The following is a 57,671-nucleotide window of genomic DNA, read 5'->3' on the forward strand; positions in this document are numbered from 1 at the left end:
GGAACACGTGCCGGACGACCTGATCCGCCGGTCGATGCGTTCCTACGCGCGGTACTGGCGCGAGGCGTTCCGGTTGCCGTCGATGGACCTCGACGCGACCGCCGCGGCCATCGACTCGTCGATCGAGGGCCGCGAGCACATCGAGGCGGCCCTGACCGCCGGGCGCGGTGTGATCCTGGCCCTGCCGCACAGCGGCAACTGGGACATGGCCGGGGTGTGGTGTGCCCGAACCTACGGGCAGTTCTCGACGGTCGCCGAGCGGTTGCGCCCGGAGTCGCTGTACCAGCGTTTCGTCGACTACCGCGAACATCTCGGGTTCGAGGTGTTCCCGCTCTCGGGTGGCGAGAGCCCGCCCTTCGTCGAATTGTCCGCACGCCTGCGTGACAATCGGATCGTGGCTCTGCTCGGGGAACGCGACCTGGCTCGCAAGGGTGTGCCGGTGACGTTCTTCGGCGAACCCACCCGGATGCCCGCCGGTCCCGCGAAGCTCGCCGTCGAGACCGGTGCCGCGCTGCTGCCGGTGCACTGCTGGTTCACCGACGACGGCTGGGGGTTCCGGGTGCACCCGGAGGTCGACGTGACCGGCGGGCTCGAGGCGGCCACCCAGGCCCTCGCGGATCGGTTCGCCGCCGACATCGCCGAACACCCAGCAGACTGGCACATGCTGCAGCCGCTGTGGCTCGACGACCTGTCGGCCGAGCGGCGCGCCCGGATGGAGGCGTAGTTGAGGATCGGCATGGTCTGCCCGTATTCGTTCGACGTACCGGGCGGAGTGCAGGCACACGTCGTGGATCTGGCCCAGGTGCTGATCGAACGCGGCCACAAGGTCAGCGTGCTCGCGCCGGCCTCCGAGGACACGGTGCTGCCGCCGTTCGTGGTCTCGGCCGGACGGGCCGTCGCCATCCCGTACAACGGGTCGGTGGCGCGGCTGAGCTTCGGCCCGGTGTCCTACGCGCGGGTGCGGCGCTGGATCAACGACAACGACTTCGACGTCCTGCACATCCACGAACCGAACGCGCCGAGCCTGTCGATGCTGGCCCTGAAGGTCGCCGAGGGCCCGATCGTCGCGACCTTCCACACCTCCACGACGAAATCGCTGGTACTCAGCACGTTCCAGGGTGTCCTGCAGCCGTATCTGGAGAAGATCAGCGGCCGTATCGCGGTGTCGGAACTGGCCCGCCGCTGGCAGGTGACCTCGCTCGGCGGGGATGCCGTGGAGATTCCCAACGGCGTCGACGTGCCGTTCTTCGCGCACGCCCCGCTGCTGCCCGGCTATCCCCGGACCGGCCGGACGGTGCTGTTCCTGGGCCGCTACGACGAACCCCGCAAGGGCATGGCCGTGCTGCTCGGCGCGCTGCCGACGCTCGTCGGGAAGTATCCCGACCTCGAGGTGCTCGTTGTCGGCCGCGGCGACGAGGACAAGCTCCGCAAGGAAGCCGGACGTCTCGCCAAGCACCTGCGGGTGCTCGGGCAGGTCAGCGACGCCGAGAAGGCGTCGGCGATGCGCAGTGCCGATGTGTACTGCGCCCCGAATCTCGGCGGCGAGAGCTTCGGGATCGTGCTGGTGGAGGCGATGGCGGCCGGGACCGCGGTCGTCGCCAGCGAACTCGACGCGTTCCGCCGGGTGCTGCGCGACGGTCGTGCGGGTGTGCTGGTGCCGGTCGGGGACTCCGACGCGCTCGCCGAGGGCATCCTCGAGGTTCTCGCCGACGACGCCCGCCGCGCCGACCTGGTCGCCGAGGGATCCTCGGTGGTCGGAACCTACGACTGGCCCGTGGTGGCCGAGCAGATCCTGCGGGTCTACGAGACGGTGACGGTCGGGGCCGGACGGGTACGGGAGGTCCGCTCGTGACACTCAGTGCGGTGACGATCCTCGTCCTCTCCGTGATCGCGGCAGTGGTCGTCGGCCTGGGACTGTGGGCGTACACGACCGCGAACCGGCTCGACCGGCTGCACGTGCGGTCGGATCTGTCGTGGCAGGCGCTCGACGCGGCGCTGGCCCGCCGGGCGGTGGTGGTGCGCAGCATCGCCGCGTCGGTCCCGGCCGCGGACGGCAAACGTCTCGCCGCCCTCGCCGATCGTGCCGAACGCGCGGACCGGGAGCACCGGGAGACCGCCGAGAACGCGCTGTCGTCCATGCTCACGACGATCGACAGCGAACGGTTGCGACCCCAGCTGGTCGCCGAGCTGGCCGACGCCGAGGCCCGCGTCATGATCGCCCGCCGCTTCCACAACGACGCGGTCCGTGACACCCTCGCGCTGCGCACCCGCCGCCCGGTGCGGTGGCTGCATCTCGGTGGTACCGCACCGCTCCCGACGTTCTTCGAGATCGCCGAACGCTCCGGCGCCTCCGCTCAGACCTCCCGCATGCCGGACGAGACCCGCACCTCGGCGCGGGTCGTCCTCTTCGACGACGAGGGTCGGGTGCTGCTGCTGCGCGGAAACGATCCGACCACCCCGGACGTGCACTTCTGGTTCACCGTCGGCGGCGCCGTCGAGGTGGGGGAGTCGTTGCGTGAGGCGGCGGTGCGGGAGTTGAAGGAGGAAACGGGGCTGGTGACCGAACCGGATCGGCTCGCCGGTCCGATGTGGCGCCGGGTCGCGGTGTTCCCGTTCAACGGTGAGGTGATCCGCTCGGAGGAGTTGTTCTTCGCGTTGCAGGCACCGGTGTTCGTGGCCGGGGACGCGGGTTTCACCGACCTCGAGCGGACGATGGGGCTCGAGCCCCGCTGGTTCACCGCCGACGAGATCCGCGGACTGCAGCAGCGCGGTGAACCGGTGTACCCGCAGGACTTGGCGGATCTGCTCGGGGAGGCCCGGGACGTGGCCGTGCGGCGCACCGAACCCGAGGTGCGCGCGATCCGGTGACCGTCCCCTCGGGGACGCGGTGACCGGGAGCACAAGGCCAGGTCTCCGCGACTGGCTATCGGTGGGGCGCCGGGTGCGGTCATAGGCTCCTTCTGGCCACGGAACCCGTCCAGGACCACGGTGTTTCCGGCGGCTGCCGACCGACAGACCACACGTGTAGGAGTTCGTTGTGAGCACCCCCGAATCCGCCCCCGCCACCGGCACCGCCCGCGTCAAGCGCGGCATGGCCGAGATGCTCAAGGGCGGCGTGATCATGGACGTCGTCACTCCCGAGCAGGCGAAGATCGCCGAGGACGCGGGCGCCGTCGCGGTCATGGCGCTCGAGCGGGTGCCGGCCGACATTCGTGCCCAGGGCGGCGTCTCCCGGATGAGCGACCCGGACATGATCGACGGCATCATCTCGGCCGTGTCGATCCCGGTGATGGCCAAGGCCCGCATCGGTCACTTCGTCGAGGCACAGATCCTGCAGTCCCTCGGTGTGGACTACATCGACGAGTCGGAGGTGCTGACGCCGGCCGACTACGAGAACCACATCGACAAGTTCGCCTTCACGGTGCCGTTCGTGTGTGGCGCCACGAACCTCGGGGAGGCGCTGCGCCGCATCAACGAAGGTGCGGCGATGATCCGTTCGAAGGGCGAGGCCGGTACCGGCGACGTCTCGAACGCCACCACCCACATGCGCAGGATCCGGCAGGAGATCCGCCGGCTCACGTCGCTGCCGGAGGACGAACTGTACGTCGCGGCGAAGGAACTGCAGGCCCCGTACGACCTGGTCGTCGAGGTTGCCAAGGCAGGCAAGCTGCCCGTCACGCTGTTCACCGCCGGTGGTATCGCGACTCCCGCCGATGCCGCGATGATGATGCAGCTCGGCGCCGAGGGTGTCTTCGTCGGCTCGGGCATCTTCAAGTCCGGCAACCCGGCCCAGCGCGCAGCCGCGATCGTCAAGGCCACCACCTTCTTCGACGACCCGGACGTGCTCGCGAAGGTTTCCCGCGGTCTCGGCGAGGCGATGGTCGGCATCAACGTCGACGAGATCCCGCAGCCGCACCGGCTCGCCGAGCGCGGCTGGTGATCGCCCACCCGTGAGCGCACGGTGACGGTTCCCGTCACCGTGCGGCAGGGGAGGCGATATAGCCTTGGACCGCACAGTGGAAGGGGCGGGCATGGCGAAGATCGAAGAGATCCTGGCGCTCGAACAGATCGAGAAGGACATCTTCCGGGGCATCGCGACGGAGACGTTGCTGCCGCGGACGTTCGGAGGGCAGGTCGCGGGTCAGGCGCTGGTTTCCGCGGTGCGGACCGTCGATCCCGCGTTCGAAGTGCATTCGCTGCACGGCTACTTCCTGCGGCCCGGCAACCCGACGATGCAGATCGTCTATCTCGTCGATCGCATCCGCGACGGCCGGTCGTTCTGCACCCGCCGGGTGACCGCGGTGCAGGACGGCAAGGCGATCTTCACGATGTCGGCGTCGTTCCACGTGGACGAGCGGGGAATCGAGCATCAGGACACCATGCCGCGGGTCCCGATGCCCGAGGATCTGCCCGACCCGGACCTGGTCGACGACCCGACGGTCCACTGGGCGCGGATCGAATGGGCCGAATGGGAGTTCCGGTTCGTTCCGCGGGAGCAGATGGACACCTCGAGCCGCTGGGCGTCCCAGCAGCAGGTGTGGTTCCGCTCCCGCGAGGCACTGCCGGACGACCCCGTCTTCCACGTGTGCACCCTCGCGTACATGAGCGACATGACGCTGCTGGGATCGGCCAGTGTCGCCCACCCCGACGAGAAGACGCAGGGCGCGTCGCTCGACCACGCGATGTGGTTCATGCGTCCGTTCCGCGCCGACGACTGGCTGCTCTACGACCAGACGTCCCCGTCCGCCGGGTTCGGGCGCGCGCTGACGCAGGGCCGGATCTTCGACCGGAACGGCAACATGGTCGCCGCGGTCGTGCAGGAAGGATTGACCCGCTACCTGCGCGAATCGTGAACACATCCCGCCGGGGAGACCCGGCGGCACAACGAACAGGCAGGTAGTTTTCCGTGGGTACGACACCGACCATCGGCGTGCTGGCGTTGCAGGGCGACGTCCGTGAACACCGGGCCGCACTCGACGCGGCCGGCGCGCGCACGATCGCGTTGCGCCGCGCGAGCGAACTCGACAGCGTCGACGGCGTGGTGATCCCCGGCGGCGAATCGACGACGATGAGCCGCCTGCTGCAGGTGTTCGATCTGCTCGAGCCGTTGCGGGCGCGGTTGCGGGACGGACTGCCGGCATTCGGTTCGTGTGCGGGCATGATCCTGCTCGCCTCGGAGGTCCTCGATACCCGGCCCGACGCCGAGCATCTCGACGCGCTCGACATCACGGTGCGCCGCAACGCGTTCGGCCGCCAGGTCGACTCGTTCGAGACGGATCTCGAGGTGCTCGGTATCGACGACGGTCCGGTGCGTGCGGTGTTCATCCGCGCACCCTGGGTCGAAAAGGTCGGTGCCGGTGTGGAAGTGCTCGCGGCGGTGCCCGAGGGGCCGGCGGCGGGGCGGGTCGTCGCGGTGCGGCAGGGAGTGGTGATGGCGACGTCCTTCCACCCCGAGGTCACCGGGGACCTGCGGGTGCACCGCATGTTCGTGGACGCGGTCCGGAAAGCCCGGTAGTCCCGGAGTAGAATCTCTGTTCCGACCTGTCGGTGCATGCCGACTTCACCTCGCCGGAAGGGGCTCGAAGCGAATGAGCGGCCACTCCAAATGGGCCACCACCAAGCACAAGAAGGCGGTCATCGACGCCAAGCGCGGCAAGATGTTCGCGAAGCTGATCAAGAACATCGAGGTGGCGGCCCGCACGGGTGGTAGTGACCCCGCCGGCAACCCGACGTTGTTCGACGCGATCCAGAAGGCGAAGAAGAGCTCGGTCCCCAACGACAACATCGAACGCGCCCGCAAGCGCGGCGGTGGCGAAGAGGCCGGCGGTGCCGACTGGCAGACCATCACCTACGAGGGCTACGGCCCCAACGGTGTCGCCATCCTCATCGAGTGCCTGACCGACAACCGCAACCGCGCGGCCGGCGAGGTGCGCACCGCGATGACCCGCAACGGCGGCAACATGGCCGACCCGGGTTCGGTGTCGTACCTGTTCACCCGCAAGGGCGTCGTCGTGCTTGAGAAGAACGGCCGCACCGAGGACGAGATCCTCGAGGTCGTCCTCGAAGCCGGCGCCGAGGAGATCAACGACCTGGGCGACAGCTTCGAGATCGTCTCCGAGGCCTCCGACTTGATTCCGGTGCGGACGGCCCTGGTCGAGGCCGGAATCGACTACGACTCGGCCGACCCGGACTTCCGGGCGTCGGTCGAGGTGCCCGTCGACGCCGAGGGCGCCCGCAAGGTGTTCAAGCTGGTCGACGCGCTCGAGGACTGCGACGACGTGCAGAACGTCTACACCAATGTCGACGTCTCGGACGAGGTGCTGGCCGAGCTCGACGCCTGAGCCACGGTCTTCGTCCCGCCGGGGCTGCGTGTCGCACTGCCGACGCGCAGCCCCGACGACTATGCTCTCGAACAGATGTTCGTGGCGGTGAGAGGTGGTCGGGTGCGTGTCATGGGTGTCGATCCCGGCCTGACCCGCTGCGGACTCGGCGTGGTCGACACCGGACGCGGCCGTGAGGTCCATCCGGTGGCCGTCGGGGTCGTGCGGACCCCCACCGACCTCGATCTCGCGCAGCGTCTGCTGCGGATCTCCGAATCCGCCGAGGAGTGGATGGACCGCTACCGGCCCGACGTGGTCGCCGTGGAACGGGTGTTCTCGCAGCACAACGTGCGCACCGCGATGGGAACCGCGCAGGCGGGTGGTGTCGTGGCCCTCGCCGCGGCCCGCCGGTCGATCCCCGTCATGTTCCACACCCCGAGCGAGGTCAAGGCCGCCGTGACGGGCAACGGCAGCGCCGACAAGAAGCAGGTGACCGCCATGATCACCCGCATCCTCGAGCTCGACTCGGCACCCAAACCGGCCGATGCCGCGGACGCGCTGGCGCTGGCGGTCGCGCACTGCTGGCGCGCACCGATGCTCGCGCGCCTCGCGGCGGCCGAGGCCATGGCGGCCGCTCAGAAACGACGATACGAAGAGCGGCTGCGTGAGCAGGCGGCCGCGCGGAAGGCAGGTGGCCAGTGATCGGGTCGGTGCGCGGCGAGGTACTGGACATCGCCCTCGACCATGTCGTCATCGAGGCCGGCGGCATCGGCTACCGGATCAACGCGACACCGGCGACCCTCGGCACGCTGCGCCGGGGCGACGAGACCCGGCTGGTCACCGCGATGATCGTGCGCGAGGATTCGATGACGCTCTACGGGTTCGCGAACACCGAGGCCCGCGAGCTGTTCGGGCTGCTGCAGACCGTGTCCGGGGTCGGCCCGCGGCTGGCGATGGCCACCCTCGCGGTGCTGGAACCCGACGCGTTGCGCGCCGCGCTCGCCGAGGGCAACACGACCGCCCTCACCCGTGTCCCGGGCATCGGCAAACGCGGCGCCGAACGCATGATCGTGGAACTGCGCGACAAGGTCGCGGCGTTCGCGGGTGCCGGCGAGACGACGACGGCGGTCTCGGCGTCGCCGATCCGCGATCAGATCGTCGAGGCGCTGGTGGGGCTCGGATTCACCGCGAAGCAGGCCGAACCGGCCACCGACACCGTGCTCGCGGAGGATCCGGGTGCGGAGGTGTCCACGGCGCTGCGTGCCGCGCTCAAGCTGCTCGGTAGGTCGCGATGACCGACGAATACCGCGAATTCGACCGCGCCCACTCCACCGACCGGGACGAACCGTCGCCGGTGACCGCGCGGCACCTGCCGTCCGACAGCGACATCGAGACGAGCCTGCGGCCGAAGAGCCTCGACGACTTCATCGGCCAGCCGCGGGTGCGGGAACAGCTGCAGCTCGTGCTGCGGGCGGCCAAGCTTCGGGGCGGAACCCCCGACCACATCCTGCTGTCGGGACCGCCCGGCCTCGGCAAGACCTCGATGGCGATGATCATCGCCGCCGAGCTCGGCACGTCGCTGCGGCTCACGTCCGGCCCGGCGCTCGAACGCGCGGGCGACCTCGCCGCGATGCTCTCCAACCTCGCGGAGGGCGACGTGCTGTTCATCGACGAGATCCACCGCATCGCCCGGCCCGCCGAGGAGATGCTGTACCTCGCGATGGAGGACTTCCGGGTCGACGTCGTCGTCGGCAAGGGGCCCGGGGCCACGTCGATCCCGCTCGAGGTCGCCCCCTTCACGCTGGTCGGCGCGACCACCCGTTCCGGCTCGCTGACCGGCCCCCTGCGCGACCGCTTCGGGTTCACCGCGCACATGGACTTCTACGAACCCGCCGAACTGCAGCAGATCCTGCATCGTTCGGCCCGGCTGCTGGGCATCGACCTGCGCGAGGATGCCGGTGCCGAGATCGCCGGCCGGTCCCGCGGCACTCCCCGTATCGCGAACCGGTTGCTGCGGCGCGTCCGGGACTACGCCGACGTGCGTTCCGACGGGGTCGTCACCCGCGAGATCGCCCAGGCGGCGCTGGCGGTCTACGACGTCGATCCGATCGGCCTGGACCGGCTGGACCGCGCCGTGCTCGGAGCCCTGGTGCGCAGCTTCGGCGGGGGACCGGTCGGGGTGTCCACCCTCGCGGTCGCGGTCGGTGAGGAACCGGCCACGGTCGAGGAAGTGTGCGAACCGTTCCTGGTGCGCGCGGGGATGATCGCCCGCACGCCGCGCGGGCGGGTCGCGACGCAGGCCGCATGGCTGCAGCTCGGTCTGACACCTCCGCCCGAGGCCGCAACCGGCGGCATCGAGGTTCGTGCGCGCGAACCGCAACTCGACCTCTTCGACGGGGACTGACCGCGTGGCCCGGGTGACGGGCCCACCATCCGCTCGGCGGGTGATGGCACACTGGTCTATTGCGTCGGCACGCGGAGGCCGCTCGTCAATCGATACCGAGGACTGACTTCAACGATGGAACTGCTCTTCCCGCTCTTGATCCTTGCACTGCTGGTGCCCACGTTCCTCGGAATCCGGCGTCAGAAGAAGGAAATGCACAAGGTCACGGAGCTGCAGGATTCGCTGCGCATCGGTGACCGGGTGGCGACGACGGCGGGCCTGCACGCGACGGTCGTGGCGCTGTCCGACACCACCGTCGATCTCGAGATCGCGCCCGGCGTCGTGACCACGTGGGCACGCATGGTGGTCCGGGAGAAGCTCGAGGACACCACCGGTACCACCGGTAACACCGATACCGGTACGGTCTCGTTCGGCAAGGACGACGACACCGATCCGCCGGCGGGTCGTCCCACCGAATACTGATCTTCATCGCGGCGGCGGCACCGGAGTGGTCTCGGGTGGCGTCGCGCAGCGGTCGCTGCGACCGCCACCACCGAACCACTCACTCGTTACGAGGAGACTGACTGACCGTGGCACCTTCCAACGGATCGGTGCATCCAGCGCGTTCCCTCGCCCTGTTCGGGGCGATCCTGGTGGCGCTGTATGCACTGGTCTTCTTCACCGGGGACAAGTCGCCGACACCGAAACTCGGTATCGACCTCCAGGGCGGCACCCGCGTCACGCTCACCGCCCGCACACCGGACGGCAGCAGCCCGAGTCAGGACAGTCTCCGGCAGGCGCAGCAGATCATCGAGACCCGCGTCAACGGCCTCGGCGTGTCCGGGTCCGAGGTCGTCGTCGACGGCGACAACCTGGTCATCACGGTGCCCGGCGACGACAGCGCGCAGGCCAAGACCCTCGGCCAGACCGCGCGGCTCTACATCCGGCCGGTCCTCGGTGGCCCGATCGCCAGCGCGAACACCAGGGGGGAGAACCCCGAGGCGCAGACCCCGGAGACCCAGAACCCGACCCAGTCCCCGGCGGAGCCGGCCCCGGTCGAGCCCGCACCGGAGAATCAGGCGCCCGAGAATCCGGCACCGGAGAACCCCGAGCCGCAGGGCCGGCCGTTCCCGGCCCAGGAGCCGACCGACACGCCGGTCGCACCGGAGCCCACCGCCACTCCCGCACCCGCTCCGGAGGCACCGGCCGGCGGTGAGCTCGACCCGCAGGCGCAGGCCGCCGCGGACATCGCCGCCGCGAAGGCGCTGCGGCAGAGCGAGGATCCCGCGACCCAGCAGCAGGCCGCGATGTCCCTGGACTGCTCGGTCGCCGATCCGCTCGCCGGCAACGACGATCCGGCCCTGCCGCTCGTCGCGTGCTCGACCGACGGCACCTCCGTCTACCTGCTCGGACCCAGCATCATCGACGGTCAGCAGATCACCGACGCCACGGCCGGTTTCAACAGCCAGCAGTCCCGCTACGAGGTCAGCCTGACCTTCGACAGCGAGGGCAGCAACACGTGGGCGCAGTTCACCGCCGCGAACATCGGCCAGCAGGCCGCGTTCACGCTCGACTCGAAGGTCGTCAGCGCCCCCGTCATCCAGGGCGCGACGCCCGCCGGCAGCGCCACGTCGATCACCGGCAACTTCACCAACACCCAGGCCACCGAACTGGCGAACACCCTCAAGTACGGTTCGCTGCCGCTCTCGTTCGTGGCCTCCGAAGCCGAAACCGTCTCCGCGACGCTCGGATTCGCGTCGTTGCAGGCCGGCCTGATCGCCGGTGCGGTCGGTCTCGTGCTGGTGCTGCTGTACTGCCTCGCGTACTACCGCATGCTCGGACTGCTCACCGCGCTGTCGCTGGTGCTCTCCGGCCTGGCCGTGTACGCGATCATGGTGCTGCTCGGCCGCTACATCGGCTACACGCTCGACCTGGCCGGTATCGCCGGCCTCATCATCGGTATCGGCATGACGGCCGACTCGTTCGTGGTGTTCTTCGAACGCATCAAGGACGAGATCCGCGAGGGCCGCAGCTTCCGATCCGCGGTACCGCGCGGTTGGGCGCGTGCCCGCCGGACGATCCTGTCCGGAAACGCGGTCAGCTTCATCGCCGCGGCGGTGCTGTACTTCCTCGCCGTCGGGCAGGTGCGCGGGTTCGCCTTCACTCTCGGCCTGACCACCATCCTCGACGTGGTCGTCGTGTTCCTGGTGACCTGGCCCCTGGTGCATCTGGCATCGACCTCGAAGTTCTGGTCCAAGCCGAGTGTCAACGGACTCGGCGCCATCCAGCAGGTGGCGCGTGAGCGTCAGCTCGCAGCGGCCTCGGCGAAGGAGGCGTGACGATGACCGACACGACGACGGCACCGCACCACAGTGGACTGTCCCGCCTCTACACCGGCACCGGCGGTTTCGACATCGTCGGACGCCGCAAGTTCTACTACGTGCTCACCGGCGCGATCGTGCTCGTCGCGCTGCTGAGCATGCTCATCCGAGGCTTCTCCTGGGGTATCGACTTCGAGGGCGGCACGCGAATCCAGATGCCCGCGGTCGAGGGCGTGACCACCGAACAGGTCGAGACGGTCTACAGCGACACGCTCGGCACGGAGCCGGTGGCGGTGCAGACCGTCGGTTCGGGTGCCGGCGCGACCATCCAGATCCGCTCCGAGGCGCTCGATCTCGTGCAGGTCAACGCCCTGCAGTCGGCGTTGTTCGAGGAGTTCCAGCCGACCGACAGCAACGGCGTCCCCTCCCGCAACACCATCAGCGTCGCCGACGTGAGCGAGACGTGGGGCGGGCAGATCACCAAGAAGGCGCTGATCGCGCTCGTGGTGTTCCTCGTGATCGTCAGCGTCTACATCGCCGTGCGCTACGAGCGGGACATGGCGATCGCGGCGATCGCGGCGTTGTTCTTCGACATGATCGTCACCGCGGGCATCTATTCGCTGGTCGGCTTCGAGGTCTCGCCCGCGACCGTCATCGGTCTGCTCACCATCCTCGGTTTCTCGCTGTACGACTCGGTCGTCGTGTTCGACAAGGTCGAGGAGAACACCCGCGGCATCCTGCACCTGCATCGGCGCACCTATGCCGAACAGGCGAACCTGGCCGTCAACCAGACGCTGATGCGGTCGATCAACACCACGATCATCTCGGTGCTGCCGGTGATCGCGCTGATGGTGATCGCGGTGTGGCTCCTCGGCGTCGGCACGCTCAAGGACCTGGCGCTCGTGCAGCTGGTCGGCATCGTCGTCGGTGCCTACTCGTCGATCTTCTTCGCGACGCCGCTGCTGGTGACGCTGAAGGAGTGGCGCGGCCCGATCGCTGCGCACACCAGGAAGGTGCTCGCCAAGCGGGAGGCCGCCGCCGGCCGGGCCGCGACCGCGGCCGCTGTGGTCGACGCCGAGCCGGTATCGGTTCCGGATCGCTCCGGCGCGCACGCGGTGCACCGGCAGCCGACCGCGCCGGCGCAGCGTGCGCCGAGACCCGGCGCGCGGCCGACGGGGAAGCGCGGCAAGAGAAGGCCCTGACATGGCGGCAACCGAACGGACCCAGCGCACCCGACGACTACGACGGTCGCTCCGGACCGTGGTCACCGCTGCGGCGGTGACCGCGGTCGCGGCCGGAGCCGTGGCCTGCGGCTCCTCCGACGAACCGCTGCACTCGATCGGCTACGCGATCGACGGGACCGTCACCACCTACAACGCCAACACCGTCGACGGTGCCGCGTCGGGTGCGCGGCAGGCGCTCGCGCGCGTGCAGCCCGGCTTCGGCTATGTGGGGCCGGCCGGCCGCGTCGTCGCCGACACCGACCTCGGTACCGCCACCGTCATGCCCGCCGATCGGCTCACCGTCCAGTACCGGCTCGCCGCGGATTCGGTGTACTCCGACGGGGTGCCGATGAGCTGCGACGACCTCGTGCTGGCGTGGGCTGCGGCGTCCGGCCGTTTCACCGCCCCGGACGAAACCGGTGCCGTGGTGAACGTGTTCGACTCGGCGCAGCGCGGCGGATACGCCGACATCGAGCGGGTCGACTGCCAGCCCGGTTCGAAGGACGCGACCGTCGTCTTCCGTGCGGACCGCTCCGACACGGACTGGAAGTCGCTGTTCGGGGCCACCGAGCTGCTGCCCTCGCACGTGGTGGCCCGGGTGTCCGGGGTCGCCGACCCGGTCGCGGCGATCAACGGCGGTGACCTCGACGCGGTGCGTCGGATGGCGGACTTCTGGAACACCGGCTGGAACCTGACCCCCGGAGCGCTCGACCTCTCGCTGCTGCCGTCGGCCGGGCCGTATCGCATCGAGTCCTACACGGCCGAGGACGGTCTCGTCCTCGTCGCGAACGAACGCTGGTGGGGCAACCGCCCAGCCACGGACACGATCGTGGTGTGGCCGCGTGGCACCGCCGCATCGACCGCGTCCGAGGACGGCCGGATCCACGTCGTCGACAGCGCCGACGGTGCCCTCGAGGGCATCGGCGCCGGGGACGGGGCCACCGTGTCGACGGTGCCCTCGCGCAACGTCGAGCAGCTGACACTCGCCACCAAGGGCGTGTTCGCGAACCCGGCGGCGCGGCGCGCGTTCGCGTTGTGCATTCCCCGCGGGGAACTGTTCGACCAGCTCGGAACGGTCGCCGACGCGCCGGACGCGGGGCTCGGTGCCGGACCGGTCGATTCCCGGATCCTCTCGGCGGATTCCCCGCTGTATCCCGGCGTGGCCGGAACCGCTTCCCGGTACGCCCAGGTCGACCGGGAGGCGGCGAAGCGCGAACTCGCCGCCGACGGCCAGGAGCGGATCACCGTCCGGGTCGGCTATCTCGGGCCCGACCCGCGTCGCGCCCGGACCGTGGAACTGATCGCCGAGTCGTGCCGCGACGCCGGTATCGAGGTCGTCGACGCCGGATCCGAGACGTTCACGCCGTCACAACTGACGGCGGGACAGCTCGATGCCGTCCTCGCCGGCACGGCCGCGGTCGCCGGGGCCGGCGGTACCGCCGACATGGCCGACGCCCGCGGCGCCCTGCACTCCGGGACCGGCGGCAACGTCGGTGGTTTCGCAAACCGCCGCGTCGACGAGATCCTCGACGCGCTGCTCGTCACCTCGGACAATGCCGCGGTGGCCGCCCTGGCCGGTGAAGCCGAGACGATCCTGTGGAACGAGATGCCGACGGTGCCGCTGTTCGCGCAGCCCCGCACCACCACGCTTGCGTCCGGGATGCACGTCGCCGTCGCGAATCCGACGACCGCGGGTGCGGGCTGGAACATGGACCGGTGGATACTGACCAGGTGAGCATCCACGGAACCGTCGACCCTGTCCTCCTCGAACGCGCCGCGACCGCGGTGACCGAACGGACCCGGTGGGTCGACGACTTTCCGACGCCCGGTGTGCGCTTCGCGGACCTCACCCCGGTGTTCGCGGACGGTCCGGCCTTCGGTGCGGTGATCGCCGCGCTGGCGGCCGTCGCGGAGGGCGCGGAACTGGTGGCCGGCGTCGACGCGCGGGGCTTCCTCCTCGGCGGCGGCATCGCCCGCGAACTCGGGGTCGGGGTCCTGGCGGTGCGCAAGGCCGGCAAGCTTCCGCCGCCGGTGCGCACCTGCGAGTACTCCCTCGAGTACGGCTCCGCATCCATCGAGATTCCGGGCGATTCGATTGCCCTCGAGGGTCGCCGGGTATTCGTCGTCGACGACGTCCTGGCCACCGGCGGCACCCTCGCCGCGACCGTGCAGTTGCTCGAGGAAGCGGGTGCGGACGTGGTCGCGGTGTCGGTCGTGACCGAGATCGAGGCGCTGGCCGGACGCGCACGGCTCGCGAAGCACCCGCTGACGTCGATCGTGCGGATCTGAGGACTACAGTTGGCGCAGGTACCCGGGCCGGACGGCCCCGGCGGGCCGAGCACGACGGTCCGGGCAATGCGGCGGGAGGAGTGGGTATGACCCAGAATCTTGATCGGTCGTCGAACTCCGGCCCCACCCCGACACCGGCATCGACGTCCGCGTCGCGCCGGGTGCGGGCGCGGCTGGCCCGGCGCATCACCGGACAGCGCGGAACCACGCTCAAGCCGGTGCTCGAGCCGCTGGTCACGATCCACCGCGAGCTGTATCCGAAGGCCGATCTGTCGCAGCTGCAGCGCGCCTACGACGTCGCCGAGGAACGCCACGCCACGCAGAAGCGCAAGTCCGGCGACCCGTACATCACCCATCCGCTCGCGGTCGCGACGATCCTCGCCGAGCTCGGGATGGACACCACGACGCTCGTCGCGGCACTGCTGCACGACACGGTCGAGGACACCGGTTACAGCCTCGAACAGCTCACCGCCGAGTTCGGTGAGGAGGTCGCGCACCTCGTCGACGGGGTCACCAAGCTCGACAAGGTCGTCCTCGGCAATGCCGCCGAGGCCGAGACCATCCGCAAGATGATCATCGCGATGGCGCGGGACCCGCGGGTCCTGGTCATCAAGGTCGCCGACCGGCTGCACAACATGCGCACGATGCGTTTCCTGCCGCCCGAGAAGCAGGCGCGCAAGGCCCGCGAGACCCTCGAGGTGATCGCGCCGCTCGCGCATCGTCTCGGCATGGCGACGGTCAAGTGGGAGCTCGAGGACCTGTCGTTCGCGATCCTGCATCCGAAGAAGTACGAGGAGATCGTCCGCCTCGTCGCGACCCGCGCGCCGTCCCGCGACACCTACCTGGCGAAGGTGCGCGCCGAGATCAACGCGACGCTGGCGGCGTCGCGGATCGACGCGACCGTCGAGGGCCGGCCCAAGCACTACTGGTCGATCTACCAGAAGATGATCGTGAAGGGCCGCGACTTCGACGACATCCACGACCTGGTCGGGGTGCGCATCCTCTGCAACGAGATCCGCGACTGCTACGCCGCGGTCGGTGTGGTGCATTCGCTGTGGCAGCCGATGGCGGGCCGCTTCAAGGACTACATCGCCCAGCCGCGCTACGGCGTGTACCAGTCCCTGCACACCACCGTCATCGGTCCGGAGGGCAAGCCGCTCGAGGTGCAGATCCGCACCCGTGAGATGCACCGGACCGCCGAGTTCGGGATCGCCGCGCACTGGCGCTACAAGGAAACCAAGGGCAAGCACTCGGGCGACGCCAACGAGCTCGACGACATGGCGTGGATGCGTCAGCTGCTCGACTGGCAGCGTGAGGCCGCGGATCCGGGGGAGTTCCTCGAGTCGCTGCGCTACGACCTGGCGGTCAAGGAGATCTTCGTGTTCACGCCGAAGGGCGATGTGATCACGTTGCCGTCGGGGTCGACGCCGGTGGACTTCGCGTACGCGGTGCACACCGAGGTCGGGCACCGGTGCATCGGTGCCCGCGTCAACGGCCGGCTCGTCGCGCTCGAACGCAAACTCGAGAACGGCGAGGTCGTCGAGGTGTTCACCTCGAAGGACCCGAACGCGGGGCCGAGCCGCGACTGGCAGTCGTTCGTGGGATCCCCGCGCGCCAAGGCGAAGATCCGCCAGTGGTTCGCGAAGGAACGCCGCGAGGAGGCTCTCGAGGCGGGCAAGGACGCCATCGCGAAGGAGGTGCGGCGCGTCGGGCTGCCCCTGCAGCGGTTGATGAACGCCGACATGATGCTCGCGGCCGCCAAGGAACTGCGCTACAGCGACGTGTCCGCGCTGTACACGGCTGTGGGGGAGCACCACGTCTCCGCGCAGCACGTCGTGCAGCGCCTGGTGACGATGCTCGGCGGTGTCGGCGGTGTCGAAGAGGAACTCGCCGAACGGGCGACGCCGTCGACGACGCCGACCCGGTCGCGGCAGAGCGGTGATTCGGGAGTCGAGGTTCCCGGGGCGCCGGGCACCGTCTCGAAGCTCGCCAAGTGCTGCACCCCGGTCCCGGGCGACGAGATCATGGGCTTCGTGACCCGCACCGGTTCGGTCAGCGTGCACCGCACCGACTGCACCAACGCCGGATCGCTGAAGGAGCAGTCGGAGCGGATCATCGAGGTGAAGTGGGCGCCGTCCCCGTCGTCGGTGTTCCTCGTCGCGATCCAGATCGAGGCGCTGGACCGGCACCGGCTGTTGTCGGACGTCACCAAGGCACTCGCCGACGAGCGTGTAAACATCCTGTCGGCGTCGGTGACCACGTCGGGAGACCGGGTCGCGGTCAGCCGGTTCACGTTCGAGATGGGTGATCCCAAGCATCTCGGGCACGTGCTGAACGTCGTCCGCAACGTGGAGGGCGTCTACGACGTCTACCGCGTGACGTCGGCGGCCTGACCCGGCGAGATTCGGGACCGGTCAGCGGACGCCGGTGATCACCACCGGCGTCGTCGGGGTGCCACCGCCGAGGCGGCTGCTGCCGTCGTGCCCGGCCGCCGCGGCCGCGTCGAGCAGCGGCAGGCCCGCCTCCCCGACGGTGCCCAGGACCGTGTACTCCGGATACAGCACCGAATCCCCGATGACCAGGAAGAACTGGCTGCCGTTGGTGTCGGGCCGGCCGGTGTTGGCCATCGCGACCGTGCCCCGCGGGTAGAGCGTCGGGGGTGCCTGGTAGCCGTCGGAGCCGTGCGACACGGTCACCGGCCACTCGTCCGCGAACGTGTAGCCGGGACCGCCGGTTCCGGTGCCCGACGGATCCCCGCACTGGTACAGGCGGGCACCCTCGTCGGTGGACAGACGATGGCAGGCGACGTCGTCGTAGAAACCCTGCCGGGCCAGCGAGACCAGGCTGTTCACCGCACACGGCGCGTCGGCGCGATCGAGCTCGAGCGGTACCGCACCGATGCTGGTGTCGAGGGTGAGCTCCACGGTTCCGCTCGTGGGCACCGGTGTCGCGGCCGGGGCCGTCGCGGGACGTGCCGCGCTGCCGCCTGGGACGTACGAACACGACACGGTCGGCGCGTCGGGAACCGGTGGTGGGGGCAGCGGAGCTCCGGCGGGCATCGTCAGGGCCGGAGCAGGGGCCGGTGCCGGGATCGGCGGGGTGTCGGCGGTGGTGGCGTCGCCGGTGCTGCACGCTGTCACGACGACCGCGACGACCCCGAGCGTGCAGACGCGGGACCGGCGGACGATCCCCTGCATCGCGGATGAAACGGCTCTCACAGATCCGGACCGTAACCGAACCGGGCATTTCCGGACAGACCCTGCCGTCGTGACGGGCCCGTTTCACCCTCAGATCACCCTGTTGATCACCACCGGTGTGAGGGGGCGGCCACCGATGGAATCGGGGCCGCCGTCGTGTCCTGCCGCCGCCGCGGCATCGAGCACCGACAGTCCGGATTCGCCGATGGTTCCGAAGACGGTGTACTGCGCCGGCAGCACGCTGTCGCCGAAGAACAGCAGGAAACGGCTGCCGTTGTTGTCGGCGTGTCCGTCCGAGGCCATCGCCAGCGTGCCGCGCGGGTGCAGCACCGGCGTCAGGAACCCGTTCGTCTGGGAGGTCACCGTGACCGGGTATTCGTCGGCGAATCGGTAGCCGGGTCCGCCGGTGCCGGTTCCCGTGGGGTCGCCGCACGTGAAGACCCGCGTTCCGGGCTCGTCGACCAGCCGCTCGCAGGCACTGCCGTTGTAGAAGCCCTGCCGGGCCAGATTGATGAAGCTGTTGACCGCGCACGGCGCCTTCGCTCGCTCGAGCACGACGGGAATCGAGCCGGCCGTGGTGACGAGGGTGATCTTGACGGTCCCGGCTGTCGAGACCGTGGCCACCTGCGAGAACCGGGCCCGGGGCGTCGCGGGACCTCCCTCGGTGTACCGGCACTCGACGGTTGCGCCCGGCGGTGCGGGAACCGGTGGCAGGGCGGGAAGGGCCGACGCGTCGAACTCGTCCGGCGCCGAAGTCGACGTCACTGTGGGGGACGAGGTGAGCGCGGTCGTCGACGGGGTGCCCGCGGCGTCGCTGTCGGCCGCGCATCCCGCGGCGAGAATCGCGGTGGCGAGCAGCACGCTGCCCCGGCGCGCGCGGCGGCGGGGTGTCCGATCGCGGGTGGGCACCGTCGAGGGATGTGGGGTCACAGCAACGGCACGATATCCGATTCGCCGGGGTTAGGACAGGAAGCGGGAGTTGTCCCGCACCCGGACCGGGCGTGCGGTGACCGGGGCCACAGAGGAAGCCGGCCGGGGAGCCGGACGGGACGGTGCCTTCCGTTCGGAAGGTACCGTCCCGCCACCGCACTCGGAATGCCACTGCACTCAGGACGCGACGGTCACCGTCTCGATCTGCACCGGCAGGTTCGGGGCACCGCCACCGACGCTGCCCATCGAGCCGTCGTCGCCCGCGGCCGCGACCTTCTCGATGGTCGCGAGTCCGGCCTCGTCGATCGTGCCGAAGATCGTGTACGCCGGCGGAAGCTGCGAATCCTCGTAGACCAGGAAGAACTGGCTTCCGTTGCTGCCGGGCTGCCCGGTGTTCGCCATCGCGACGGTGCCCCGCGGGTACACCACGGGCTGGGAGAGCGCGGGATCGGTCGGTGCGAACGCGGTCTCCGGGTATTCGGTGTCGAATCCGTAGCCCGGGCCGCCCCGGCCGGTGCCGGACGGGTCGCCGCACTGCAGCACCTGCAGGCCGGGTGAGGTCACGAGACGATGGCAGGGTGTGTCGTCGAAATAGCCCTGCTCGGCCAGCGACACGAAGCTGTTGACCGTGCACGGTGCGGCGGCGGGATCCAGCGTCAGCCCGATCGGGCCCGCGCTGGTGGTCATCGTCACCGTCGGCGATCCCGCGGTGCTCACCCCGCTTCCCTGCGGCGGCGTCACGTCCTTCGCGGCCTCGCCGTCCGGCATGTAGCTGCAGTCGACGGGGTCGCCCGCGGCGGGACGTTCGGGCAGCGCGCCCGTGTACGTCGGCGCAGCCTGGGTGGCCGTCGCCGTACGGGTGGTGGTCGTGGCGGTGTCGGTGCCGTCGTCGGAACAACCGGCCAGCAGGAGTGCTGCGCCGGCGGCGACGACCGCGAGACGAGTTCGGGTGCGGGCCATCAGTCCATCCTCACGCTGGTCAGGGACGTCGCCAGGGCCGGCTTGCCGTCCGCGCCGCCGCCGGCGACACCTTCTGCGGCGATCTTGTCGAGTGTCGCCAGTCCGGTCTCGTCGACCGTACCGAACACCGTGTACTGCGGCGGCAGTATCGAATCCCCGTAGACCAGGAAGAACTGGCTGCCGTTGGTGCCCGGGCCGGCGTTGGCCATCGCCAGGGTGCCGCGCGGGTAGGTCATCGGCTCCTGCGAGGCCGGGTCGTCGGCCGCGAACTGGTCGGTGGGGAACTCGTTGGCGAACTCGTAACCCGGCCCGCCGCTGCCGGTTCCGGTCGGGTCACCGCACTGCAGCACCTGCAGCGACGGCGACGTCGTCAACCGGTGGCACTCGGTGTTGTCGAAGTATCCCTGCGAGGCGAGGGACAGGAAGCTGTTGACCGTGCACGGCGAATCCGAGTTGTGCAGGATCAACCCGATGTTCCCCTGCGTCGTCTCGACGCTGACGCTGATGTCGGTGTTGGCCTCGCCGCTGGTGAGGATGCCCTCGGTGCGCGGTGGCTCCACCGGCCGCGAGGGCTCGCGCCCGTCGGCCGGGTATGCGCAGTTCACGGATTCGGGCAGCGGTTCGGCGCGACCGGTGGGCATCGCTGCGAACTCGGAGCTCTGCTCGGTCTCGCCGGTGGCGGTGGTGGCGCTCTCGTCGTCGCCGCGGTTGACCGCCCACAGCGTGACGCCCACACCGATCGCGACGATCACCCCGAGCGCCGTCAGGCCGATGTTCCGTTGGCGGCGTTTGCGCTCACGCTCCGCACGGCGCGCGAGCTGCCGTTCGAGTTTGCGTTTCGCGGCCTGGCGCCGCTGTGCGTTGCTCGGCACTGCTGTAGTCCTCCCGTAACCCGTCGGTCGTGGCTGAGCTGTGAAGTCAGGCCGGATCGAGTTTGCCACCCGAACCTGGAAGCGGGCGGACCGGGCGTTGCACCTAGGCTGTAGGGGCCCCCAGAACTGCCCTCACCGTAGGAGCGATGCTCGTGCTCGTTACCGGATTCCCCGCCGGGATGTTCCAGACCAACTGCTACATCCTCGCGCAGGACAACTCGAAGGAGTGCGTCGTCGTCGATCCCGGTCAGGACGCCGCCGAACCGTTGAACGAGTTCCTCACCGGATCCGACCTGAGTCCGCGCGCGGTACTGCTCACCCATGGGCATCTCGACCACATCTGGTCGGCGCAGGTGGTCGCGGACCGGTACGACATCCCCACCTACATCCACCCCGGCGACCGGCACATGCTCACCGATCCGGGAGTCGGACTCGGTTCGAGCCTGGCACCGTTCCTGCAGGGCGCCACCTTCACCGAACCGCACGAGGTGATCGAGTTCGCCGACGGCGACGAGATCGAGCACGCCGGGATCCGCTTCGTCGTCGACCACACCCCCGGCCACACCCAGGGATCGGTGGTGTTGCGCACCGTCGCAACCACCCCCGACGGCACCGAGGTTCCGGTCGCCCTGACCGGCGACACCCTGTTCGAGGGGTCCATCGGCCGCACCGACCTGCCCGGCGGCAACCACGAGCAGCTGCTCGAGTCGCTCGCCGCGAAACTGCTGGTGCTCGACGACGCCACGAACATCCTTCCGGGGCACGGACGGTCCAGCACGATCGGTCGGGAGCGGGTGTCGAACCCCTTCCTGACGGGCCTGGCCGGCACCCGCTGATCCGGCCCCACACGCACATCGTTCCGACGAGAGAAAGCAGCGACAGGTGAGCAAGGTCTCCACGTTCTCGGCCCCGAAGGGTGTCCCGGATTACGTTCCGCCGCAGTCCGCGGAGTTCGTGGCCGTGCGCGACGGTTTGACGCGGGCCGCGCGTCTGGCCGGGTACGGGCACATCGAGCTGCCGATCTTCGAGGACACCGGGCTGTTCGCGCGCGGTGTCGGCGAATCCACCGACGTCGTCACCAAGGAGATGTACACGTTCGCCGATCGTGGCGACCGGTCCGTCACGCTGCGCCCCGAGGGCACCGCCGGTGTGATGCGCGCGGTCATCGAGCACGGTCTCGACCGCGGCCAGCTGCCCGTCAAGCTCAGCTACTCGGGCCCGTTCTTCCGGTACGAGCGGCCCCAGGCCGGCCGGTACCGGCAGCTGCAGCAGGTCGGCGTGGAGGCGATCGGCGTCGACGATCCCGCGCTCGACGCCGAGGTCATCGCCGTCGCCGACGCCGGTTTCCGCAGCCTGGGACTCGAAGGCTTCCGCCTCGAGATCACCTCGCTCGGCGACGAGACCTGCCGGCCGCAGTACCGGGAGTTGCTGCAGCAGTTCCTGTTCGGGTTGCCGCTCGACGAGGAGACTCGCCGCCGCGCCGAGATCAACCCGCTGCGTGTGCTCGACGACAAGCGCCCCCAGGTGCGGGAGATGACCGCCGACGCGCCGCTCATGCTCGACCATCTGTCCGACAGCGCCAAGGCCCACTTCGACGAGGTGCTGAGCCACCTCGACGCACTCGGGGTGCCCTACGTCGTCAACCCGCGCATGGTCCGCGGCCTCGACTACTACACCAAGACCACCTTCGAGTTCGTGCACGACGGCCTCGGTGCCCAGTCCGGCATCGGCGGCGGCGGCCGCTACGACGGCCTGATGGAGCAGCTCGGCGGACAGCCGCTGTCGGGTATCGGGTTCGGTCTCGGTGTGGACCGCACGATCCTCGCGCTCGCCGCCGAAGGCAAGAGCGCCGCCACCCCGGCCCGCTGCGAGGTGTACGGCGTGCCGATGGGCGACGCCGCCAAGTCCGCACTGGTTCCGCTCGCCCACAAGCTCCGCGGCGCGGGCATCCGCGTCGACCTCGCCTACGGAGGACGCGGACTCAAGGGCGCGATGAAGGCCGCCGACAAGTCCGGGGCCGTCGTCGCCCTGGTCCTCGGCGATCGTGAACTCGAGGCCGGCGAGATCGTCGTGAAGGACCTGCGTACCGGCGAGCAGCAGACCGTGCCGCTCGCCGATGCAGTCGCGCGCGTGGGTGAGGTCGTTGCCGGGAACTGACGGGCCTGCGCCCGAATCCGTGTCCCTCGACCTGCTGCCGCCGCACCTCCTGCTGCCGCGTGCCCGCCGCGTCGCGCTCGCATCGGTGCTCCTCGGCATCGTGCTCGCCGGGGTGGCGTGGCTGTTCGTGCCGACGTCGATCGCCGTCGCGCTCGGGCTGCTGTTCGGGCTGCCCCCGGCCGTCGGCGCATTCGTCGTGACCCGCCGGCATCTGCGCCTCGACGGCACGGTGCTGGTGGCGTCGGGACCGGTTCGTTCGCGCAGCGTGGACCTGCGGCACCTGGCTGGTGTCGAGTTGCTCGTGCGTGTCGCGCGGGTGAGTCAGGTGATCCTCCGCATCAACGACGGTGAGCACGGGCTCGTGTCGGTGCCGCTGGCGTTGTACGCGGACGGCGGCGGACGCGAACTCGACGTGCTCGCGCTGCGTCGGCTCGCCGATGCCCTCGCCACCGCCGAGGTGGCGCCGGCCGCCGCGGTGTCGTCGGTCCTCGTCGAACAGTTGCGGGCCGAGGCGCGCAGCGCGGCGGTGGGGGAGCGGCCGCTGTACCGGGCGGTCGAACTGGCCCGCAACGCGGGCCGGGTGCCGCAGACGACCCTGACCGATCACGAGGTGGCCTCGCTCGTCGACTGAGCGGGGCCGACCGCGCCGACGCTGTCGGGGTCATGCCCGTCGGCCGCGTCACCCCTGCCGGGCCAGCGCGACGAAGGTGCGCACCCCGTGCACGAGGGCGCGTTCGTCGAGGGTGAACTCGGGGCGGTGCAGATCGCAGCGCGGCCCGACCCCGTCCCAGACGCCGAGCCGCGCCATCGCGCCGGGGACCTTCTCGAGGTACCACGCGAAATCCTCACCGCCGCTGGACTGCTGGGCCTCGGCGAGGTTGTCCAGCCCGACGACCGTCTCGATCGCTTCGAGCAGGTCCGAGGCACAATCCGGGTCGTTGACGACCGGAGGAACGCCCTGCACGTACTCGAGTTCGTGCCCGACCCCGTACGGCGCGAGCAGTTCGCCGACGGTGCGCCGCACCAGGGGTTCGAGACTCGCCCAGGTCGCGTGGGACGCGCTGCGCAGGGTCCCGACCAGCTCCCCGGACTCGGGAATCGCGTTGCCCACGTGACCCGCCGAGATCCTGCCCCATGTCAGGACCGTGGCGCTGCGCGCGTCGACCCGCCGGTCGAGCACCGACGCCAGGCCGGTGATCAGCACCGCCGCGGCGTGGATCAGGTCGCCGGTCAGATAGGGCCGCGCCGAATGCCCGCCGGCGGACGACAAGCGCACCGTCACCGCATCGCTCGACGAGGTGATCGGTCCGGCCCGGGTCGCGAGCATGCCGACCCGGAACTGCGGGGCACAGTGCAACGCGAAGATCTTCGACACGCCCTCGAGCACCCCGGCCGCGACGACCTCGATCGCACCACCCGGCGTCGCCTCCTCCGCCGGTTGGAAGATCAACCGGACCCGGTGGGGCGGAGGGTCTTCGGCGAGCTCGGCGGCCGCTCCCATGAGGATCGCGGTGTGCGCGTCGTGTCCGCACGCGTGGCACACCCCGGGCACCGTCGACGCGAACGGCAGACCCGTGGCCTCGGTCAGCGGCAGCGCGTCGAGGTCCGCCCGCAAGGCGATGCAGTGCGCGCTCGGCGGACCCACGTCGCACCACAGTCCTGTCCCGCGCGGCAGGGTCACCGGCTCGAGGCCCAGTGAGCGCAGATGGTCGCGGACCACCGCGGTCGTGCGGTGCTCGGCGAACCCCAGTTCGGGGTGTGCGTGCAGGTCGCGCCGCCACGCCACGAGCTGTTCGAACGAGACGCTCATCGTGCGGCCTCCTCGACCCGGCTCACACCCAGGTGTGTGGTGAGCCAGTCGACCATCGCCGAGGCCAGGGCACGGCGGTTCTCCCGCTTGACGATCTCGTGGCCCTCGTCGTCGAACAGGAGGAAATCCGCGACGCCGCCGCGGGCGTGCACGGCCGCGACGATCTGCTCGGACTCGCCGACCGGCACGTTGGTGTCGTGCGCGCCGTGCACCACCAGCAGCGGGGCCTTCAGGTCGTCGATCCGGTGGATCGGGGAGAGCTCCTGCAGCAGTTCCCGGTCGTGGACCGGGTGCCCGTACTTCGGGTAGGCCGCGGCCGCGATCCACGGCTCGGTGTTGGCGTAGAAGCTCTCGAGGTCGCTCATGCCACAGATCGCGACGCCCGCGGCGAACAGCGGGGCATGGAAGGTCAAGGACGCCAACGTGAGATACCCGCCGTAGGAGCGGCCGGCACACGCGATCCGCGCCGGGTCGGCGATGCCTCGCTCGACGAGGAACTGCACGCAGTCCGCGACGTCGTCGATGCCGGCGAAACGCCCGTACCGGTCGTCGGCGTGCATGAACGTCCGCCCGAATCCACCCGATCCCCGGACGTTCGGTGCGAACACGGTGATCCCGGCGTCCACCAGGGCGGGGAAGTAGTCGCTGTACCCGGGCCGTTCCTGTGCCTCCGGGCCGCCGTGGAAGTACAGCATCACCGGTCCCGGCTCGCTCCCGCCGCGATAGTGCCAGCCGGACAACGGCATTCCGTCCCGGGCCTCGAATTCGAGCAGCTCCGGTGCCACCGCCGGGTCGATGCGGGTGCGTGCATGCTCGACCGGAACCCAGTCGCCGGAACGGGGATTGACCAGTTCGACCGACGGCGGCATCCCCGGGCCCGCCACCGTCACCGCGAGCAGCGCGCCGGTCGCGCTGAGCGAGAGCTCCGACGCGATGAGCCCGGGCAACAGGATCGGCGGCGCCAGCGAGCCGTCCCTCAGGTCGAGCATCTGTAATTCGCTCAGCCCCTTGATGTTCCACAGCAAGGCCACGGTCGTGTGGTCCTCGCTGACGGCGAACTCGTCGAGGTCCGCGTCGGGCCGCTCGGCGAGGACCCGGTACGACACGCCCTCGTCGGACACGGCGACGCCCAGCAGTCGCGCGAACTCGCTACCGTGATCGCTGCGCACCACGGCCCGCACGTAGCGGGCCGGTTCACCGTCGCTGGACGCCCACGGGGACCCGTACCGGTCCAGCCCTCCGAGCAGGCGGTGGTCGTCGAGGATGACCCCGGCATCGGTGGTCGATCCGAAATCGGTGGGCAGCAACGGTGTCCGTGTTCCGTCGGCGCGCAGCAGCAACAGCTCGCGATGTCCGCGTGGCCCGACGCGCAGCAGTGCCGAACCGTCCCACGAATCCACAAGATGTCCACCGACCCGGCGATCGAGCACGACCGACTCCAGCGTCTGCGGATCGATCAGCCGGGATTCGGCGACGCCCTCCTCGTCGGTCGCGGTGACCGCGACGAGCGGACCGTCCCAGCACACCAGTTCCGTCGAGCCGTCATCGGCGGTGTCGAGCCGCCGCGCGCTGCGGTCGTCCGGATCGGTCTGCACCACCCACACCTGGGTGCGGGTGCCGGCGTCGGGAGCGACCTCGAGCGCGAGCCACCGGCCGTCCTCCGAGTGCTGGATCCGCGTGACCGGACCACTGACGGGCAGGTCCACGCGACGGGAGGGCCCGGCCGACCGGCCGGTCAGGAAGCGCTGCACCGCCCACGGATAGCCGCCGTCGTCGACGATGTGCGCGAACCCGGTCGCATCGGGCGACATCGACGCACCCGACGTGAAACGCACATGCGTAGGGCCCTCCGGTACCGCATCCATCCCGGCTCACTCCTTCTGCACCCGCGCAGGCTGCGCGGTTCTCGTCCCGGTCTGCTCGTCCATCGACTGCAACCACAACTCGAGCAGCGCGACCTGCCAGAGCGCGTTCGCGCCGAGCGTGGTGCGGGTGTCGTTCGGTGCGGCCAGCAGTGCGTCGATCGTGCGCGGCCGGTACAGGCCGCGTTCGCGCGCGGCGCGGCTGTGCAGGGCGTCGCGCACCAGGGTCAGCAGTTCCCCGTCGAGATTCCGGATTCCCGGAACCGGGAAGTATCCCTTGGTGCGGTCGATGATCCGGTTCGGCAGGAGCGCCCGGCTCGCGTCCTTGAGGACGCCCTTGCCGCCGGACGCGAGTTTGAGTTCGGGCGGGCAGGTCGCGGCGAGTTCGACGAACTCGTGATCGAGGAACGGGACCCGCGCCTCGAGGCCCCACGCCATCGTCATCGTGTCGACCCGTTTGACCGGGTCCTCGACGAGCATGACCGTCGTGTCGAGACGCAACGCCGCATCGACCGCGGTGTGAGCGCCGGGTTCGGCATGCTGCGCGGCCAGGAACTCGCTGCTCGCGTCGTGGTCGAGATGGTAGTCGGGGCACAGCAGCGCGCCGATGTCGTCGTGGGAACGGTCGACGAACACGCGGGCGTAGGTCTCGGCGGACCGGTCGCGCGCGACGCCGAGCATCGGGGGATACCAGTCGTATCCGGCGAGGATCTCGTCGGCACCCTGACCCGACTGGACCACCTTCACCGATCGGCGTACCTCCTCCGACAGCAGGTAGAACGCGACACAGTCGTGACTGACCATCGGCTCGCTCATCGCCGCGATCGTCGCGGGCACGGCCGGCAGCAGACGTGAGGAATCGATGTGGATCTTGTGGTGGGCGGTGCCGAACGTCTCGGCGACCAGATCCGAGTACTCGTACTCGTCCCCGGATTCTCCTGCAGCCGAATCGAATCCGATGCTGAATGTCTCGAGGCCGTGCTGGCCCTGCTCGGCGAGCAGCGCGACCACCAGGCTCGAGTCGATGCCGCCGGACAGCAGAACCCCGACGGGCACGTCGGCGACCATCCGTCGCGACACCGCGGTGCGCAGGGCGTCGAGCAGGGCGTGCTGCCAATCGGGTTCGGTCCACGAGGCGCGGTCCGGGTCCGGTCCGAACACCGGTTGCCAGTACCGGATGTCGTCACTGCGGCCGTCGGGGCGGATCACCCGCACGGTCGCCGCAGGCAGCTTCCGGATACCCCGGAAGATGGTGCGCGGGGCCGGCACCACCGAATGGAAGCTCAGATAGTGGTGCAGCGCCACCCGGTCGAGGTCGGTGTCGACGTCACCGGCGTGCAGCAGCGCCGGAACCGTCGACGCGAACCGCAGCCGGCCCGGGGACTCGGCCAGATACAGCGGTTTGATCCCGAGCCGGTCGCGCGCGAGGGTGACCACCCCGGTGTCGGTGTCGGCGATCGCGAACGCGAACATCCCGGCGAAGCGGCGCACACAGTCCGTGCCCCACCGATCGAATGCCTTGAGCACCACCTCGCTGTCCGCGGTGGAGAAGAACCGGTAGCCGGCCGCCTCCAGCTCGGCGCGCAACTGCCGGTAGTTGTAGATGCACCCGTTGAACACGAGCGCGAGCCCGAGGTCGCTGTCGATCATGGGCTGGCGGCCGCGCGGGGACAGATCGATGATGCTCAGCCGACGGTGTCCCAGGGCGATCGACTCCTGCACGTACATCCCGCCGGAGTCGGGGCCGCGCGGTGCCATCGACGCGGTCATCCGGGACACGGCACCGGTGTCGGCGGGCTTGCCGTCGAACCGGATCTCGCCGCACACCCCGCACACGTCAGCGCTCCCTCCGGCCGGTAGGCGGCCCGCCCGCCGACCGAAGGATCCAGGTGTCCTTGCCGCCGCCGCCCTGGGAAGAATTGACGATCATGCTTCCGGCGGGTGCCACGCGGGTCAGCGCCACCGGTGCGACATGCGCGGTGACCCCCTCGCCGTCGGCGCGCACGTGCACGAACACACGCAGGTCGACGTGGTGCGGATAGAACCCGGTGCCGTCGAACGTCGGGTGCGTGGACAACGGCACCACCTCCTGCGCGACGAATCGCTCCGGCTGCCTCAGCAGATCGTGGCGGCGCCTCGCCAGTTCGGCCGGTGTCGCCTCCGGGCCGATCGTGATCCCGTTGCCGCCGAATCCGTCGATGGGCTTGACCACGAGCTCGGAGAGCCGGTCCAGCACGTGGTCGCGCTGCTCGCGTTCGGCGCACACCCACGTCGGGACCTGGTCGAGCAACGGCCGCTCACCCAGGTAGTACTCGATCAGCGCTGGCACATAAGTGTAGACGGCCTTGTCGTCGCCCACCCCGTTACCGAGGGCGTTGACCACGGTCACGGTCCCCGCACGCAGCGCGCCGAGCAGACCCGGCCGCAGCGGCTGCCCGTCGTAGCCGGCGGAGGACAGCAGCATGTCCTCGTCGACACGGGCGTAGAGGACATCGACGCGCGACTTCGTCGTCCCCCGATGGACGTACACGACGTCGTCGCGGACCGACAGGTCCTGCGTCTGGGCGAGCGGCAGACCCGTGCGCTCCGCGAGCATGGTGTGTTCGAACCACGCGGAATCCTGCGGGCCCGCGCTCAGCACAACGGCGGCCACACGGTCGCCGCGGGCCCGGGGCGGAGCGGCGGCCAGCAGCGTTTTCACCATCAGGTCCGTGGTGTCCTCGACATCGAGGACATCGGAGCCCTCGAGGAGTTCGCCGAGGAAGGTGCGGGTCATCGCGCGGTGGGCCAGGGCGTAGCCGACGCCCGACGGCACCCGGAGATTGTCCTCGAGCACCACGAACCGGCCGGGATCGGTCCGGACCAGGTCGATGCCGCAGATGTGTGCGCGCACCCGGTGCAGGTGGGCCGCGGCGCCGCTCCGGCGGAACCCGGGCGCACGGTCGAGCACCTCCGCCGGCATCACACCGTCCCGGATCACCGCGGCGTCCCCGTACACGTCGACGAGGAACGCGTTGAGTGCCTGCGCGCGCTGTTCCAGCCCGGGAACCAGGTGTTCCCACTGGTCGGCCGTGATGATCCGGGGCACCACATCCATCGGGAAGACCCGTGCCCGGGCCTCGCCGCTGACCCGGAACACCACCCCGTCGAGGCCCTGCTCGCGGTCGATGTCGTCCTGCGCCGTCCGCAGCGTATCGGCTCCGAGCCGCGCCAGCGTGGTGAGCACGTGTTCGTACTCCGGGCGCGGCCGGCCGCGCGCGTCGACGGCCTCGTCGTATCCGTCGGTGGCGTCGTCCGCGCGGAGCGGCGCGTACCCGTGCAGCAGCGTCCCGTGGGGGTCGGCGACCTCCGGAACCTCGTGGACCCGGCCGGCGGTCTCGGCGAGCAGCAGGTCCACGACGTCGGTGAGCTTGCCGCGCCGGCGCAGCACCCGTCGCTGCCGCGCCGCGGAACTGCCGATGCGGGCGGCTGCCGCGGCCAGTTCGGAGACGGTGTCCCAGTCGCCGAACTGCTCGAGTTCCGGTCGCAGCAACGAGGTGAGCCGGTCGATCATCTCCACGGCCGGTCGCGGTACCGCGGCCTCGACGTCCACCAGGTCGCCCTCGAGCCCGGAGCGGGCGGCCCGCCACATCGCGGCGCGGATCAGGGTGGGGTTCGCCCGGATGGGAGGTACCCCCTCACGCAGTGCCGTGCACTCGTGTTCGACGAGCGCGCGGAACAGACCGGCGACCAGGGTGATCGTGTCGACCGACGGGCAACTGTCGCACACCCGCAGTTCGAGGGTGGGTTGATGCGCGGACGGCCGCAGGTCGAAGTACACCATGCCCGGGTCGGTGATGACCCCGCTCGACACGAGATCGGCGATCAGCCGGTCGTACTCGGCGGCGGACGACACCGGCGCCGCGGGCCCGGTGCTCGGCCACCGGATCCACACGAGGCTGCGCACGCTCGCATAACCGGTGTCGGTGCCGTCGGCCCAGAACGGTGAGCTCGCGCTGAGCGCCAGGAAGACCGGCAGGTGCGGGGCGATCCGGTTCGCGACCTGCACCGCTTCGTCCCGGTCAGGAACATCGACGTGAACCTGGGTGCCGCAGATCAGCTGCTCCCGCGCGAGCAGTTGATAGTCGGCGAGCATCCGGCGATAGCGTGGTGTCTCGCTCACCTGGAGTTCCTCCGGGACCGCGAGCGGGACGGCACCGGCCGCGGCGACCCCCAGGCCCAGTTCGGCGGCGGCCGCCACCAGCTGCGAGCGACGAAGGACGAGATCCGCGCGGAGTTTCGACAGCTCCCGGTGGACCTCGCTGTTGACCTCGACAACGCAGCGTTGCAGTTCGTCGACGTAGGTGTCCTGCGGGAGCCGGGCGAGCAGTTCCGGGGCCCGGGGAACGAGCCGGCGCGTTTTCGCATCGATCAGCTGGAATTCCTCTTCGACGCCCAGCTGTCGAACCATTCCCGCACGACCCATCTACCTCAGATACCCGCTCGGGTCACAGCGTAATCCGGTGCCTACCGGTCGTCGATGCCCCCGATCACCGCCGGTACGACCTTCGGCATTTCCCCGACCACCTCGGTCGAGTTCGCGGCGGACACCAGGAAGCCCGGTGTGCCACGGGGATCGGTCCGGTCGTCTCCGCGGTGGGTACCGGCCGACGGGACGCCGCCGTACATGCCGGGGCGTCCGGCCGCGGTGGGGACCGGACCGGCGGTGCCCGAGCCCACGGGTGCCGCCGGTCCCGGGAACACACCGGGGACCGATGAGGCGGGGACCGCGCCGGTTCCCGCTCCGAGACCGGACCCGGTGAGCCCGGCGCCGCCGAAGCCCGACGGTGCGGACATGGAGCCGCCGGCCGACGGCATCGTCGGCGTCAGGGACGCGGCCCGGGTCGGGGCGGACCCGTCGCCGAATCCGCCGAACATCGATCCGGCCGCGGACGCAGCTTCGGAGGCGAGGGACTTCACCGCGTCGGACGCGACCGCCGCCACCTGCCCGGGGCCGGGCAGGCCCTCCGGTGCGATCGGCGGCGGAACCGGGATCGGGGCGGTGAGGGTGTTCATCGCCGCGGTGTGCACGCTCAGTTCACCGCGGCTGCGGCTCACCACGGCCAGTGCCGCCTGCAGATGCTCGACGGCGGCCGAGACCAGCAGTGCCTGACCCGGCGGCGTCAGCGCGACCGGCGCGGTGGCGGACGCGACGGCCAGGAACGATTGGGCGATCCCGGTCAATTCGACGTTCCCGCGTTCGACGGTCGCGGTCGCGGCGCGGGTCAGTTCACCGATCCGGTCGCCGCGTTCGCTCAATGCGACCGCGCTGGTGTGCGCCTGGCGGCCGTGCTCGATCGCGGCGTCGGCCGGTGCACCCTCCCACGAATCGGGGAGCAGGTCGACTGCGCTGCGTCCGATCGAGGCGGCGGTGTCGAGGAACCGGGACGACTGCTGGAGGATCGCGGCCGGGTCGAGCCCGTCCAGGATGCCGGTGCCGAACAGGCCGCCGAGATCGGTCAGGGGTGCGAGTAGCTGATCCACCCCGGGCAGCTGCGGAACCGGAATCGACTGCAGCAGTTCGACGATCGGGTTCGTCCCGGGATCGGGCGGCGGGATGGGGACGACGGGCGCCGGTGGCAGCGGCATGTCGAGCACCGGTCCGATCGGGGAGGCCCGCAGCGCGTCGAGGACGGTCGGGGTCGCCGCGGGTGTGCCCTGCCCGGTCACCGCGCGGGCCCGGGTACGATGCCGGCGGCCGCGGTCGCCAACGCCGCGGCCTGCTCGGCCACGACGGTTTCGTAACCCGTCGCGGTGGCGTGCGCGGCGGCACCGCTCGAGGCGTAGACGAGCGACAACTGCGCGACCGCGCGGGTGTGCTCGCTCTGGGCGGCGGCGAACGCCGCCAGGAAGTCGCCGCCGATCAGCCCCAGCGCCGGGCTCAGCGCCGAGACGTTCTCCTGCAGATCCACCGCGCCCGCGCGTGCCACCCGATCGGCGGCCTCGAGTGTCGTGTTTCCGAAGGCGCGGACGCCGTCGGGCGCAACCCTGACCGAATTGCCGACGGCGGCATGATCCCCCATGATGATCCCCCCAGATCAGAAGTTCGTGTGCAGCACTCTAGCTCGAGCCGGGGCGCTGTGCGCTCGTGAGCCGGGGGCTGCGCGCTCGCGTGCCTTTCGGGCCCCTCCGGACGCCCGAAAGGCACACGATCCCACGCTATTCGACGACCGCGTCGGCTTCGATCTCGATGAGCAGATCGGCGTCGACGAGGCGGCTGACCTCGAGAATCGTGCTGGCGGGCCGGATCTCGCCGAACACCTCACCGTGTGCGGCGGCCGCTTCCTCCCACCGGGACATGTCGGTCAGGTACATGCGGGTGCGGATCACGTCGGTCAGCTTCGCGCCGGCCTCGGCCAACGCGGCCTCGATCGTGCGCAGGGCGCCGCGGGTCTGTTCCTCGAGGGTCGCGCCGGGGGAGGTGGTGCCGGAGACCGCGACCTGGTTGCCGATGCGCACCGCGCGGGAGTAGCCGATCTTCGGTTCCCATTCGGAACCGGACGAGATGTTCTGACGAGTCATGGCCGGAATTCTGTCAGGTGGAGGGTCGTCGAACGAAATTTCGACGACCGGTTGACAGAATGTCGCACAGGTGTTCGACTGAGCGCATGAGGTGGGCGGCACAGACACTGGACGCCGACGACGGCGCGTTGCCCGGATTCGATCGGGCCGGACTCGTCCGCAGCGTGCAGACGCCGGACTTCGAGGGCATCACGTTCCACGAGGTGCTGTGCAAGAGCGCCCTCAACAAGACGCCGGAGGCGTCGAATCTGCCGTTCCGCTACACCGTCAACACCTTCCGTGGATGCAGTCACGCGTGCCGTTACTGTTTCGCCCGGCCCACCCACGAATATCTCGACCTCGATCCCGGCCACGACTTCGACACCCAGCTCGTCGTGAAGACCAACGTCGCGGCGGTGCTGCGACGGGAACTGTCCCGGAAATCCTGGAAGCGCGAACACGTCGCGCTCGGCACCAACACCGATCCGTATCAGCGCGCGGAGGGCCGATATCGCTTGATGCCCGGCGTCATACGTGCGCTCGCCGAGTCCGGCACCCCGTTCTCGATCCTCACCAAGGGCACCCTGCTGCGGCGCGATCTGCCGTTGCTCACGCTCGCGGCCCGGCAGGTCGACGTCGGGGTCGCGGTGTCCCTGGCCGTCGGCGACCACGACCTGCAGCGCCAGCTCGAACCGGGCACCCCGTCGCCTCAGGCCCGGCTCGATCTGATCCGCGCCGTGACCGACGCCGGACTGTCCTGTCATGTGATGGTGGCCCCGGTCATCCCGTATCTCACCGACTCGACCCGGCACCTCGACGAGCTGTTCGCCGCCATCGCACAGGCCGGCGCCTCGGGCGCGACCGTGATCCCGATGCACCTCCGCGGCGCCACCCGCGGATGGTTCCTGTCCTGGCTCGCCGCCGAGCATCCCGCGTTGGTGCGGCGGTACCGGCAGCTCTACGGCCGCAGCGCGTACGTCACGCCCGAGTACAAGCGCTGGCTCAAGGCTCGCGTCGTACCGCTCGTGGAGCGCTACGGACTCGCCGGCGCCGAAGCCGCACACCGGGACGTGCCGTCGCCGGTCTCCGAGCGCCGTTCCGCGGATCCGGCACTCACGCTGTTCTGACCCCTACTGCCGGTCCGCGCGGCGATCCGGGATCCCGGCGCAGCCCACTCGGCCCGGTCGGGCAAGATCGTCTCCTGTCGTGCCGTCGAGGAGATGCGAGGGGTTGTCGGTGAGAAGTCGTGTGGTGGCGGCGGGGTTCGTTCCCGCGGTGGTCGTTCTCGGTGCGATCGTGGCGGGCTGCGGTGGCACGGCCACGGGCGCGACGTGCGACGACTTCGCCGCCCAGGACGACGCCGCGCGCGGCGAAACCGTCCTCTCCCTGCTCGAACCCCACGGCATCTCGTCCCGCGACCTGGAGAGCTATCGCGTCGTCGTCGGCAAGGTCAACGAGTATTGCGGTCTGCGTGCCGGGGCGGCCCGCGAGAGCGGGGAGGCCACGCAGAACAACACGCAGCCGATCGACGCTGCCGTCGACTGGGACAGCTTCACCCACTGACGGTTCCGGCCGTGACGGGGCTCGTCCGGAAGTGAGCGCGTCGACCACTGCAGATCGCATCGGAAGAAACACGCAACGAAACTGACATCACCTGTTTTCAAATGGTGATGCCGTGTGCGACACTGCCTGAAAGTACTACGTGGGGGTGGTTTTCATGACTACGACCAACGAGCGCTCAGAGATCCTCCTCGAAGATGTCGACTTCAACCGGCGAGATCGTCCCGATCGGCCGTTACGGCCCATCCCACCCGGTCGGGACCACTTCGCCGATCAGTGGCGTCACATGCGCGAAATCATGTTCGGCGACTGGATAGACATCGACCGGGAAGTCGAACCCAACGACCTCACGCGCCTGCGTGACGACTATTTCTGGCAACGCGACGAGCACATGATCGGCGTGGTCGAGGCGTTCGAGCGACTCGGTCACGAGCAGGGCCGCGCGCTGTTCGAGCAGGCTCTCACCCAGGGCATCGAAACGCTCGAAAATCCCCCGCACGAGTTCGTCGAGCTCTTCGAGCATCTCGATCAGCTGCCTGCTCAATTCGATCTCGTCGCTGCCGAACGGGGACGGATGCTGGCGATGGCGGCTACCTGGAGTGCCACGTCGATCATCAAAGGGTGGGCACTGTACGAAACAGCAATGACCGGTGACATTTCCGCTGCCACCGGTGCCACGGGACGATTCGCGGACGACGGTCCGCGCCGCTTCATCGAAACAGCCCGGGTATTTGCCGAGTTCAGGCTGCCGGAAATTTTCGATCGCCGTTCCGAGGCATTCCAGGACGTGGTGCGCGTGCGGTTGATGCACGCACTGGCCAGTCGGGGGCTACGCAGAAAATGGGGTGACGACGTCTATCTCAAATTCGGAGAACCGATTCCTGCGACATCGTTGCTCGGATTCGGCAGCGGCATGTTGCTCGGACGGCTCGTCGACCACGCGTTCGGGCGCAGGTTGACCGCGCAACAACTCGAGGATCTCGCCGAATATTCCTCCTACTCCGCGCGTTTGTGGGGAGCTCCCGAACTGCTCCACTCCGCGAACGGTGTGGAACTCATCAAATCGCTGAATTATGTTCTCGCAAGGGGCGGTAACCCTTCGCCCTGGCGTGCTGAACTCGTCGATGCCATTGCCGGTCCCGCACACGTGGAGACCCTGACGGACACGCTTCCCGGTGTGGTCAAGAAATGGGTGTCCCGGTACGCCGATCAGATCATCGCCACCATCGCTCTCGCGCCGGCAGGAGTGGTGTTCGGGTACAAGCAGATCGAAGCCATGGTGGAGGGCACGCACTTCGAGCCGCTCGGATACAACTTCGAACGCCGAGTGCGCTGGTTCGCGCATCTCACCGGATTGAACGTAGCTCTCGCCAGGCTGGCCGACAGCGTTCCCTGGTCCAACCCCATCCGCGAGCGCAGGAACAGAAGCGGGGCAGCCGCGCGCGAACGGGTGGCCATGTTGAACAAGGTCGCCCGCGGTCGGCATATCGCGATGACCTTCACGCAGCACGACCGTTCGACGGCGGGTGAGGGTTTCAGCGGGTAGCCCGGCCGATATCACGTTCTTCGACGAGTTAATGCGTGCGACGGTAGCCGGCGGTCCCGGATGCGCGGGGCCCGCCGCTCGCCAGTGGGATGTGCGAACGCCGGAGATCCCTGGCGACGGCGGAGTCGGTTCGGGATGGCCGGTCAGTACGACGCGCGCCCGCCGCTGGCGTCGTACACGGCACCGGTGGAGAAACTCAGCGCCTCCGACGACAACCACGCGACCAGTTCGGCGATCTCCTCGGGCCGTCCCATCCGCCCCATCGGGGTGAGGCTCTGCGATCGGGCGATGATCGCGGGATCGGTGTCGGCGTTCATCGGGGTCTCCACCGCAGCGGGGGCGACGGCGTTGGCGAGCACGCCGGACGTCGCGACCTCCTTGCCCAGTGACTTGGTCAGGGCGATCACGGCGGCCTTCGAAGCCGAATAGGCGCTCTGGTAGGGGTTTCCGTCCTTGGCTGCGATGCTTGCAAGGTTCACGACGCGGCCCCAGCCGGCGTCGATCATCCCGGGCACGAACGCGCGGCACATCAGGAACGTGCCGTCGACGTTGACGCGGAAGGTGCGGTGCCAGCCGGCGAGGTCGGTGTCGACGAGTAGCGCCGACGGGCCGACGATCCCGGCGCTGTTGACGAGGATGTCGACGCGGCCCACGCGCGACCGTAACCGGTCGACCGCCTCCGGATCGGTGACGTCGAGGTGCTCGTCGGCGCCGGGCGCGAGGTCGGCGGTGACGACGCGAACGCCTGCGTCGGCCAGGCGTTTTGCGCACGCCGCGCCGATGCCGCCGGCGCCGCCCGTGACGAGGGCGATGGCGCCCGATGGGTATGTGGACATGGATATCTCCTCGGGTATCTGGGGATCGGGTATGTGGGGAGTAGTCTCAATCTATGTGCGATATCGAAACAATAAGGTTCGCACTGTATTCAAGATGAATATACGGCTGCGGCGTGGCCGTCAACCCGCCGAAGGAGAGGGTCCCGTGGAGATCCGTTGGGTGCAGGCATTCGTTGCCGTCGCCGAAGAGTTGCATTTCGGGCGGGCCGCCGCGCGGTTGCAGATGGCGCAGTCCCCGCTGAGCCAGACCGTGCGCAAGCTCGAGAAGGACATCGGCGTACCGCTGTTCGAACGCAACACCCGCAGTGTGGCGCTCACGGCGGGTGGTCATGCGTTCCTGCCGCACGCGTACCACATTCTCGAGAGCGTCGAGACCGCACGCCAGGCCACCCGCGCGTCCGCGGGAGGCGTGTACGGGCGCATCAAGATCGGATTCACGGGTGTGCTCAACCACCTGTCGCTCCCGCCGCTGACCCGGGCGCTGCGGCAGCGATATCCCGACATCGAACTCACCCTGGTCGGCCGCATCATGACCCGCGATGCAGTCGCGCAACTGGAAAGTGGCGCACTGGATCTCGCGTTCGTCGGCATGCCCGTGCAATCGGCGGGTGTCAGTGCCCGGCTGATCCGGCGCGAGCCGTTCGGTGCGGTGCTGCCGGTCGACCACCCGCTGGCGGGCGAGACCGCGATCGAGCTGCGCGATCTCGCCGAGGACGGGTTCATCACCACGCCGATCTCGGCGGGATCGTCGCTGCAGGAGGTCACGATGCGGGCGTGCCTCGACGCCGGATTCCGTCCGCGGGTGGTCCAGGAGATCACCGATCCGTACATGATCCTGCTGCTCGTCTCGACCGGCGTCGGCGTCGCGCTCATGACCTCGGGCATGGCGCCGATCGCCCCACCGGGCACGGTGTTCGTGCCCCTGACGGGCGAGCCGGTCTACATGCTGCACGGTCTCGGGTGGTCGCCCAAGCGGGTGTCGCCCGCGCTCGAGGTCGCGCTCCGGCTTGCCGAGGAGATCCTCCCGACCCCCGATTAAGATGCAAATGGTCTTTTTCAAAGACTTTTTCGGTGTTGGACGCCACATAGTCTTGCGTGACAGTCTCGGTTCGTCCCGGCGAGTGTGAGGGCCGTCTCAGCGGATCGGCCCTCCGTGTTCGTCGGATTCTGGGACGAAAGGAAACCCATGACGAACAGTCACACATCGGATCGCGACGGGCACCGCGCTGCCAACGCCCGCAGGGCCGCCATCTCCGGCTTCCTGGGCAGCACCCTCGAGTACTACGACTTCTTCATCTACGGCTCCGCCGCGGCCCTGGTCTTCGGGCACATCTTCTTCCCCGGCGGCGGCGCGACCGCAACCCTGCTGTCGATCAGCACCCTCGGCGTCGCCTACGTCGCCCGCCCCCTCGGCGCGGTGCTGTGGGGACACTGGGGCGACAAGTTCGGCCGCCGAAACGCCCTCCTGGCGTGCCTGCTCACGATGGGCATCTCGACCTTCGTCATCGGCTGTCTGCCCACCTACGACCAGATCGGCATGGCCGCACCCGTGATCCTGGTGCTGCTCCGGTTGCTCCAGGGCCTGTCCGCCGGCGGTGAATCACCGGGGTCGTCGTCGCTCACCCTCGAACACGCCCCCGCGCGTCGCCGGGCATTCTTCACCTCGTTCACGATGAGCGGCATCATGTTCGGCATCGTCATCTCGAGCCTCGTCTTCATCCCCGTGGCCTCGCTGCCCGACGACGCCCTCTACTCGTGGGGCTGGCGGGTACCGTTCTGGCTCAGCATCGTCGTCACCGTCGTGGCAATGTGGTTGCGCCGCAAGCTCGACGAACCCGAAGTCTTCGAGGAGATTCAGGAGAGCGGGGACACGGCGGCGTTGCCGGTCGTGGAAACGTTCCGCTCCCACTGGCGCGCGGTGATCCGTATCGCCCTCAGCGCCACGTTCGCGATGATCAACACCATCGTCAACGTCTTCGCCCTCGCCTACGCCGTGGGCGTCCAGGACATGGAACGCTCGACGATCCTGTGGGCGATCGCCGCTGCCAACTTCGTCGCCGTACTCACCCAGCCGCTCTTCGGCATCCTCGCCGACCGCATCGGCCGCAAGCCGGTATTCGTGTTCGGTGCCCTCGGTTCGGGCGCCATGGTCTTCGCCTTCTTCCACGCGATCGGAACCGGAAGCACGGCAATGGTGTTCGCCAGCGGAATCGTTCTCATCGGCTTCTTCTACGCGATGCCCAACGGCATCTACCCCGCGTACTTCCCCGAGCAGTTCCCGGCCAGGGTCCGCTACACGGGCATGGCGGTGAGCCTCATGCTCGGACTGCTCGTAGCGGGCTTCACCCCGGCCGTCGCCCAGATCCTGTCGGCCGGCGACGCCGCGAACTGGGTCCCGGTCGCGTCGATGTGCATGGGCTTCGCGGTGCTCGCCGCGGCCGCGGCACTGACCGGACCCGAGACGTATCGCACGCCCACCGAGGAACTCGGAGAACCGAAGCGCCCGGTACCGGCGGTCGCGGCAAACAGCCTCGTTCGCACCGACGCCTGACCGACCGATCCGCCTCGGTGCTCGATCCGGGCACCGAGGCACACCCCATGGAGGAGCACATCGTGTCCACCACTGCTGCGCACCGCATCGGACTCGTCGGTGCCGGTATCGCCTCATCGCTCTCACCCGCACTCCACGAACGCGAAGCCGCCGAACTCGGGCTCACCGGCTACCGTTACGACCTGCTCGACCTCGACACGCGGACCGTGCCGGTCGCGCACACCGCCGAGTTCGTCCGCGCCGCCGTGCGCAAGGGTTACACCGGGCTGAACATCACCCACCCGTGCAAGCAGCTCGTCATCCCGGCCCTCGACGAACTGTCCGACACCGCCCGGCTGCTCGGCGCCGTCAACACCGTCGTCGTCCGCGACGGCCGGCTGATCGGACACAACACCGACCACAGCGGGTTCCTTGCGGCCCTGCAGCGGGGACTTCCCGGTGCCGCGCTGGACTCGGTGCTCCTCGTGGGGGCGGGCGGGGCCGGCTCCGCCGTCGCATACGCGCTCGGCGCAGCGGGCGTGAACGAACTGAGCATCTCGGACGTCGACCCGGCCCGCGCCGCAGATGTCTGCATCCGGGTCGCCGCGGCGTTCCCGGCGGCGTCGGTCACGCCGGTCGCGGCCGCGGACGTCGCCACGGCGCTGCAGACGTGCCATGGGGTGGTGAACGCGACGCCGATCGGTATGACCGGACACCCCGGAACGCCCTTCGACACCGCCGCACTGCGGTCCGGCCAGTGGGTCGTCGACATCGTCTACCGGCCCCTGCGCACCGAACTCGTCTCCGCTGCAACAGCTCTCGGGTGCGAGGTGCTCGACGGCGGGCAGATGCTCGTGGCGCAGGCCGCCGACACGTTCGCGCTGCTCACCGGAGTCACCCCCGACGCAGGCCGTATGCGCCGCCACCTCGGCGCCCTGATCGAACAACGAGACCTCGCCGCCGCCTCGGCCGGTTCGGCCGCAACCCCGACGACCGAGGAGATGCGATGACCACCCCCGCCTTCGCCCGGCCCCTCGACCTCGGGCCGGTCCGGCTACGCAACCGCTTCGTGTCGGCACCGATGGAACGCAACTACTGCGCCCCCGACGGCACCATGACCGACGACTACATCGCCTACCTCGAACGCCGCGCCGCCGGGGGAGCGGCACTGGTTTTCACCGAAGCCAGCTACGTGCGCGCCGACGGCAAGGGACGCATCCGGCAGATGGGTGTCGACGAGGACGACCGCATCCCCGGCATCGCACGGATGGCCGACGCCCTGCACGCCCACGGTGCACTCGCCGGGGTCGAACTCAACCACGGCGGCCGCACCGCACAGGGCGCGGTCAGCGGATTCGTGCCCGTCGCGCCGACGCCGATCCCGTGCACGGTGGTGGGCGGCGAGATGCCCGAACAACTCGACGACGCCGACATCGAGCACATCATCGAATGCTTCGGTGAAGCCGCGGCGCGGTGCGAAAAGGCCGGTGTCGACGTGATTTCGCTGCACGGTGGACACGGCTATCTCATCCACCAGTTCCTCTCGCCCGCCTACAACAAGAGGAACGACAAGTGGGCCGAGCCCACCTTGTTCGTCAACCGCGTCATCGACGCCGTGCGGGCGATGGCTCCGGGGGTGGCCCTGGGGCTGCGCTTCTCCGCATTCGAAGGCGTCGACGGCGGCCTCGACGCGCGGTCCACCCGCGAGCGCATCGACGCGATCGACACCCACCGCCTCGACTTCCTCGACGTGTCGGCGGGCAATTACGAAGCGGGCCAGTGGATCATCCAGCCGGGCGAATGGCCTCGCGGCCTCCTGGCGCCCCACGCCGCGCCGTACACGCGCGATTTCGACATCCCGGTCGGCGTCGCCGGCCGCATCAGCACCCCCGAGGCCGCAGAACACATCATCGCCTCGGGTCAGGCCGATTTCGTGAGCATGGCCCGCACCCTGCACGCCGACCCCGAGTTCCCGAACCGTGCACTCGCCGGCAGCCGGTACCGACCGTGCATCGCCTGCAACTACTGCATCGACAGCCTGGCCGCCGGGCCCGTACCGTGCTCGGTCAACCCGTGGGTGGGTCGTGAACTCGAGCAGCCCACCGAAGCCGCCGGCATCCCGGTCCGGGTTGCGGTGATCGGAGGTGGACCCGCGGGCCTGTCGGCGGCCCGGGAACTCGCGACCGCCGGACACCGCGTGGATCTCTACGACGAACGTGACACGCTCGGAGGCGATTTCGCGCTGGCCTCGGCCCTGCACGAGTACCCGGAGTACCGCCGCATCGTCGACTGGTATCTCGCCGAGCTCGCCGATCTGGACGTAACGTGCCACACCGGTGTCCGCGTCGAGGCGGACACCCTGGCCGCCGAGGACTTCGACGCGATCGTCCTCGCGACCGGCGGCCGCGGTCCCGCGCTGGACGTGCCCGGTCTGGAGACCCGTCGCGTGCGGGATGTGCGCGACTATCTCGCCTCCGGAGATCCGGCACCGGCGTCGATCACCATCTTCGGTGCCGACCGCGAAGCCGCGGCGGTGGCCGACGACCTGCTGCAGAAGGGCACGCAGGTCGTCATGATCGGCCCGCAGGAAACCATCGCCCACGATGTCGGCCGGCGCGCCAAGATCGTGCTGCTGCCGAGGCTGGCCGCGGCCGCGAACTTCACCGCCCACCTGTCGTCGATCGTCACCCGCGTCGAGGCGGACCACGTGGTGATCTCCACGAACGGCACCGAATCCACGGTGTCCGCCCCGGGTGAGCTGCTCGTTTCCCAGGGCATCGAACCCCGCACCGACCTGCTCACCGCGCTGCGCCGGCTCGCCCCGCGCCTCGGCGTCCACAGTGTGGGCGACGCGAGCGGTGACGGCGGATCCATCCACGCCGCCATCGTCACCGCCGCCGACGTCACCGCCCGTATCACCGCATCCGCACGTACCCGAGTCGAGGCCCTCGCATGAAACCCGAAATCGGCACAGCCGCAAAGATCTACGGCACCGACGTGCGCGATGCACTGCCACCGGTCGGCCTGGGTACCTGGCCGCTGGTCGGGCCGGATGCGACCGCCGCCGTGCTCGCCGGCATCGAAGCCGGCTACCGACTGATCGACACCGCCACGATCTACGACAACGAGGACGCCGTCGGTACGGCCCTCACCACGTGCGGTGTGGCCCGTGACGAGCTGTTCGTCACCACGAAACTACGTGGCAGTGACCATGTTTCGGGCGACATCCGCGGCGCCGTCGAACGCAGCCTCGAGCGGTTGGGTCTCGACTACCTCGACCTGTTCCTCATCCACTGGCCGTTGCCGCGCCTCGACCGCTATGTTGCCGCCTTCGAAGGGATCCTCGAGTGCCGCGACGCGGGTCTCGTCCGGTACGCGGGCGTGTCCAACTTCCTCGAACACCACCTGCGCCGGGTCGTTTCCGAAACCGGTGAAGCGCCCGCGGTCAATCAGATTCAAATGGACCCGACACTCGCCCGGGTTCCGGTGCGCCGCGCCGACAACGAACTCGGCGTGTTCACCCAGTCGTGGAGCCCACTCGGGCGGGGTGAGACGCTGCGCTCGCCGGTCGTCACCGCGATCGCCGACCGCCTCGGCATCACGGCAGCCCAGGTGATCCTCGCGTGGCACCGCGCGCACGACGTGGTTCCCATCGCCCGCTCAGCGAACCCGCAGCGACAGGCGGAGAACCTCGCCGCAGCCCACGTGCGGCTCGAACCCGCCGACGTCGCGGCGCTCGACGACCTCGATCGCGGCGAGAGCGCCGCACGCGATGTCGAACGAGAGGAGCACTTCTGATGTCGCTGCGTACAGGCATCGTCGGATGCGGACGTATCGCCGGTAACCATGCCCGGGCCCTGCAGCAGAGTCCCGGCGTCGAGGTGGTGGGTTGCGCCGACGCCGACCCGGATCGGGCCACCGCGTTCGCGCGGCGGCACGGCATCGCCCACGCCGTCGGCTCGGTGGAGAGGTTGTTCGCGCTCGGCCTCGACGCCTGCACCGTGTGCACCCCGCATCCCGTGCACGAGCAGATCGTCGTCGCCGCGGCCGCGGCCGGCATCCATGTGCTGTGCGAGAAGCCGATCGCGGTGGACGTGGCCGCTGCGGACCGCATGATCGCCGCCGCGGACCGCGCCGGCATCACGTTCGGGGTATTGTTCCAACGGCGCTTCTGGCCCGCTGCCCGGCGCATCAAGGCTGCGATCGACGACGGCCGGCTCGGCGTCCCGGTGCTCGGAGAGGTGTCGGTGCTGCTGCACCGTCCGTCGAGCTACTACTCGGCCGATACCTGGCGGGGTCGGTGGGACACCGACGGCGGTGGCGTGCTCATGACGCAGGCCGTGCACCAGATCGACATGCTGCAGTGGTTCATGGGCGAACCCGTCTCGGTGGCCGGCAGCATCGGCACCCGCTTCCACGGCGACCACATCGAAACCGAGGACACCGCCTCGGCGGTGGTCACATTCGCGTCCGGAGGCACCGCCACGATCACCGCCACCACCGGCGTCAACCACAACCTCGGCAACCGCGTCACCGTCATCGGGGCGACCGGAGCCGTCGCGAGCGTGCTGGAATTCCCCGAGGGTCGCGAAGGCGTGAACGAATTGTGGACGCTGCCCGGCGAACTCGTGCTGAACACCCCCTACGACAGCGCCACCCACGCCAACCTCGACGTCGAGGACGTCAACGCCGGCCTCACCGACTTCCACACCCTGCAGGTGCAGGACTTCGCCGAGGCCGTCCGCACCGGCCGCCCACCCGCCGTCACCGGCCGCGACGCCCGCACATCGCTCGCCGTGATCGAAGCCGTCTACGAATCCGCCCGCACCGGCCGGCCGGTCGCGCCGGCCCCCGCACTCGTGTCCACAACCGAGGAGAACCGATGACCCCCGAACCTTCCACCGACGGGAACACCTTCGACGTAGTGGTCGTCGGGTCCGGCGCCGGCGGGCTGTCCACCGCCGTCACGGCCGCGCACGGCGGCGCGTCGGTCCTGGTGGTGGAGAAGGCCGCCGTGTGTGGCGGCGCCACCGCATGGTCCGGCGGCTGGATGTGGACACCGCGCAACCTGTTCGCGCATGCCGACGGCGTCCACGAGGACCGTGCCCTGCCGCGCACCTATCTCGAACACCGGCTGCGCGACAACTTCGACGCCGCCAAGGTCGACGCGCTGCTCGACGGCGCCCCGGAGATGGTCGAGTTCTTCGAGACGCGCACGACCCTGCAGTTCGTGCCCGGCGCCGGCATCGCCGACATCCACGGCGACACCCCCGGTGCCGGCACCGGGCACCGTTCCGTCGCGCCGAAACCGGTGAGCCTGCGCACACTCGGCCCCGACGTCGCGGCGCTGCTGCGTCGGCAGCTGTACGAGACCTCGTTCCTCGGCATGGGGATCATGGCCGGCCCCGACCTGCAGGCCTTCCTGCACTCGACGCGTTCGGCGAAGGCATTCGCGCACTGCGCGCGTCGTGTCACCACGCACATGTTCGACCTCGTCACCAAGCGTCGCGGTCAGCAACTGGTCAACGGCACCGCGCTCGTCGGTCGCCTGTTGCGCTCGGCGCTCGACGCCGGGGTCGAGTTCCGGGTGTCCACCGCGGCCACCGCGCTCACCACCGACGACGGCCGGGTGACCGGAGTCCGCCTTACCGGTCCCGGCGGGCAGTACACCGTCACGGCCCGTCGGGGTGTCGTCCTCGCGACCGGCGGATTCACCCACGACCTCGATCGGCGCAGGGAACTGTTCCCGCGCACACCCACCGGACGCGAGCACTGGACCCTCACCCCGCCGACCACCACCGGTGACGGGATCTCGCTGGGTGAATCGGTCGGTGGGCGCCTGGACCGAACGCTCGCGTCGCCCGTCGCGTACTGCCCCGTCTCCCTGATCCGATACCGCAACGGCAAGCAGGGTGTCTTCCCGCACATCATGGACCGCGCCAAGCCGGGCGCCATCGGTGTGCTGGCCGACGGCCGCCGGTTCGTCAACGAGGCGCTCGGGTACCACGACTACACGCTCGCCATGATCGAGCAGGTCCCGGACGGTGACGAGGTGTGCTCATGGCTGATCGCCGACGCGCGATACATGAAGTACTACCCGCTGGGGATGGCCAAGCCGTTTCCGATCCCCACCTGGCCGTACCTGCGGTCCGGGTACCTCACCCGCGCCGCCACCCTCCGGGAACTCGCCGCGAAGATCGGTGTCGACCCGGACGGACTCGACAAGACCGTCGCCGTGTTCAACGAGAACGCCCGGGCCGGGACAGATCCCGAGTTCGGCCGCGGATCGACCCCGTTCAACGTCCGGTCGGGGGATGTCGGCAACCCGTGGCCCAATCCATCGCTCGCGCCGCTCGAGAAGTGCCCGTTCTACGCGGTGAAGGTGGTCCCCGGCAGCTTCGGCACGTTCGCAGGGCTCGTCACCGACGCGCAGTCCCGCGTGCTCGACTCCGGCGACGCGCCGATCGACGGTCTCTTCGCCGTGGGGGTGGACCAGGCGAGCGTGATGGGCGGTCACTACCCCTCCGGCGGAATCAACCTCGGCCCCGCCATGACCTTCGGCTATCTCACCGGACGCCGACTCGCCTCGACCACAGGATTCTCCCGATGACCGCCCCGCTCGGACTCGCCGCCCTCACCGTCCTGGACATCCCGCCGCTGCAGCATGTCGATCTCGCCGAACGACACGGCTTCGACACCGTCGGTTTGCGGCTGCTGCCCGCCGCGCCCGGTACCACCGCGTACCCACTGCACGAGAATCCCACCGAACTCGATGCTCTCGTACGCCGACTCGCGGACTCGCCAATCGAGGTCTTCGACGTCGAGATCATCCGCATCGCAGAGGGTTTCGACACTTCGGCCTACCGGCCCCTGCTCGAGGCAGGCGCGCGGCTCGGGGCGCGGGCCGTACTGGTCGGCGGCGACGACCCCGACCGTGCACGGTTGACCGACTCGTACGCGCGGCTGGCGCTGGTGTGCGCTGAATACGGCATCGTCGCAAGTCTCGAATTCATGCCTTGGACAGCGGTTCCCGACGCCAAAGCTGCAGTCGACATCGTCTCACAGGCCGACGGACCCGCACGTAGTGTGCTCGTCGACGCCCTGCACACGGACCGGTCGAGCACGACTCTCGACGATCTCGCAGCGATTCCTCGGGAATGGTTGCACTATGTGCAGATATGCGACGGGTCCCTGCCGGCTCCGACAGCCGACGTTGAACTGATCCGGCAGGCACGTGAAGAACGGCTCGTGCCCGGAACAGGCGGGATCGACTTGCGCGGAATCTGTTCTGCGCTACCTGAAGGACTCCCTGTGAGCATCGAGCTACCCAACGAGCCGTTGCGCCGGGCGCTGGGGGACGATGCGTGGCTCGACAAGATCATTTCTGCGACGAGGAGGACCATCGCGCCGATCCAGGCTGTGTAATGCCGAGTGCCGACTTCGAGAGAGAGGGACCTCGCGATTCCCTCACTATCGGTCCTCGTGATCGACACGGGTGCACATCGGGGCCGGCGTGCTGAGCGCCGGCGCGAAGGTGGCGTTATCCATGTGGTCGGCCATTCGGAAAGACCCCATTCTTGTCGGGTCCTCGTGGTCCGATGCAATGGACATTCACGTGGCCAGTGCCCGCACCCCGGGGCTCGTCGACCGGCGCACGAACGCACATTCGGAGAGGCGCTCCGCGCCGGGCGTTTCGACGACGAGATCGACGGACTCCGTCAGCCGGTAGGGCCGGCTGTCCACCACGGTGCCGAGCGCGCGGCGCAACCGCGACACCTCCGCGCGCACCGCGACGGCATGATCGGCGTCGCCGAACAATGCGTGACCGAGATCGGTGACCGTCATGCCCGCGGGGCCGTGGCGGTGCAGCAGTAGCAGGATCTCGGCGTGCCGCACCGTCACGGAACTGTGCCACGAGGAGTCCGCGCCGGTCACCTCCACCGAGGGAGTCGACGAAAGACGAAGTGTCATCGAGATTCTCGACGTCCGCTCGGCAGGGCGGATCAGCCACCCGTGGGAGAGCTGCTCCGGCATGCACAGCCCGAGGCCGGGGACGGTGATCGGCCGGTCGCCCCGCGGGGCGGCGACTCGTCCGGTGGTCGCGACTCCCGAGGCGTGCGCGACCCATCCGTGGTCGTCGACGAGTAGTAACGGTCCACTGACCGACGCGAGCACCGGCGCCGCACGGGTGCGCAGATGGTCGAGGCGTTGCTCGTGCCGCCGCCACAGCTGGGATTCGGCCAGCCGCACCGCGGTGTCGACCAGCGCGCTGATCGCCGGATGCAGCGTCAGCGCCGGGCCGCTGACGTCGACGATGCCGAGCAGCTCACCGCTGATCGGGTCGTGGACGGGTGCCGCCGTGCAGTACCAGGGATGTTGGCTCTGCTCGAAGTGCTCACCCGAAAACAGTTGGACCGGAGCGGCTTCGGCAAGTGCCGTTCCGATCGCGTTGGTGCCCACGGCGGATTCGGTCCACACGGATCCCTCACGGAACCCGAGAGCGTCGGCGCGAGCCCGGATCCGCGCGGAACCGTTGCGCCACAGGATCACTCCGTCGGCGTCTGTCACCACCAGAAGCAGCTGCGACGCATCAGCCACCGGCGCGACGATCTGCGTGAGGTCGCCGATCACGGTGGACAGCGGCGACTGCCGGCGGCGGCGTTCGACCTCCTCGACCGGAAAGGGGATGCGGACGTTGCCGCCGGACGGGTCGAGTCCGGTCTCAAAGACCCGCGACCACGAGCGGGCGACGACCGCGCGGGGACGCATCGCGGGTTTGCCCCCGCCGATCACCGCGTCGTGCATCCGGACGAGGTCGCGTGCGTGACGCGGCAGATCGGTGCCGGGTGCGATCGCGCTGAAACTGCTCACGGTTCCTCTCCGGTCTCCGGGTATCCCCCGGAGCATAGGCGCCGCGTTGTGGTCTGCGCCACAAGCGCGCGTCCGCGCCGTGCAACGTGATGCAACGATTGCAGCAACCCCGTGCTCGGCTGTGTGCTGGATCACAACAACGACCGGAAGGGGATCCGCCATGACCGACATCCTCGAGCAGCCCACCGACCAGGGCCTCGACCCGCAGCGACGCGTCGACCAGTGGCTGCACGATTTCGAGGCCGCGCTCGCCTCCCGCGACGTCGACGCCGCAGCGGGCATGTTCGCCACCGACAGCTTCTGGCGCGACCTGGTCGCCTTCACCTGGAACCTCAAGACGGTCGAGGGCCGCGACGGTGTCGCGAACATGCTGCACGAGCGGCTCGACGACACCGACCCACGCGGCTTCCGCACCACCGAGCCACCCACCGAGGAGGACGGTGTCGTCAGCGCGTGGATCGCGTTCGAGACTGCGACCGGCCGCGGAGAAGGACACCTGCGCCTCGTCGAGGAGGGCGCGTGGACGCTGCTCACCACCCTGCAGGAGCTGACCGGACACGAGGAGGGCAAGGGCGTGCGGCGCCCGCGCGGCACCACCCACGGTGCCGACCGGAACCGGGTGACCTGGTCCGAGCAGCGCGAGGCTGAGGAACGCGAACTCGGGTACACCCGCCAGCCGTACGTCGTGATCGTCGGCGGTGGTCAGGGCGGGATCGCGCTCGGCGCCCGCATGCGGCAGCTCGGCGTGCCCACCCTGGTGCTGGACAAGCACGACCGGCCCGGCGACCAGTGGCGCGGCCGGTACAAGTCGCTGTGCCTGCACGACCCGGTCTGGTACGACCACCTGCCGTACCTGCCGTTCCCCGACAACTGGCCGGTGTTCGCGCCGAAGGACAAGATCGGCGACTGGCTCGAGATGTACACCCGGGTCATGGAGGTGCCCTACTGGTCGAAGACGACGTGCACGTCGGCGTCCTACGACGAGGCGACGGGTGAGTGGACCGTCCACGTCGAACGCGACGGGCAGCCGCTGGTGCTGCGTCCGAAGCAGCTCGTGATCGCCACCGGGATGTCCGGCAAGCCCAACATCCCGTCGTTCCCGGGCATGGACCGGTTCCAGGGTGAACAGCACCATTCGAGTCAGCATCCGGGACCAGACGCTTACGCGGGCAAGAAAGCCGTCGTGATCGGCGCGAACAACTCCGCGCACGACATCTGCGGTGCGCTGTGGGAGGTCGGGGCGGACGTGACGATGGTGCAGCGGTCGTCCACGCACATCGTCAAGTCCGAATCGCTCATGGAGCTCGGCCTCGGCGACCTCTACTCGGAGCGGGCCCTCGCCGCCGGGGTGACCACCCACAAGGCCGACCTGAAGTTCGCGTCGCTGCCGTACCGGATCATGCACGAGTTCCAGATCCCCGTCTACGACAAGATCCGGGAACGCGACGCCGACTTCTACGACCGGCTCGAAAAGGCCGGGTTCCGGCACGACTGGGGCGACGACGGCTCCGGCCTGTTCATGAAGTACCTGCGCCGGGCATCGGGCTACTACATCGACGTCGGTGCATCCGAACTGGTCGCGAACGGCGACATCAAACTCGCCCACGGCAACGTGCGGGAGCTGACCGAACACAGCGTGATCCTCGAGGACGGCACCGAACTCGAAGCCGACCTCGTCGTCTACGCCACCGGCTACGGGTCCATGAACGGCTGGGTCGCCGATCTGATCGGTCAGGACGTCGCGGACAAGGTCGGCAAGTGCTGGGGTCTCGGCTCGGACACCACCAAGGATCCGGGACCGTGGGAAGGCGAGCAGCGCAACATGTGGAAGCCGACCCAGCAGGAGGGGCTGTGGTTCCACGGCGGCAACCTGCACCAGTCCCGCCACTACTCGCTGTATCTCGCGCTGCAGCTCAAGGCCCGGTACGAGGGCATCCCGACACCGGTGTTCGGGCTGCAGGAGGTGCACCACCTCAGCTGACCCCTCGCCCTCGTGCGCGGTTTCGGTAGCCCCCGCTACCGAAACCGCGCACGAGCGGTAGGGCCGACGCGAGGATCGCCGACCGCGCGCGGATGACCTAACCGGTCGGCCGGAAACGCGGACCGGTGTCGGTGGTGCCGGGGTGCCGATGCGCGTTGCGTGCCCGCGCCATCCGCCATTGCAGAACGGCCACCGTCGCCAGCGCGAACAACAGCAGCAGCACGAGTTGGACGACGTTGGCGTTCATCGCAACCTCCTGCGCTACCGGGCTTCTGCTCGGCTCACGTACCCACCGCGGCACCGGTTGAAACACCTCGGTGGTGTGCCTTTGTGGCGGTGGGGGGCGCCATTAGGGCACACAGGCGCGTCAGCGCACCGGTAGGCTCCGCTCCGGGGACCCGCGCACCCGGCGAAGGAGTGACTGTGGAACTCGACGTCCGCGACTCCGGAGATCTTCCGGCATCGAAGATCGAGGAGTTCTACGATTCGGTGCTCGCGCCGTCGTTCGCCGACTCCGAACTGATCCCGCGCGCCGAGTTCCTTGCCGACCTGAACGATCCCGGTGGTGACACCGTTGCCTCCGTGGCATTCGACGACGCCGGAGAGATCCTCGGTGGCGCTGTAGGTCAATGGTTTCCGCAAAGCCGGGTCATGCTGACCGCGTACCTGGCGATCCGGCCGGGGCGGCGGGGCGGCGGAATCGGAGGCAGGATCCTGCGGGCGGTGCTCGCGGACTGGCAGCGACGCGTCGATCCACTGTTGATCCTGGGGGAGGTCGAGGACCCGCGACACCACACCGACATCGGCTTCGGTGACCCCGAGAGGCGCCTGAAGTTCTACGCGGCCGCCGGCGCCGAGATCATCCCGGTTCCGTACTTCCAGCCGGCAATCCAGGCCGGCGGTGAGCGTGTCCTGCACCTGTTCCTCATGACGTTCGCGGTTTCCGACGAATGCCGCCGCGGCGAACGCAGCATCGACGCCTCGCCGGTCCGCGCATTTCTCGAGGCGAATCTCGCCGGGAACGAGGGGGGCGTCGACCGGGACGACCCCGCCACCGCGGCGTTGTTCGACGCCGTGACGGGAGCGACGGTCGAGCTCGTCGACCCCGCCGGTCTCCACGGTGACCGGTGACGAACCGCAACCGTTCGTCCTACCGTGGAACGAGCCGCACCTCCGGCGGCCCACAAGAAGGAGGCACCAGCCATGTCCGGCAAAGTTGTGCACTTCGAGATCCCGTTCGACGACGGTGACCGCGCCCGCAGCTTCTATCGGGAAGCATTCGGGTGGCAGATCAGCGAGATGCCCGAGTTGGACTACACGATCGTCGTCACCGGTCCGACCGACGAAACCGGAATGTCGTCCGAACCCGGCTACATCGGCGGCGGCATGATGCAGCGAGGGGAAGCCGCTGCACCGGTCGTCACCATCGACGTCGACAACATCGACCAGGCACTCGAAAAGATCGAATCACTGGGCGGGAAGACCGTCTCGCCCCGTACACCCGTGGGCACGATGGGTTTCGCGGCGTACTTCAAGGACTCCGAGGGCAACCTCATGGGGCTTTGGGAGACCGCGCGCGAGAACTGATACCCGCGTGCCTGCACGCCGACGTTCGCCGGACGAGGCTGCCGGTCAGGCGGTCGCGTCCGCGACGTCGCCGCGAGCGAAGAGCTGAACGAGTGCGTCCCCGGCGCGCATGCAGGGGATCGACGACGCGGTCACGGCGCGCAGGGTCGACGCCTCCGTGGGGGTGCAGACGCCCCCCAGCACGTCGTCGGTCGCGATCGCGCACGTGATCAGATCCGGCGTGAACCGCCGGGTGGTCTCCCACCCCTGCTGCGAGGCCAGATCTCGCACGGACGTCCACTGGGAGATCTCGGCCTCGTCGGGATGACCGACGAACAACAGGCGCCTCTGGGTTGTAGTCACTGGGAACCCCCTGCCAACTCTGCGTGTGACCTCTCTATCGTGTGACGCTATCGCCCTTGTTACACGGAAGTGAGGTACGACACACCCGCTGTCGCGTTTCACAGGTCGGGCGAGCGGATCGGCAGGCGAGCGCCGGTGGCGCACCCCGGACCGCCGCGGTCCGGTGGCCGGTCCTGCCGATAGGGGGGTTCGACTGTGGGCTGTCACGAGGGCGCGGCGGGCCTCCACGTCGGCCGATATAAAGAGACAGATCTGTCTCTATTCGAATTCTCGGGAGGATGCGGATGTCCGGACGAGTTGGTGACGCGGCCTCGGCGACCGGGGTCGCCGCCGAACCGGTCGGGGCATCGTGATCGTCGGTGCCCGCGGTCCGGCGACCGCGACGATGCGCGCCGCGCGACACGAGACCTGGGGATCACCGCTCGAGGTGGTCGAAGTACCCCGCCCCGAACCCGCCGCCGGCGAGGTGCGGGTCGCGATGGCGGCCACCGGCGTGAACCCGATCGACATCTACACCGGGAAACACGCGGGGTACGAGCAGTCCATGCGGCTTCCGTTCGTCCCCGGCTGGGATGTCGCCGGCACCGTCGACGCCGTCGGGTACGGCGTGACCCGGCATCGCGTCGGAGACCGCGTCTTCGGCCTGGCGCTGTTCCCGCACCCCGCCGGCACCTATGCGGAGTTCGTCACCGTTCCGGCGCATCAACTGGTGCGGATCCCTTCCACGATGACCTTCGCGGAGGCGGGCTCCGCACCGATGGCAGCGTTGACCGCCTGGCAGATGCTCGACGCAGCAGGCGTGGTCGCCGGTCATCGCGTGCTCGTGGACGGAGCCTCTGGCGGCGTGGGTCACCTGGCGGTCCAGATCGCGGCGGTCAGGGGAGCGACCGTCGTCGCACTGGCGAGGCCGGATCACCACGACACGCTGCATGCGCTCGGCGCGGAAACCTGCGTGGACTACGAGGATCCGGGTGCGCTGCGGGAGATCGCCCCGGTCGATGCCTTCCTCGACTACGTCGGGCACGAGTTCGGGAGAAGCCTGCTCGACCGGGTGAAACCGGGCGGCACCGCGGCGTTGGCGACCGCGTGGTCGATTCCGGCCTATCCGGAGGATGCCGAGCGCCTGGGGATTCATGTCCGATCCTGCCTGGTCGAACCCGATCCGGCGGCGCTCGGCGAGTTCGCCGCACTCGTGGACCGCGGTGCCGTTCGCGTCGTGGTCGGCGCCGAATTCGATCTCGACCACGCCGCCGACGCGCAACAGGCCGCCGTGCGGCGCGGTGGCTTCGGCAAGACGGTCATCGCGACGGCCCGGCGGGAGCCGGTGTGAGCGACAGGCCCCGGCAGCTGCGCGGAACCGCTGTCCGCGACCGGTTGGTCGACGTCGCCACGGAACTCTTCTACGTCAACGGTGTCAGGGCGGTCGGCATCGACGAGGTGCTCCGACGATCCGGGATCTCGAAAGCCAGTCTGTACAGATGGTTTCCGAGCAAGGACGACCTGATCGTGGCAGTGTTGCAGCGTCGGAACGACATGTTCTGGCGGAAATGGGATGCAGTGGCCCGCGAGAACCCGGATGCTCGGGACGAACTGGTCGCGCAGGCGACGTGGATGCGGGACCTCGCGACCTCGGAGGGATATCGCGGCTGCGTATTCGTCAACACCGCAGCGGAATTCGATTCCGATCACGTCCGCATCCGGGACAGGTGCCTCGACCACGAAGAGGAGCTCCACCGCCGGCTGCGCGGACTCACCGCGCGCCTGGATGTGGTGGACGGCGACCTGCTCGCGGACCGGCTCCACGTCGCGATCGTCGGAGCGTTCGCCGTCGGCGGGGTGTACCCGGCCGGCGGACCCGCCGATGGGCTCCCCGACCTGGTGGACGTCCTCGTCTCCGCTGCGGTCCCGGTTGGTTCGCCTACCGTTCGATCCCTACCGCCGCTTCGAGATCCGACAGCGCCCGTTCCGTGAGCGGGATGAGCGTCTCGATGTCGGGAAGTTGTTCTCGCCCCGCGACGTACCCGATGTCGAGCTTGTCGTCGTACGAGCACACCGTGATGTTGAGGGCGAGACCGTCGTACACCGTGGAGACCGGGTAGATCGCCTCGAGGTGGGCGCCGTTCCAGTACCGGTCGGTGGGCGGACCCGGCACGTTCGACAACGCCAGGTTGAACGCCGGCCGCGGAGTCGGCGCGAACGGAATCTGGGGGAGCAGCACCGTCGGCGCGATGGCGGGCAGGGCCACGGCCAGCGACGCTCCCGACCCGAGCTCGGCGACCTGCTCTTTCGCCTCCGACATGGACCGATGAACGGTGGCGAGCCGCTGCGCCGGATCGTCCAGTTCGGTGCCGAGCGTGCACAGCGCGACACCGAACGCATTGGCGGCGGCGTCGTCCGCGGCGGCGTCGCGGGGCCGGACCGTGATCGGGCAGATCGCGACCAGGGATTCGTCGGGAAGTTCGTCGTGGGCGAGCAGCCAGTACCGCAGCACACCGGCGACGACGGCGGTCAGGACGTCGTTGGTGGTGGTGCCCGTTTCCTGGGCGACCGCGCGGACGCGGGCACGGGAGATCTCGGCCCCGGCGACGGAGCGTGCGGGCGCGAGCCTGCCGTTGAACCTGGTGTCGGGCGCCGAGAACGGCAGGGTCGCGCTGCCTCCGGTCAACGCCTTGAAGACGTTCAGGAATCCACCCTTGCCGAGCCGCACCGCGAAGTCCGCGCCTGCCGCCGCGGCCTCGACCGTCGAGCGGGCCAGTGCGAGCGGTCCCGGGAACCGGGTGCCGGCACTCGAATCCCGTTCCCGGGAGGGCGCGGTGAACAACTGCATGCCACGGCGGTCCGGATCGTCGCACACCCAGGACTCGATCATCCGGATGCCGCCGATGCCGTCGACCACCGAATGGTGCACCTTGACGAGCAATCCGATCCGATCGCCGTCGAAACCGTCGATCACGTGCACCTGCCACATGGGCCGCGACCGATCGAGCGGCTCGGCGTGCACGTCACCGACGAACGACCACAGTGCCTCCCGGCCCGAACCGGCCGGCAGCGTCCTCCGGAACACGTGCTCGCTCATGTCCGGGTCGGCGTCGCGCCAGGTCCACGCCCCGCCCGTGTCGACGCCGCGGTGCGGACGACGGCGCAGCCGCGGGTCGAGGAGGTCCGCGTCGACACGGCACGCGCGGTGGATCTCGTCGACGAAGGCAGACCCGGCACCCTCGGGCGGTGCCAGGACGATCAGCGCAGAAATGTGCATCGGATTCGACAGCTCCTCGGCCGTCATCATCAAGGCACCCATCGCGTCCATTGCCGCCATCGCACTACCTCCCCCGCCTGTGGCCCCGTGTCAGGACTCCCCGCCGCAGCTTCGCACGTCGGCAACCGAACGGCTCGCTGCGCAGGCGGTGTGTCGCACGCGCCGCCTACCCGGGCGGCGCCGGTGGGGCGTGGTCCGGCGCGATCTGTGCACCGATCTCCCGGAACAGGGCCTGGGCCTGATTCGAGTATGCGCCGGTGTCGGCGAACGCTTCCGGACCGTAGGTCGCCGCGACCGCGATCGCGATCTTCCGGTCCGGCAGATACGCCTCGACCGCCGAGTACCCGGCGAACAGCGGGTTCTGCAGCAGCCAGTCGCCGGAGATCACGACGCCCAGCCCGTACGTGTAGCCCTCGGTCTGTTCGGCGCACGTCGCGCAGCCGGGTTGTGCGTGTGTCCTGCCGCGCAGATCGGTCGAGACCATCGCTCGGTGCGACTCGGGGGAGAGCAACCGGCCGGTGCCCACCGCGACCGCGGTGTCGTGGAGGTCGTAGATGTTGCTGGTCTGGACGGCGCCGTTCGTGATCGTCCACGACGGATCCCAGAAGCTGGTCTCCTCGTAGAACGGAGTGGTGGGAGGAATACCCAGGAACTGGCGGCGCTCCGAACTGAACGCGTGCAGCACGGGATCCGGGATCGCCGGGGTCTGCGTCGCCTGGGTGTCGTCGAGTTGCAGTGGGTCCAGGATCCGTTCCTGCACAAGCGTTTCGACGGTCTTACCGGTGATCTTCTCGAGAGCCAGGCCGAGGATCACGTAGTTGGTGTGCGCGTAGTTCCAGTTGGTGCCGGGCTCGTACAGCAACGGTTTCGACGTCGCATACGAGAGAAGCTCCTCGGGTGTCCACGACCGGAACGGATCGGCGTAGATCGCGTTCGCGAACTCGTCGTTGCCGATGACGTAATCCGGGTAGCCCGAGGTCATCTGCGCGAGCTGGCCGAGCGTGACGCGGTCGGTGTGCGGGATGTCCGGCAGCCACCGGGACACCCGGTCGTCGAGCGTCACCGTGCCCTCGTCGACCAGCTGCAGCAGCACCGTCGAGATGTACGAGATCGCGACGGCGCCGTTGCGGAAGTGCATGTCCGGGGTCGCGGGCACCCCGGTCATCGACTCGCCGACCGCGCGCGTGACGATCTCCTCGCCGTCCTCGGTGACCCGGACGATCACCGCCCGCAGGTGACGGTCCGCCATCGCCTGCTCGACGATCCGCATGATCGCGTCGGCCTGCGCGGGGTCGGCGCTCTCGACGCCGGCGGGTGTCCGCGCCGTGTCCTGCAACCCGTTCGACGACGAACACGCAGCCAGTATCCCGAACGCGCAGAACAGCGCGAGAACCCTCCACCCGATCGACATATCGGCAGTCTGTCAGGTCCGCCGCGACACTGCCGGTATTCTCGTCCCGTCGAACCTTCCGGGAACCGTGAACGGGCGGTGCACATGGCCGAAAACGGCGTGATGGTGGTCGGAGTCGACGGATCGCGGTCCGCCACCGATGCCGCGAAATGGGCGGCGGCGGTCGCGGCGCGTCGGCGATGCGGACTCCACGTCGTGTACGTCCTGCCGGAGCGGCGCCGCCCGAGTACCGCGCCCGAGGTGGGTGGCCGGGAACCGTTGGCCGAGGAGCAATATCGCGCAGCGGAAGCGATCGTCACCGACGTCGTCACCGTCGTGCGCGCGTATTTTCCGCGGCTGGAGGTCGAGGGCCGGGTCGAATCCGGGCCGGTCACCACGGCACTGGCCGCCGCGAGCGCAGGCGCCCACCTGGTCGTGCTGGGGCACAGCGGAAGCGGCAGCGGCGCACTCGAAGCACTGCTGCGCCGGTCCACGGCGCAGGACCTGGTGCGACGTGCCTCCTGCCCGGTCGCGAGCTGGCGGGGACAGCCGGGCCGCCTTCCCGACGACGAGCGTCCGGTCGTCGTCGGTATCGAACCGGGACCGCGCGGCGCGAGCGTCGCGCTGGTGGCGTTCGAGCTGGCCGCACTGTTCGGGACCTCCGTGGTGGCGGTACACGCGTGGTTCTCGCTGCCGGGGGTGACCGAGCCGTCCCGCGGCGTGCCGCCGGAGGCCCTGGCCGCTGCCCGGGAGCGGTTTCCGCAGGTGCCCGTCGTCGAAGTGTCCGTCGAGGGCGATCCGGCCGACGCGCTGCTCGGGCACGCCGCCGATGCCCAGCTGATCTGCGTCGGCAGTCACGGCCGCGGCCGGTTCGCCGGCGCGGTGATCGGGTCGGTCGGCCGCGATGT

General features: G+C 69.5%; 53 protein-coding genes (2 of these 53 cut by a window edge). 36 read left to right on the plus strand and 17 right to left on the minus strand.

Annotated elements, in window-relative coordinates:
* The 16 genes from ACWDUD_RS09585 to ACWDUD_RS09660 form a co-directional block, all read left to right on the plus strand.
* On the plus strand, positions 1-724 hold the 3' portion of the coding sequence (locus tag ACWDUD_RS09585; protein ID WP_450109159.1) for a phosphatidylinositol mannoside acyltransferase. It extends 179 nt beyond the left edge of the window; the window shows 724 of its 903 coding nt (coding positions 180-903); its start codon lies beyond the left edge, outside the window; it ends in the stop codon at positions 722-724.
* Entirely contained in the window at positions 725-1,852 is a 1,128-nt protein-coding gene (locus tag ACWDUD_RS09590) for a glycosyltransferase family 4 protein (RefSeq protein ID WP_450109160.1), read from the plus strand.
* Positions 1,849-2,868: an NUDIX hydrolase gene (locus ACWDUD_RS09595; protein WP_450109161.1), complete on the plus strand. Its 1,020-nt coding sequence runs from the start codon at positions 1,849-1,851 to the stop codon at positions 2,866-2,868. Before ACWDUD_RS09590 ends, ACWDUD_RS09595 begins: the two co-directional genes overlap by 4 nt.
* 169 nt (positions 2,869-3,037) lie before the next feature.
* A complete protein-coding gene (gene pdxS / locus ACWDUD_RS09600; RefSeq protein WP_197252517.1) occupies positions 3,038-3,940 on the plus strand; it encodes a pyridoxal 5'-phosphate synthase lyase subunit PdxS in 903 nt (300 codons plus the stop codon).
* A gap of 91 nt (positions 3,941-4,031) precedes the next feature.
* A complete protein-coding gene (locus ACWDUD_RS09605; RefSeq protein WP_197252516.1) occupies positions 4,032-4,853 on the plus strand; it encodes an acyl-CoA thioesterase in 822 nt (273 codons plus the stop codon).
* Between the two features lie 53 nt (positions 4,854-4,906).
* Positions 4,907-5,515, plus strand: coding sequence for a pyridoxal 5'-phosphate synthase glutaminase subunit PdxT (gene pdxT, locus ACWDUD_RS09610; RefSeq protein WP_420752949.1), 609 nt, complete (start codon positions 4,907-4,909; stop codon positions 5,513-5,515).
* Between the two features lie 73 nt (positions 5,516-5,588).
* Positions 5,589-6,341: a YebC/PmpR family DNA-binding transcriptional regulator gene (locus ACWDUD_RS09615; protein WP_197252514.1), complete on the plus strand. Its 753-nt coding sequence runs from the start codon at positions 5,589-5,591 to the stop codon at positions 6,339-6,341.
* Between the two features lie 102 nt (positions 6,342-6,443).
* Positions 6,444-7,022: a crossover junction endodeoxyribonuclease RuvC gene (ruvC, locus tag ACWDUD_RS09620; protein ID WP_248676529.1), complete on the plus strand. Its 579-nt coding sequence runs from the start codon at positions 6,444-6,446 to the stop codon at positions 7,020-7,022.
* Entirely contained in the window at positions 7,019-7,615 is a 597-nt protein-coding gene (gene ruvA, locus ACWDUD_RS09625; protein ID WP_450109162.1) for a Holliday junction branch migration protein RuvA, read from the plus strand. Before ruvC ends, ruvA begins: the two co-directional genes overlap by 4 nt.
* Positions 7,612-8,724 (plus strand): Holliday junction branch migration DNA helicase RuvB, encoded by a 1,113-nt coding sequence (ruvB, locus tag ACWDUD_RS09630; RefSeq protein ID WP_197252511.1) that lies wholly within the window; start codon positions 7,612-7,614, stop codon positions 8,722-8,724. The genes ruvA and ruvB overlap by 4 nt, the downstream gene beginning before the upstream one ends.
* Positions 8,725-8,838: 114 nt before the next feature.
* Positions 8,839-9,186, plus strand: a complete 348-nt coding sequence (yajC, locus tag ACWDUD_RS09635; RefSeq protein ID WP_450109163.1) for a preprotein translocase subunit YajC — start codon at positions 8,839-8,841, stop codon at positions 9,184-9,186.
* A gap of 107 nt (positions 9,187-9,293) precedes the next feature.
* Complete coding sequence (secD, locus tag ACWDUD_RS09640; protein ID WP_450109164.1) at positions 9,294-11,042, plus strand: protein translocase subunit SecD; 1,749 nt, start codon at positions 9,294-9,296, stop codon at positions 11,040-11,042.
* A gap of 2 nt (positions 11,043-11,044) precedes the next feature.
* Positions 11,045-12,226, plus strand: coding sequence for a protein translocase subunit SecF (gene secF, locus ACWDUD_RS09645; protein ID WP_450109165.1), 1,182 nt, complete (start codon positions 11,045-11,047; stop codon positions 12,224-12,226).
* Position 12,227: 1 nt separating this feature from the next.
* A complete protein-coding gene (locus ACWDUD_RS09650; RefSeq protein ID WP_450109166.1) occupies positions 12,228-13,982 on the plus strand; it encodes an ABC transporter substrate-binding protein in 1,755 nt (584 codons plus the stop codon).
* A complete protein-coding gene (locus ACWDUD_RS09655) occupies positions 13,979-14,536 on the plus strand; it encodes an adenine phosphoribosyltransferase (RefSeq protein WP_450109167.1) in 558 nt (185 codons plus the stop codon). Before ACWDUD_RS09650 ends, ACWDUD_RS09655 begins: the two co-directional genes overlap by 4 nt.
* An 86-nt stretch (positions 14,537-14,622) precedes the next feature.
* Entirely contained in the window at positions 14,623-16,929 is a 2,307-nt protein-coding gene (locus ACWDUD_RS09660) for a RelA/SpoT family protein (RefSeq protein WP_450109168.1), read from the plus strand.
* A gap of 21 nt (positions 16,930-16,950) precedes the next feature.
* On the opposite strand, the gene ACWDUD_RS09665 is transcribed toward ACWDUD_RS09660, so the two are convergent.
* From ACWDUD_RS09665 to ACWDUD_RS09680, 4 genes are all read right to left on the minus strand, one after another.
* Positions 16,951-17,754 (minus strand): peptidylprolyl isomerase, encoded by an 804-nt coding sequence (locus ACWDUD_RS09665; protein WP_450109169.1) that lies wholly within the window; start codon positions 17,752-17,754, stop codon positions 16,951-16,953.
* A gap of 69 nt (positions 17,755-17,823) precedes the next feature.
* Positions 17,824-18,663, minus strand: a complete 840-nt coding sequence (locus ACWDUD_RS09670; protein ID WP_450109170.1) for a peptidylprolyl isomerase — start codon at positions 18,661-18,663, stop codon at positions 17,824-17,826.
* Between the two features lie 177 nt (positions 18,664-18,840).
* Positions 18,841-19,623, minus strand: coding sequence for a peptidylprolyl isomerase (locus ACWDUD_RS09675; RefSeq protein WP_248675024.1), 783 nt, complete (start codon positions 19,621-19,623; stop codon positions 18,841-18,843).
* Positions 19,623-20,495, minus strand: coding sequence for a peptidylprolyl isomerase (locus ACWDUD_RS09680; RefSeq protein WP_450109171.1), 873 nt, complete (start codon positions 20,493-20,495; stop codon positions 19,623-19,625). Before ACWDUD_RS09680 ends, ACWDUD_RS09675 begins: the two co-directional genes overlap by 1 nt.
* A gap of 152 nt (positions 20,496-20,647) precedes the next feature.
* Here ACWDUD_RS09680 and ACWDUD_RS09685 point away from each other — a divergent pair, with 152 nt between their 5' ends.
* The 3 genes from ACWDUD_RS09685 to ACWDUD_RS09695 are packed head-to-tail and all read left to right on the plus strand — an operon-like array spanning position 20,648 to position 23,283.
* Positions 20,648-21,331 carry an MBL fold metallo-hydrolase gene (locus ACWDUD_RS09685; protein ID WP_197256325.1) on the plus strand — a complete coding sequence of 228 codons (684 nt, stop codon included), beginning with the start codon at positions 20,648-20,650 and terminating at the stop codon, positions 21,329-21,331.
* 46 nt (positions 21,332-21,377) lie between these two features.
* A complete protein-coding gene (gene hisS / locus ACWDUD_RS09690) occupies positions 21,378-22,652 on the plus strand; it encodes a histidine--tRNA ligase (RefSeq protein WP_450109172.1) in 1,275 nt (424 codons plus the stop codon).
* A complete protein-coding gene (locus ACWDUD_RS09695) occupies positions 22,612-23,283 on the plus strand; it encodes a hypothetical protein (protein ID WP_450109173.1) in 672 nt (223 codons plus the stop codon). The genes hisS and ACWDUD_RS09695 overlap by 41 nt, the downstream gene beginning before the upstream one ends.
* Before the next feature lie 48 nt (positions 23,284-23,331).
* Here ACWDUD_RS09695 and ACWDUD_RS09700 read toward each other — a convergent pair whose 3' ends face one another.
* From ACWDUD_RS09700 to ACWDUD_RS09730, 7 genes are all read right to left on the minus strand, one after another.
* Positions 23,332-24,462, minus strand: a complete 1,131-nt coding sequence (locus ACWDUD_RS09700) for an amidohydrolase (RefSeq protein WP_450109174.1) — start codon at positions 24,460-24,462, stop codon at positions 23,332-23,334.
* Positions 24,459-26,273 carry an alpha/beta hydrolase family protein gene (locus ACWDUD_RS09705; RefSeq protein ID WP_450109175.1) on the minus strand — a complete coding sequence of 605 codons (1,815 nt, stop codon included), beginning with the start codon at positions 26,271-26,273 and terminating at the stop codon, positions 24,459-24,461. Before ACWDUD_RS09705 ends, ACWDUD_RS09700 begins: the two co-directional genes overlap by 4 nt.
* A 60-nt stretch (positions 26,274-26,333) precedes the next feature.
* The gene (locus tag ACWDUD_RS09710) at positions 26,334-28,160 is read right to left on the minus strand and encodes an N-acetylglutaminylglutamine amidotransferase (RefSeq protein WP_450109176.1); all 1,827 of its coding nucleotides are present in this window, start codon (positions 28,158-28,160) and stop codon (positions 26,334-26,336) included.
* Position 28,161: 1 nt separating this feature from the next.
* A complete protein-coding gene (locus ACWDUD_RS09715; protein WP_450109177.1) occupies positions 28,162-30,774 on the minus strand; it encodes a glutamate--cysteine ligase in 2,613 nt (870 codons plus the stop codon).
* A gap of 56 nt (positions 30,775-30,830) precedes the next feature.
* Entirely contained in the window at positions 30,831-32,033 is a 1,203-nt protein-coding gene (locus ACWDUD_RS09720; RefSeq protein WP_450109178.1) for a hypothetical protein, read from the minus strand.
* Positions 32,030-32,386, minus strand: a complete 357-nt coding sequence (locus ACWDUD_RS09725; RefSeq protein ID WP_450109179.1) for a type VII secretion target — start codon at positions 32,384-32,386, stop codon at positions 32,030-32,032. The genes ACWDUD_RS09720 and ACWDUD_RS09725 overlap by 4 nt, the downstream gene beginning before the upstream one ends.
* A 136-nt stretch (positions 32,387-32,522) precedes the next feature.
* On the minus strand, positions 32,523-32,885 hold the full coding sequence (locus ACWDUD_RS09730) for a RidA family protein (RefSeq protein ID WP_197250464.1): 363 nt from the start codon (positions 32,883-32,885) through the stop codon (positions 32,523-32,525).
* Between the two features lie 86 nt (positions 32,886-32,971).
* Here ACWDUD_RS09730 and ACWDUD_RS09735 point away from each other — a divergent pair, with 86 nt between their 5' ends.
* The 3 genes from ACWDUD_RS09735 (at position 32,972) to ACWDUD_RS09745 (ending at position 35,970) form a co-directional block, all read left to right on the plus strand.
* Complete coding sequence (locus tag ACWDUD_RS09735) at positions 32,972-33,991, plus strand: Rv2578c family radical SAM protein (RefSeq protein WP_197250463.1); 1,020 nt, start codon at positions 32,972-32,974, stop codon at positions 33,989-33,991.
* A 109-nt stretch (positions 33,992-34,100) separates the two neighbouring features.
* Positions 34,101-34,427, plus strand: coding sequence for a hypothetical protein (locus ACWDUD_RS09740; protein WP_248675018.1), 327 nt, complete (start codon positions 34,101-34,103; stop codon positions 34,425-34,427).
* A 154-nt stretch (positions 34,428-34,581) separates the two neighbouring features.
* Positions 34,582-35,970, plus strand: a complete 1,389-nt coding sequence (locus ACWDUD_RS09745) for an oxygenase MpaB family protein (RefSeq protein ID WP_248675026.1) — start codon at positions 34,582-34,584, stop codon at positions 35,968-35,970.
* A gap of 143 nt (positions 35,971-36,113) precedes the next feature.
* Here ACWDUD_RS09745 and ACWDUD_RS09750 read toward each other — a convergent pair whose 3' ends face one another.
* On the minus strand, positions 36,114-36,806 hold the full coding sequence (locus tag ACWDUD_RS09750) for an SDR family NAD(P)-dependent oxidoreductase (RefSeq protein ID WP_197250460.1): 693 nt from the start codon (positions 36,804-36,806) through the stop codon (positions 36,114-36,116).
* A gap of 145 nt (positions 36,807-36,951) precedes the next feature.
* On the opposite strand from ACWDUD_RS09750, the gene ACWDUD_RS09755 reads away from it, so the two are divergent.
* The 8 genes from ACWDUD_RS09755 (at position 36,952) to ACWDUD_RS09790 (ending at position 46,761) form a co-directional block, all read left to right on the plus strand.
* Positions 36,952-37,845: a LysR substrate-binding domain-containing protein gene (locus ACWDUD_RS09755; RefSeq protein ID WP_197250459.1), complete on the plus strand. Its 894-nt coding sequence runs from the start codon at positions 36,952-36,954 to the stop codon at positions 37,843-37,845.
* 147 nt (positions 37,846-37,992) lie between these two features.
* Entirely contained in the window at positions 37,993-39,357 is a 1,365-nt protein-coding gene (locus ACWDUD_RS09760; protein ID WP_248675017.1) for an MFS transporter, read from the plus strand.
* A gap of 47 nt (positions 39,358-39,404) precedes the next feature.
* Positions 39,405-40,346 carry a shikimate dehydrogenase gene (locus tag ACWDUD_RS09765; protein ID WP_450109180.1) on the plus strand — a complete coding sequence of 314 codons (942 nt, stop codon included), beginning with the start codon at positions 39,405-39,407 and terminating at the stop codon, positions 40,344-40,346.
* Complete coding sequence (locus tag ACWDUD_RS09770) at positions 40,343-42,292, plus strand: FAD-dependent oxidoreductase (protein WP_248675016.1); 1,950 nt, start codon at positions 40,343-40,345, stop codon at positions 42,290-42,292. The genes ACWDUD_RS09765 and ACWDUD_RS09770 overlap by 4 nt, the downstream gene beginning before the upstream one ends.
* Positions 42,289-43,134, plus strand: a complete 846-nt coding sequence (locus tag ACWDUD_RS09775; RefSeq protein WP_450109181.1) for an aldo/keto reductase — start codon at positions 42,289-42,291, stop codon at positions 43,132-43,134. The genes ACWDUD_RS09770 and ACWDUD_RS09775 overlap by 4 nt, the downstream gene beginning before the upstream one ends.
* Positions 43,134-44,222, plus strand: a complete 1,089-nt coding sequence (locus tag ACWDUD_RS09780; protein WP_248675014.1) for a Gfo/Idh/MocA family protein — start codon at positions 43,134-43,136, stop codon at positions 44,220-44,222. The genes ACWDUD_RS09775 and ACWDUD_RS09780 overlap by 1 nt, the downstream gene beginning before the upstream one ends.
* Positions 44,219-45,946, plus strand: a complete 1,728-nt coding sequence (locus tag ACWDUD_RS09785) for an FAD-dependent oxidoreductase (protein ID WP_450109182.1) — start codon at positions 44,219-44,221, stop codon at positions 45,944-45,946. The genes ACWDUD_RS09780 and ACWDUD_RS09785 overlap by 4 nt, the downstream gene beginning before the upstream one ends.
* On the plus strand, positions 45,943-46,761 hold the full coding sequence (locus tag ACWDUD_RS09790) for a sugar phosphate isomerase/epimerase family protein (protein ID WP_248675012.1): 819 nt from the start codon (positions 45,943-45,945) through the stop codon (positions 46,759-46,761). The genes ACWDUD_RS09785 and ACWDUD_RS09790 overlap by 4 nt, the downstream gene beginning before the upstream one ends.
* A gap of 186 nt (positions 46,762-46,947) precedes the next feature.
* Here ACWDUD_RS09790 and ACWDUD_RS09795 read toward each other — a convergent pair whose 3' ends face one another.
* Positions 46,948-48,207 carry a GAF domain-containing protein gene (locus tag ACWDUD_RS09795; RefSeq protein WP_450109183.1) on the minus strand — a complete coding sequence of 420 codons (1,260 nt, stop codon included), beginning with the start codon at positions 48,205-48,207 and terminating at the stop codon, positions 46,948-46,950.
* Positions 48,208-48,367: 160 nt separating this feature from the next.
* On the opposite strand from ACWDUD_RS09795, the gene ACWDUD_RS09800 reads away from it, so the two are divergent.
* Positions 48,368-50,188, plus strand: coding sequence for an NAD(P)-binding domain-containing protein (locus ACWDUD_RS09800; protein WP_450109184.1), 1,821 nt, complete (start codon positions 48,368-48,370; stop codon positions 50,186-50,188).
* Positions 50,189-50,285: 97 nt separating this feature from the next.
* Here ACWDUD_RS09800 and ACWDUD_RS09805 read toward each other — a convergent pair whose 3' ends face one another.
* Positions 50,286-50,435 carry a hypothetical protein gene (locus ACWDUD_RS09805; RefSeq protein WP_450109185.1) on the minus strand — a complete coding sequence of 50 codons (150 nt, stop codon included), beginning with the start codon at positions 50,433-50,435 and terminating at the stop codon, positions 50,286-50,288.
* Positions 50,436-50,611: 176 nt separating this feature from the next.
* Here ACWDUD_RS09805 and ACWDUD_RS09810 point away from each other — a divergent pair, with 176 nt between their 5' ends.
* Entirely contained in the window at positions 50,612-51,319 is a 708-nt protein-coding gene (locus tag ACWDUD_RS09810) for a GNAT family N-acetyltransferase (RefSeq protein ID WP_450109186.1), read from the plus strand.
* A 72-nt stretch (positions 51,320-51,391) separates the two neighbouring features.
* Positions 51,392-51,775 carry a VOC family protein gene (locus tag ACWDUD_RS09815; protein WP_450109187.1) on the plus strand — a complete coding sequence of 128 codons (384 nt, stop codon included), beginning with the start codon at positions 51,392-51,394 and terminating at the stop codon, positions 51,773-51,775.
* A 45-nt stretch (positions 51,776-51,820) separates the two neighbouring features.
* Here ACWDUD_RS09815 and ACWDUD_RS09820 read toward each other — a convergent pair whose 3' ends face one another.
* A complete protein-coding gene (locus ACWDUD_RS09820) occupies positions 51,821-52,117 on the minus strand; it encodes a hypothetical protein (RefSeq protein WP_197256219.1) in 297 nt (98 codons plus the stop codon).
* A 349-nt stretch (positions 52,118-52,466) separates the two neighbouring features.
* Here ACWDUD_RS09820 and ACWDUD_RS09825 point away from each other — a divergent pair, with 349 nt between their 5' ends.
* Positions 52,467-53,447 (plus strand): NADP-dependent oxidoreductase, encoded by a 981-nt coding sequence (locus ACWDUD_RS09825; protein ID WP_450109188.1) that lies wholly within the window; start codon positions 52,467-52,469, stop codon positions 53,445-53,447.
* Positions 53,444-54,088, plus strand: coding sequence for a TetR/AcrR family transcriptional regulator (locus tag ACWDUD_RS09830; protein ID WP_450109189.1), 645 nt, complete (start codon positions 53,444-53,446; stop codon positions 54,086-54,088). Before ACWDUD_RS09825 ends, ACWDUD_RS09830 begins: the two co-directional genes overlap by 4 nt.
* Here the strand turns inward: ACWDUD_RS09830 and ACWDUD_RS09835 are convergent.
* Both ACWDUD_RS09835 and ACWDUD_RS09840 read right to left on the minus strand, forming a co-directional pair.
* Entirely contained in the window at positions 54,036-55,433 is a 1,398-nt protein-coding gene (locus tag ACWDUD_RS09835; protein WP_450109190.1) for a wax ester/triacylglycerol synthase family O-acyltransferase, read from the minus strand. The genes ACWDUD_RS09830 and ACWDUD_RS09835 overlap by 53 nt on opposite strands.
* Before the next feature lie 106 nt (positions 55,434-55,539).
* Entirely contained in the window at positions 55,540-56,784 is a 1,245-nt protein-coding gene (locus ACWDUD_RS09840; RefSeq protein WP_197256229.1) for a serine hydrolase domain-containing protein, read from the minus strand.
* An 84-nt stretch (positions 56,785-56,868) separates the two neighbouring features.
* Here ACWDUD_RS09840 and ACWDUD_RS09845 point away from each other — a divergent pair, with 84 nt between their 5' ends.
* Positions 56,869-57,671, plus strand: partial view of a universal stress protein gene (locus tag ACWDUD_RS09845; protein ID WP_197256231.1) — the 5' portion only. It continues 49 nt past the right edge of the window; the window shows 803 of its 852 coding nt (coding positions 1-803); its start codon is at positions 56,869-56,871; its stop codon lies off the right edge, out of view.

The organism is Rhodococcus sp. NPDC003382 (assembly GCF_053589135.1).

Excerpts from the sequence above, each read along its gene's own strand:
- ACWDUD_RS09605 (WP_197252516.1), top strand. The coding sequence starts at position 4,032 with ATGGCGAAGATCGAAGAGATCCTGGCGCTCGAACAGATCGAGAAGGAC.
- ACWDUD_RS09615 (WP_197252514.1), top strand. The coding sequence starts at position 5,589 with ATGAGCGGCCACTCCAAATGGGCCACCACCAAGCACAAGAAGGCGGTC.
- ruvB (WP_197252511.1), top strand. The coding sequence starts at position 7,612 with ATGACCGACGAATACCGCGAATTCGACCGCGCCCACTCCACCGACCGG.
- yajC (WP_450109163.1), top strand. The coding sequence starts at position 8,839 with ATGGAACTGCTCTTCCCGCTCTTGATCCTTGCACTGCTGGTGCCCACG.
- secF (WP_450109165.1), top strand. The coding sequence starts at position 11,045 with ATGACCGACACGACGACGGCACCGCACCACAGTGGACTGTCCCGCCTC.
- ACWDUD_RS09650 (WP_450109166.1), top strand. The coding sequence starts at position 12,228 with ATGGCGGCAACCGAACGGACCCAGCGCACCCGACGACTACGACGGTCG.
- ACWDUD_RS09660 (WP_450109168.1), top strand. The coding sequence starts at position 14,623 with ATGACCCAGAATCTTGATCGGTCGTCGAACTCCGGCCCCACCCCGACA.
- ACWDUD_RS09675 (WP_248675024.1), bottom strand. The coding sequence starts at position 19,623 with ATGGCCCGCACCCGAACTCGTCTCGCGGTCGTCGCCGCCGGCGCAGCA.
- ACWDUD_RS09695 (WP_450109173.1), top strand. The coding sequence starts at position 22,612 with ATGCAGTCGCGCGCGTGGGTGAGGTCGTTGCCGGGAACTGACGGGCCT.
- ACWDUD_RS09700 (WP_450109174.1), bottom strand. The coding sequence starts at position 24,462 with ATGAGCGTCTCGTTCGAACAGCTCGTGGCGTGGCGGCGCGACCTGCAC.
- ACWDUD_RS09705 (WP_450109175.1), bottom strand. The coding sequence starts at position 26,273 with ATGTCGCCCGATGCGACCGGGTTCGCGCACATCGTCGACGACGGCGGC.
- ACWDUD_RS09715 (WP_450109177.1), bottom strand. The coding sequence starts at position 30,774 with ATGGTTCGACAGCTGGGCGTCGAAGAGGAATTCCAGCTGATCGATGCG.
- ACWDUD_RS09725 (WP_450109179.1), bottom strand. The coding sequence starts at position 32,386 with ATGGGGGATCATGCCGCCGTCGGCAATTCGGTCAGGGTTGCGCCCGAC.
- ACWDUD_RS09730 (WP_197250464.1), bottom strand. The coding sequence starts at position 32,885 with ATGACTCGTCAGAACATCTCGTCCGGTTCCGAATGGGAACCGAAGATC.
- ACWDUD_RS09735 (WP_197250463.1), top strand. The coding sequence starts at position 32,972 with ATGAGGTGGGCGGCACAGACACTGGACGCCGACGACGGCGCGTTGCCC.
- ACWDUD_RS09745 (WP_248675026.1), top strand. The coding sequence starts at position 34,582 with ATGACTACGACCAACGAGCGCTCAGAGATCCTCCTCGAAGATGTCGAC.
- ACWDUD_RS09750 (WP_197250460.1), bottom strand. The coding sequence starts at position 36,806 with ATGTCCACATACCCATCGGGCGCCATCGCCCTCGTCACGGGCGGCGCC.
- ACWDUD_RS09760 (WP_248675017.1), top strand. The coding sequence starts at position 37,993 with ATGACGAACAGTCACACATCGGATCGCGACGGGCACCGCGCTGCCAAC.
- ACWDUD_RS09765 (WP_450109180.1), top strand. The coding sequence starts at position 39,405 with ATGGAGGAGCACATCGTGTCCACCACTGCTGCGCACCGCATCGGACTC.
- ACWDUD_RS09770 (WP_248675016.1), top strand. The coding sequence starts at position 40,343 with ATGACCACCCCCGCCTTCGCCCGGCCCCTCGACCTCGGGCCGGTCCGG.
- ACWDUD_RS09775 (WP_450109181.1), top strand. The coding sequence starts at position 42,289 with ATGAAACCCGAAATCGGCACAGCCGCAAAGATCTACGGCACCGACGTG.
- ACWDUD_RS09780 (WP_248675014.1), top strand. The coding sequence starts at position 43,134 with ATGTCGCTGCGTACAGGCATCGTCGGATGCGGACGTATCGCCGGTAAC.
- ACWDUD_RS09785 (WP_450109182.1), top strand. The coding sequence starts at position 44,219 with ATGACCCCCGAACCTTCCACCGACGGGAACACCTTCGACGTAGTGGTC.
- ACWDUD_RS09790 (WP_248675012.1), top strand. The coding sequence starts at position 45,943 with ATGACCGCCCCGCTCGGACTCGCCGCCCTCACCGTCCTGGACATCCCG.
- ACWDUD_RS09800 (WP_450109184.1), top strand. The coding sequence starts at position 48,368 with ATGACCGACATCCTCGAGCAGCCCACCGACCAGGGCCTCGACCCGCAG.
- ACWDUD_RS09805 (WP_450109185.1), bottom strand. The coding sequence starts at position 50,435 with ATGAACGCCAACGTCGTCCAACTCGTGCTGCTGCTGTTGTTCGCGCTG.
- ACWDUD_RS09815 (WP_450109187.1), top strand. The coding sequence starts at position 51,392 with ATGTCCGGCAAAGTTGTGCACTTCGAGATCCCGTTCGACGACGGTGAC.
- ACWDUD_RS09835 (WP_450109190.1), bottom strand. The coding sequence starts at position 55,433 with ATGGCGGCAATGGACGCGATGGGTGCCTTGATGATGACGGCCGAGGAG.
- ACWDUD_RS09840 (WP_197256229.1), bottom strand. The coding sequence starts at position 56,784 with ATGTCGATCGGGTGGAGGGTTCTCGCGCTGTTCTGCGCGTTCGGGATA.